The organism is Bacillus sp. PK5-006, from assembly GCF_054161415.1.
Genome location: NZ_CP096414.1, coordinates 230,686 through 288,356, shown reverse-complemented (window position 1 = coordinate 288,356; position 57,671 = coordinate 230,686). Strand labels below are relative to the sequence as shown.

59 protein-coding genes and 1 riboswitch (1 of these 60 running past the window's edge) are annotated in these 57,671 nt (G+C 42.3%); of the genes, 16 read left to right on the top strand and 43 right to left on the bottom strand.

What is annotated here, in order from left to right; genetic code table 11:
- From M1D84_RS01405 to M1D84_RS01375, 7 genes are all read right to left on the bottom strand, one after another.
- Nucleotides 1-1,012 carry the 5' portion of a hypothetical protein gene (locus M1D84_RS01405; RefSeq protein WP_044331046.1) on the bottom strand. It extends 107 nt beyond the left edge of the window, so 1,012 of the gene's 1,119 nt are visible here — the first part of the coding sequence; its start codon is at nt 1,010-1,012; the stop codon falls past the left edge of the window.
- 66 nt (nt 1,013-1,078) lie between these two features.
- Nucleotides 1,079-1,564: a hypothetical protein gene (locus tag M1D84_RS01400; protein WP_238550002.1), complete on the bottom strand. Its 486-nt coding sequence runs from the start codon at nt 1,562-1,564 to the stop codon at nt 1,079-1,081.
- Nucleotides 1,565-1,570: 6 nt separating this feature from the next.
- Nucleotides 1,571-1,792, bottom strand: coding sequence for a hypothetical protein (locus M1D84_RS01395; protein ID WP_238550003.1), 222 nt, complete (start codon nt 1,790-1,792; stop codon nt 1,571-1,573).
- Nucleotides 1,793-2,252: 460 nt separating this feature from the next.
- The gene (locus M1D84_RS01390) at nt 2,253-3,710 is read right to left on the bottom strand and encodes a glycoside hydrolase family 32 protein (RefSeq protein WP_458106377.1); all 1,458 of its coding nucleotides are present in this window, start codon (nt 3,708-3,710) and stop codon (nt 2,253-2,255) included.
- Between the two features lie 19 nt (nt 3,711-3,729).
- The gene (locus M1D84_RS01385; protein WP_024423827.1) at nt 3,730-5,118 is read right to left on the bottom strand and encodes a sucrose-specific PTS transporter subunit IIBC; all 1,389 of its coding nucleotides are present in this window, start codon (nt 5,116-5,118) and stop codon (nt 3,730-3,732) included.
- 255 nt (nt 5,119-5,373) lie between these two features.
- The gene (locus M1D84_RS01380; protein WP_024423828.1) at nt 5,374-6,207 is read right to left on the bottom strand and encodes a PRD domain-containing protein; all 834 of its coding nucleotides are present in this window, start codon (nt 6,205-6,207) and stop codon (nt 5,374-5,376) included.
- Nucleotides 6,208-6,259: 52 nt separating this feature from the next.
- A complete protein-coding gene (locus M1D84_RS01375; RefSeq protein ID WP_024423829.1) occupies nt 6,260-6,538 on the bottom strand; it encodes a hypothetical protein in 279 nt (92 codons plus the stop codon).
- A 500-nt stretch (nt 6,539-7,038) separates the two neighbouring features.
- Between M1D84_RS01375 and M1D84_RS01370 the strand changes: the two genes are divergently transcribed.
- On the top strand, nt 7,039-9,465 hold the full coding sequence (locus M1D84_RS01370) for a S8 family peptidase (protein WP_024423830.1): 2,427 nt from the start codon (nt 7,039-7,041) through the stop codon (nt 9,463-9,465).
- A gap of 83 nt (nt 9,466-9,548) precedes the next feature.
- Entirely contained in the window at nt 9,549-9,767 is a 219-nt protein-coding gene (locus M1D84_RS01365) for a hypothetical protein (RefSeq protein WP_238550004.1), read from the top strand.
- A gap of 11 nt (nt 9,768-9,778) precedes the next feature.
- Here the strand turns inward: M1D84_RS01365 and M1D84_RS01360 are convergent, their stop codons facing one another.
- The 3 genes from M1D84_RS01360 to M1D84_RS01350 form a co-directional block, all read right to left on the bottom strand.
- Nucleotides 9,779-10,780, bottom strand: a complete 1,002-nt coding sequence (locus tag M1D84_RS01360; RefSeq protein ID WP_172880414.1) for an LLM class flavin-dependent oxidoreductase — start codon at nt 10,778-10,780, stop codon at nt 9,779-9,781.
- 56 nt (nt 10,781-10,836) lie between these two features.
- A complete protein-coding gene (gene nfsA / locus M1D84_RS01355) occupies nt 10,837-11,586 on the bottom strand; it encodes an oxygen-insensitive NADPH nitroreductase (RefSeq protein ID WP_024423832.1) in 750 nt (249 codons plus the stop codon).
- A 111-nt stretch (nt 11,587-11,697) separates the two neighbouring features.
- Nucleotides 11,698-12,909 carry an FtsW/RodA/SpoVE family cell cycle protein gene (locus M1D84_RS01350; RefSeq protein ID WP_024423833.1) on the bottom strand — a complete coding sequence of 404 codons (1,212 nt, stop codon included), beginning with the start codon at nt 12,907-12,909 and terminating at the stop codon, nt 11,698-11,700.
- 477 nt (nt 12,910-13,386) lie between these two features.
- Between M1D84_RS01350 and M1D84_RS01345 the strand changes: the two genes are divergently transcribed.
- Nucleotides 13,387-13,650: a spore morphogenesis/germination protein YwcE gene (locus M1D84_RS01345; protein ID WP_008345491.1), complete on the top strand. Its 264-nt coding sequence runs from the start codon at nt 13,387-13,389 to the stop codon at nt 13,648-13,650.
- A 77-nt stretch (nt 13,651-13,727) separates the two neighbouring features.
- On the opposite strand, the gene qoxD is transcribed toward M1D84_RS01345, so the two are convergent.
- The 8 genes from qoxD to M1D84_RS01305 all read right to left on the bottom strand — a co-directional run bounded on the left by qoxD (nt 13,728) and on the right by M1D84_RS01305 (nt 23,002).
- On the bottom strand, nt 13,728-14,108 hold the full coding sequence (qoxD, locus tag M1D84_RS01340) for a cytochrome aa3 quinol oxidase subunit IV (RefSeq protein WP_012011667.1): 381 nt from the start codon (nt 14,106-14,108) through the stop codon (nt 13,728-13,730).
- 1 nt (nt 14,109) lies between these two features.
- Complete coding sequence (qoxC, locus tag M1D84_RS01335) at nt 14,110-14,727, bottom strand: cytochrome aa3 quinol oxidase subunit III (protein WP_024423834.1); 618 nt, start codon at nt 14,725-14,727, stop codon at nt 14,110-14,112.
- Complete coding sequence (gene qoxB, locus M1D84_RS01330) at nt 14,727-16,685, bottom strand: cytochrome aa3 quinol oxidase subunit I (RefSeq protein ID WP_024423835.1); 1,959 nt, start codon at nt 16,683-16,685, stop codon at nt 14,727-14,729. Before qoxB ends, qoxC begins: the two co-directional genes overlap by 1 nt.
- A gap of 27 nt (nt 16,686-16,712) precedes the next feature.
- Nucleotides 16,713-17,669 carry a cytochrome aa3 quinol oxidase subunit II gene (qoxA, locus tag M1D84_RS01325; protein ID WP_185854553.1) on the bottom strand — a complete coding sequence of 319 codons (957 nt, stop codon included), beginning with the start codon at nt 17,667-17,669 and terminating at the stop codon, nt 16,713-16,715.
- A gap of 517 nt (nt 17,670-18,186) precedes the next feature.
- Nucleotides 18,187-19,269 carry a M24 family metallopeptidase gene (locus tag M1D84_RS01320; RefSeq protein ID WP_073207852.1) on the bottom strand — a complete coding sequence of 361 codons (1,083 nt, stop codon included), beginning with the start codon at nt 19,267-19,269 and terminating at the stop codon, nt 18,187-18,189.
- 12 nt (nt 19,270-19,281) lie between these two features.
- Nucleotides 19,282-20,793, bottom strand: a complete 1,512-nt coding sequence (gene galT, locus M1D84_RS01315) for a UDP-glucose--hexose-1-phosphate uridylyltransferase (protein ID WP_332285101.1) — start codon at nt 20,791-20,793, stop codon at nt 19,282-19,284.
- Between the two features lie 35 nt (nt 20,794-20,828).
- Nucleotides 20,829-21,821 (bottom strand): UDP-glucose 4-epimerase GalE, encoded by a 993-nt coding sequence (galE, locus tag M1D84_RS01310; RefSeq protein ID WP_024423839.1) that lies wholly within the window; start codon nt 21,819-21,821, stop codon nt 20,829-20,831.
- Nucleotides 21,821-23,002, bottom strand: a complete 1,182-nt coding sequence (locus M1D84_RS01305) for a galactokinase (protein ID WP_024423840.1) — start codon at nt 23,000-23,002, stop codon at nt 21,821-21,823. Before M1D84_RS01305 ends, galE begins: the two co-directional genes overlap by 1 nt.
- Before the next feature lie 181 nt (nt 23,003-23,183).
- Between M1D84_RS01305 and M1D84_RS01300 the strand changes: the two genes are divergently transcribed.
- Complete coding sequence (locus M1D84_RS01300) at nt 23,184-24,029, top strand: AraC family transcriptional regulator (RefSeq protein WP_024423841.1); 846 nt, start codon at nt 23,184-23,186, stop codon at nt 24,027-24,029.
- Nucleotides 24,030-24,063: 34 nt separating this feature from the next.
- On the opposite strand, the gene M1D84_RS01295 is transcribed toward M1D84_RS01300, so the two are convergent.
- A complete protein-coding gene (locus tag M1D84_RS01295; RefSeq protein ID WP_024423842.1) occupies nt 24,064-24,321 on the bottom strand; it encodes a hypothetical protein in 258 nt (85 codons plus the stop codon).
- Between the two features lie 27 nt (nt 24,322-24,348).
- The gene (locus tag M1D84_RS01290; protein WP_012011676.1) at nt 24,349-24,732 is read right to left on the bottom strand and encodes a GtrA family protein; all 384 of its coding nucleotides are present in this window, start codon (nt 24,730-24,732) and stop codon (nt 24,349-24,351) included.
- A gap of 456 nt (nt 24,733-25,188) precedes the next feature.
- Here M1D84_RS01290 and M1D84_RS01285 point away from each other — a divergent pair, with 456 nt between their 5' ends.
- From M1D84_RS01285 to M1D84_RS01260, 6 genes are all read left to right on the top strand, one after another.
- Nucleotides 25,189-25,329, top strand: coding sequence for an anti-repressor SinI family protein (locus M1D84_RS01285; protein ID WP_008345506.1), 141 nt, complete (start codon nt 25,189-25,191; stop codon nt 25,327-25,329).
- Between the two features lie 301 nt (nt 25,330-25,630).
- Nucleotides 25,631-26,320, top strand: coding sequence for a class I SAM-dependent methyltransferase (locus M1D84_RS01280; RefSeq protein ID WP_073207858.1), 690 nt, complete (start codon nt 25,631-25,633; stop codon nt 26,318-26,320).
- Nucleotides 26,313-26,981 carry a glycosyltransferase family protein gene (locus tag M1D84_RS01275; RefSeq protein ID WP_024423844.1) on the top strand — a complete coding sequence of 223 codons (669 nt, stop codon included), beginning with the start codon at nt 26,313-26,315 and terminating at the stop codon, nt 26,979-26,981. Before M1D84_RS01280 ends, M1D84_RS01275 begins: the two co-directional genes overlap by 8 nt.
- Nucleotides 26,982-27,088: 107 nt before the next feature.
- Nucleotides 27,089-27,403: a DUF485 domain-containing protein gene (locus M1D84_RS01270; RefSeq protein WP_024423845.1), complete on the top strand. Its 315-nt coding sequence runs from the start codon at nt 27,089-27,091 to the stop codon at nt 27,401-27,403.
- The gene (locus M1D84_RS01265) at nt 27,400-28,941 is read left to right on the top strand and encodes a solute symporter family protein (RefSeq protein ID WP_151039695.1); all 1,542 of its coding nucleotides are present in this window, start codon (nt 27,400-27,402) and stop codon (nt 28,939-28,941) included. The genes M1D84_RS01270 and M1D84_RS01265 overlap by 4 nt, the downstream gene beginning before the upstream one ends.
- A 320-nt stretch (nt 28,942-29,261) precedes the next feature.
- Nucleotides 29,262-29,600, top strand: coding sequence for a DUF4288 domain-containing protein (locus tag M1D84_RS01260; RefSeq protein WP_122631590.1), 339 nt, complete (start codon nt 29,262-29,264; stop codon nt 29,598-29,600).
- Here M1D84_RS01260 and M1D84_RS01255 read toward each other — a convergent pair.
- The 4 genes from M1D84_RS01255 to cidR all read right to left on the bottom strand — a co-directional run bounded on the left by M1D84_RS01255 (nt 29,589) and on the right by cidR (nt 32,519).
- A complete protein-coding gene (locus M1D84_RS01255; protein ID WP_249366011.1) occupies nt 29,589-29,999 on the bottom strand; it encodes a nuclear transport factor 2 family protein in 411 nt (136 codons plus the stop codon). The genes M1D84_RS01260 and M1D84_RS01255 overlap by 12 nt on opposite strands.
- Nucleotides 30,000-30,134: 135 nt before the next feature.
- Complete coding sequence (gene thiE, locus M1D84_RS01250) at nt 30,135-30,803, bottom strand: thiamine phosphate synthase (protein WP_151039691.1); 669 nt, start codon at nt 30,801-30,803, stop codon at nt 30,135-30,137.
- Entirely contained in the window at nt 30,790-31,614 is an 825-nt protein-coding gene (gene thiM, locus M1D84_RS01245; RefSeq protein ID WP_257802341.1) for a hydroxyethylthiazole kinase, read from the bottom strand. Before thiM ends, thiE begins: the two co-directional genes overlap by 14 nt.
- A 17-nt stretch (nt 31,615-31,631) precedes the next feature.
- Nucleotides 31,632-32,519: a cidABC operon transcriptional activator CidR gene (cidR, locus tag M1D84_RS01240; protein WP_024423850.1), complete on the bottom strand. Its 888-nt coding sequence runs from the start codon at nt 32,517-32,519 to the stop codon at nt 31,632-31,634.
- 207 nt (nt 32,520-32,726) lie between these two features.
- Here cidR and M1D84_RS01235 point away from each other — a divergent pair, with 207 nt between their 5' ends.
- Together M1D84_RS01235 and M1D84_RS01230 are read left to right on the top strand one after the other, a co-directional pair.
- A complete protein-coding gene (locus tag M1D84_RS01235; protein ID WP_029706423.1) occupies nt 32,727-33,068 on the top strand; it encodes a CidA/LrgA family holin-like protein in 342 nt (113 codons plus the stop codon).
- Nucleotides 33,062-33,742: a CidB/LrgB family autolysis modulator gene (locus M1D84_RS01230; RefSeq protein WP_073207868.1), complete on the top strand. Its 681-nt coding sequence runs from the start codon at nt 33,062-33,064 to the stop codon at nt 33,740-33,742. Before M1D84_RS01235 ends, M1D84_RS01230 begins: the two co-directional genes overlap by 7 nt.
- Before the next feature lie 34 nt (nt 33,743-33,776).
- Here M1D84_RS01230 and M1D84_RS01225 read toward each other — a convergent pair whose 3' ends face one another.
- Entirely contained in the window at nt 33,777-34,958 is a 1,182-nt protein-coding gene (locus tag M1D84_RS01225; protein WP_073207871.1) for a class I SAM-dependent rRNA methyltransferase, read from the bottom strand.
- A 118-nt stretch (nt 34,959-35,076) separates the two neighbouring features.
- Here M1D84_RS01225 and M1D84_RS01220 point away from each other — a divergent pair, with 118 nt between their 5' ends.
- Nucleotides 35,077-35,460: a VOC family protein gene (locus M1D84_RS01220; protein WP_024423854.1), complete on the top strand. Its 384-nt coding sequence runs from the start codon at nt 35,077-35,079 to the stop codon at nt 35,458-35,460.
- A gap of 87 nt (nt 35,461-35,547) precedes the next feature.
- On the opposite strand, the gene M1D84_RS01215 is transcribed toward M1D84_RS01220, so the two are convergent.
- The 3 genes from M1D84_RS01215 to M1D84_RS01205 all read right to left on the bottom strand — a co-directional run bounded on the left by M1D84_RS01215 (nt 35,548) and on the right by M1D84_RS01205 (nt 37,752).
- Nucleotides 35,548-36,276, bottom strand: a complete 729-nt coding sequence (locus M1D84_RS01215) for an amino acid ABC transporter ATP-binding protein (RefSeq protein WP_024423855.1) — start codon at nt 36,274-36,276, stop codon at nt 35,548-35,550.
- On the bottom strand, nt 36,273-36,917 hold the full coding sequence (locus M1D84_RS01210) for an amino acid ABC transporter permease (RefSeq protein WP_024423856.1): 645 nt from the start codon (nt 36,915-36,917) through the stop codon (nt 36,273-36,275). The genes M1D84_RS01215 and M1D84_RS01210 overlap by 4 nt, the downstream gene beginning before the upstream one ends.
- Before the next feature lie 70 nt (nt 36,918-36,987).
- A complete protein-coding gene (locus tag M1D84_RS01205) occupies nt 36,988-37,752 on the bottom strand; it encodes a transporter substrate-binding domain-containing protein (protein ID WP_024423857.1) in 765 nt (254 codons plus the stop codon).
- A gap of 518 nt (nt 37,753-38,270) precedes the next feature.
- Between M1D84_RS01205 and M1D84_RS01200 the strand changes: the two genes are divergently transcribed.
- Entirely contained in the window at nt 38,271-39,356 is a 1,086-nt protein-coding gene (locus tag M1D84_RS01200; RefSeq protein WP_151039953.1) for a Rap family tetratricopeptide repeat protein, read from the top strand.
- Nucleotides 39,357-39,375: 19 nt separating this feature from the next.
- Nucleotides 39,376-39,516, top strand: coding sequence for a hypothetical protein (locus M1D84_RS01195; RefSeq protein WP_191963967.1), 141 nt, complete (start codon nt 39,376-39,378; stop codon nt 39,514-39,516).
- A gap of 44 nt (nt 39,517-39,560) precedes the next feature.
- On the opposite strand, the gene M1D84_RS01190 is transcribed toward M1D84_RS01195, so the two are convergent.
- The 5 genes from M1D84_RS01190 to M1D84_RS01170 all read right to left on the bottom strand — a co-directional run bounded on the left by M1D84_RS01190 (nt 39,561) and on the right by M1D84_RS01170 (nt 45,787).
- Nucleotides 39,561-40,193, bottom strand: coding sequence for a GTP pyrophosphokinase (locus tag M1D84_RS01190; RefSeq protein WP_024423859.1), 633 nt, complete (start codon nt 40,191-40,193; stop codon nt 39,561-39,563).
- Nucleotides 40,194-40,287: 94 nt separating this feature from the next.
- Nucleotides 40,288-41,301 (bottom strand): ABC transporter permease, encoded by a 1,014-nt coding sequence (locus tag M1D84_RS01185; protein WP_151039687.1) that lies wholly within the window; start codon nt 41,299-41,301, stop codon nt 40,288-40,290.
- Nucleotides 41,298-42,794 carry a sugar ABC transporter ATP-binding protein gene (locus M1D84_RS01180; RefSeq protein WP_151039686.1) on the bottom strand — a complete coding sequence of 499 codons (1,497 nt, stop codon included), beginning with the start codon at nt 42,792-42,794 and terminating at the stop codon, nt 41,298-41,300. Before M1D84_RS01180 ends, M1D84_RS01185 begins: the two co-directional genes overlap by 4 nt.
- Nucleotides 42,795-42,863: 69 nt before the next feature.
- A complete protein-coding gene (locus M1D84_RS01175; protein ID WP_234107444.1) occupies nt 42,864-43,982 on the bottom strand; it encodes a sugar ABC transporter substrate-binding protein in 1,119 nt (372 codons plus the stop codon).
- A gap of 170 nt (nt 43,983-44,152) precedes the next feature.
- A riboswitch (SAM riboswitch) is annotated at nt 44,153-44,262 on the bottom strand.
- Nucleotides 44,263-44,359: 97 nt separating this feature from the next.
- A complete protein-coding gene (locus M1D84_RS01170) occupies nt 44,360-45,787 on the bottom strand; it encodes a DUF1565 domain-containing protein (RefSeq protein ID WP_458106376.1) in 1,428 nt (475 codons plus the stop codon).
- 367 nt (nt 45,788-46,154) lie between these two features.
- Between M1D84_RS01170 and M1D84_RS01165 the strand changes: the two genes are divergently transcribed.
- Complete coding sequence (locus M1D84_RS01165; protein ID WP_024426445.1) at nt 46,155-47,246, top strand: branched-chain amino acid aminotransferase; 1,092 nt, start codon at nt 46,155-46,157, stop codon at nt 47,244-47,246.
- A 316-nt stretch (nt 47,247-47,562) separates the two neighbouring features.
- On the opposite strand, the gene M1D84_RS01160 is transcribed toward M1D84_RS01165, so the two are convergent.
- From M1D84_RS01160 to gdhA, 10 genes are all read right to left on the bottom strand, one after another.
- A complete protein-coding gene (locus tag M1D84_RS01160) occupies nt 47,563-47,961 on the bottom strand; it encodes a hypothetical protein (RefSeq protein ID WP_151039681.1) in 399 nt (132 codons plus the stop codon).
- Nucleotides 47,962-48,079: 118 nt separating this feature from the next.
- Nucleotides 48,080-49,408 (bottom strand): 6-phospho-beta-glucosidase, encoded by a 1,329-nt coding sequence (locus tag M1D84_RS01155; protein ID WP_151039680.1) that lies wholly within the window; start codon nt 49,406-49,408, stop codon nt 48,080-48,082.
- Entirely contained in the window at nt 49,405-49,731 is a 327-nt protein-coding gene (locus M1D84_RS01150; protein ID WP_024427495.1) for a PTS lactose/cellobiose transporter subunit IIA, read from the bottom strand. Before M1D84_RS01150 ends, M1D84_RS01155 begins: the two co-directional genes overlap by 4 nt.
- 26 nt (nt 49,732-49,757) lie before the next feature.
- Entirely contained in the window at nt 49,758-51,107 is a 1,350-nt protein-coding gene (celB, locus tag M1D84_RS01145) for a PTS cellobiose transporter subunit IIC (RefSeq protein ID WP_151039678.1), read from the bottom strand.
- A gap of 14 nt (nt 51,108-51,121) precedes the next feature.
- Nucleotides 51,122-51,427, bottom strand: coding sequence for a PTS sugar transporter subunit IIB (locus M1D84_RS01140; RefSeq protein ID WP_024423869.1), 306 nt, complete (start codon nt 51,425-51,427; stop codon nt 51,122-51,124).
- Nucleotides 51,428-51,549: 122 nt separating this feature from the next.
- A complete protein-coding gene (locus M1D84_RS01135; RefSeq protein WP_172880380.1) occupies nt 51,550-53,493 on the bottom strand; it encodes a BglG family transcription antiterminator in 1,944 nt (647 codons plus the stop codon).
- A gap of 237 nt (nt 53,494-53,730) precedes the next feature.
- Nucleotides 53,731-54,345 (bottom strand): class F sortase, encoded by a 615-nt coding sequence (locus M1D84_RS01130; protein WP_024423871.1) that lies wholly within the window; start codon nt 54,343-54,345, stop codon nt 53,731-53,733.
- Between the two features lie 59 nt (nt 54,346-54,404).
- A complete protein-coding gene (locus M1D84_RS01125; protein ID WP_024423872.1) occupies nt 54,405-55,796 on the bottom strand; it encodes a hypothetical protein in 1,392 nt (463 codons plus the stop codon).
- Nucleotides 55,797-55,922: 126 nt separating this feature from the next.
- Nucleotides 55,923-56,036, bottom strand: a complete 114-nt coding sequence (locus M1D84_RS01120; protein ID WP_235356871.1) for a hypothetical protein — start codon at nt 56,034-56,036, stop codon at nt 55,923-55,925.
- Nucleotides 56,037-56,118: 82 nt separating this feature from the next.
- Nucleotides 56,119-57,489, bottom strand: a complete 1,371-nt coding sequence (gene gdhA, locus M1D84_RS01115) for an NADP-specific glutamate dehydrogenase (RefSeq protein ID WP_024423873.1) — start codon at nt 57,487-57,489, stop codon at nt 56,119-56,121.
- Between the last annotated feature and the right edge of the window lie 182 nt (nt 57,490-57,671).

Sequence of the window (57,671 nt, the reverse complement as noted above, 5' to 3'; positions counted from 1 at the left end):
CTCCATCCTTATCTCTATCAAACATTCTTACCAATGCATAAATCTTGCCGCCTAAAATCTTGACCTCTTCTAAACGTTCGTCATCTGATTTAAAATGAAGTGGAATTTTTTCAGACGATATCTCTTTGAGGTCTTTGTTGAATGTCTTGACTTCTCCTTCATAGGAAACTATCGTAACTCTCTCCTTGTCTACATTGATCTTGTAGATAGTGAAACCTTTATCCATGACAATCTTTCTTTTCGTATCTAGAGTTTTCTTGTCAAGTATAACCAACATAGAATTTTTCTTACTATCAACGGCATCATTTACGGCAACTAACAATTCTTTATTGTTTAATGACTTCAAAGATTCATTGTTGTCAGGGAAGAAGACCGAGGCCATGTCTATCTCTTTTCGTTTTTCTTTATGATTTTTTGAGTCTATGGAAGAAGCTATAACACTATCGTTATTATTATTAATAACGGCATATATTTTCCCATCTTCAAATACTGCTGAAGTCAACGATCCTTCAAGTTCAACCTGTTTTTTATTGCCTCTATCTTCTTTCCAGTAGACTAATTCTCCTACTAAGCCATTCTCTGTAAAACCAACGTTAATGTCGTGTAATACATACCCATTAGAGTAGTTAATAAAGAATGCACCCTCGTCATCTGTAGATTTTGAAAGTGATTTTGTTTGTAGGTGATTTACCTCACCATTATTCTTATCTATTAATACATGATAATTAGACCTATTAGATGAGAAGTACATATTATTATCACTCTGAGTAGACGAAGTAAATCCAACGCAGTCTTTTAATGACACGCTTGATAGCTTACTCCCTGTATCGTTGTAGTTTACTATCTCGCATCCTCTGTCCATCATCTTTGAATGAATTACAGCAAATTTACTATCTTTCATATTGCTCAGTTCTCCCTTAGAAGAGTCTCCCACAGCCTCTTCTTTCTTTGAACATGCTGAACAAACAACTGCTATGGCACAAGCTAATAAAAATAACTTAAAGTATTTCATTCAATCATCTCCTTTCGATTTTAAACAAGCAAAGCAATCGGGGAAAATCCCCGACTGCTCAATAACTTACTTTTTTTTATGATAAAAAATCTTCGTGTTGTTAGAGTTTACTAATTCCATTGGAGACACAACTAAATCGTTTTTATAATGGTCGATATCGTGACCTTGATTTTTCCAAGCTCTCCAAGCTAATTGAGAGCAATAGAATTTTTTTGTAGTTTTCTTGTCAAACCAGTTCAAATTGTATGGCTTCTTTTGATTAGCTTGTTTTTCTGCATACTTAGCTGCATTTACATATTTGGTATTATTAGACTTCTTCACCCACAGCCCATATACCTTTTTTCTATTTCCCCAAGTATTATTATAGAATCTAACTCCATGCTGTTTAATTGGACTCCAACTTTTGTGCCAAGATTCTACGGTATTTGTCTTAGTTCTCGACACAACAGCCGCATGTCCAAAGCCAATCGCTGAACTACCTGAATCCAAGTCGTAGCTAACCAACACATCTCCTTTAGTTCCTAATGTCTTGGACTTTGCATTGACATTCATCTTATCTTACTCTTCATTGTACTTAGGTAAATACTCGTCGATCACTCCATCTTTGATGTATTGATCGATATCTTTCTGCGACTCTTCGAATATAGCTTCTGCTTTTGCTTCCGTAGATACAGAATCATATTCCTTTTTGCTCATCTCGTAAAGCTCATTAATCTGTTCAGAGGTCATTCCCTCTGCTTTCATTTCTTCTATTTCTTGCTTGGCTCTTTCAGTGTTCATAGAAGGGTATACCTCTTTCGCTTGCGCATTTCCCCCCAATCCAAACCCAGTGAATAACACGGATGCTGACAACAAGGATGTGACAATAACATTACGTTTTTTCGTATTACTACCTCCAATTACTTTTTTAGCGCGGTCCACATTTACCATAATATTAGTTAATATGGATTACGTAAACATAAATAGAATTTTAAGGATATTTAATATGTAATGAATTGACATGTTAATTTTGAGTGAATTTTTAAATTAAAAAAGAGACTATTCGTATTAGTCTCTTTTTCACACAGGTACATTTTCTTATTGTCTACTCGATCCAACATCTTGATAACTCTCTCGTGATGACAACCTGTTTCCTCTAATTCTTCTCTTGAAACATCAATGTCTAGGAGTGGCTTCTTTTTGTCTTTGGAATTAACCAAGGCGTAGCAGACGTAGACATTTTCTCTACTTGTTTAGCAGATCAAAAACCTGCTTCTCTTTGTAAATGCCATGTCTTCAGTTTCAGCTTTGTTTCATTTCTGCCACTGATGGAGATCGATTTATTTCCCGGGGAAGGAAAGTAACGTGCAGTAAAAACTTCTCGGCCTCCGTTTACAAAAATCTCAATTGACGATGAGTCGATAAAGATATGAAGGTCGTGTAATTCCTCTATAAGTGCTTCACGAACTTCCTTTGATCGATCTTCAAATCGATCCCGCTCTAATGTCAGCTTCCCATCCTCTTTATCATAGATGATGCGTGCAGCTGCACGGATACAGCATTCAAACCCTTTTTGTGTGTCAATTTGATCAATGAATACCTCTGCGCTCGTAATATCCTCTACAGGGATGGAATGAACAGAACGTTTAATATGAAAAACATGCTCTTGTTCATTGGTCCGCATGGATTGAAGTTCACTTACTGGTTTTTGAATCAGATGTCCGTCCTCATCTAAACGGAGTTCTCTAGGGATCGTGAGGCAGTGTATCCATTGATAAGAAATTGTCGGATGATGCTCTTCTCCTTGATCAGGCACCCCCATCCACCCGATTAAAAGTCGTCTGCCTGATTCGTCTAGAAAGGTTTGCTGCGCATAGAAGTCAAAGCCACGGTCCAGTTCCTCAAACGCTCCGTGTGTATATTGATACGAGTGATCATCCAATGTGCCAACAAAATAGCCTGATTGATGTGTATTGTGATATTTTAAGCCATCTGGCTCTAGTCCTTGCGGTGACACGATCAATACATCCCGGCCGTCTAATTCAAACAGATCTGGACATTCCCACATATAGCCGAAATTGTCTAAACCATTCTTTCCGCTGCCTGCAATCGTGCCTTGAAACGTCCAATTATCTAACGTATCAGAGGTAAATAAGACAAGGTGTCCTTTCAGGTCTAAGCTTTGTACACCAAGAACCATGTACCACCGGCCATTTCGCTTCCATACCTTCGGATCTCGAAAATGGGCTGTGAACCCTTCAGGGAGCGTTGCCACGACACCTTTTTTCTCAAAGTGAATACCATCTTCCGAAACAGCTAAACATTGATACGTCTCACGGTTCCCTTGTTCATCCCGAACGTTTCCAGTGTACATCACATGCATCTGCCCATCGTCTATAAATGCACTGCCAGAATAACAGCCGTTTTGATCAAACCAATCACTTGGGGCAAGAGCGGCTTCTTCGTGCTGCCAATTGACTAGATCTGTCGATGTATAATGCCCCCAGAATTTTGCACCATGCCCCGTTTTGAATGGCTGCCACTGATAAAAGACGTGGTAAATTCCTTTCCACTGAATCAGCCCATTCGGATCATTTAAAAGACCGACTGGCGGCATCAAATGAAAATGCTGCCGGTACACATCCTTTTTGACCAAATGCTCATAGTTTCGAATACGGTCTGCTATCTTTTGACGAAGTGCTGCGTCAGTTGTTGTCATGACTGTGACCACTCCTTGATTATTTTTCGACTTCTTTTACTTTAAAAATGATAGTGAGAATAAATGAGACAGCAACAGCGATTAACATACCAATCACATAATTGACCACATTCTGAAGACCGAATGGTGCTGCAATCGCAATCATCGGTATGCCTGTTAAACCATAGGCATTGGCGGCTACCTTCGTGAAAACGACAAATGCCCCGCCCAATGCGCCTCCGATCATCGCCGCAATAAATGGTTGACGATAGCGGAGGTTTACACCAAATATGACAGGCTCAGTAATTCCTAAAAAAGCAGAGAAGGCAGCAGGAAGGGCAATTTCTTTTGTTTTTGCACGCTTGGCTAAGAAAAAGACAGCCAATCCTGCTCCGCCTTGCGCGACATTGGACATTGCCCAGATCGGCAGCAAATAGTTACGCCCAATATCATTCAGCAATCCTGCCTCAATCGCATGGAAGCTATGATGAACCCCTGTGAGCACAATTAAAGAGTAAGCACCGCCGAAAATGAGTCCTGCTAAGAATCCTGCATGGTCATAAATAAATGTCAGTGCACTCGAAATTCCTGTACCAAGCATTCTTCCAAGCGGTCCAACTGCAATAAACGTCACAAATCCAGTGACAATCACGGTCACAAATGGGGTCACAAGTAAATCAATACTGTTCGGAACCACTTTTCTTAAATTCTTCTCAACAAGGCACATGATATATACGGTCAATAACACTGGAATGACCGTCCCTTGGTAACCAAGAAGAGCAATATCAACATTGAATAAATGCATATACTCTGGTTTTGCTTCCGTCAATCCCCACGGATTAAGCAGATTCGGGTGAATCATAATTCCCCCAATGACAGCCCCTAAATACGGATTTCCGCCAAACTCTTTCGCTGCACTGACCCCAATTAAAATCGGTAAAATGATAAAGGCTGCACTTGAGAACATATCAAGCATTTGGAAGATCGCTGAGCTTGGATCAGCCCATTTGAAGGCTTTCATCATGCCTAAGAGACCCATTAACAAACCGCTTGCCACAATTGCTGGAATGATCGGTACAAAAATATTTGATAACGTCTTTGCAAAACGCGCAAGTGGATTCATTTTTTGTTTCACTGCTTCATCATGGCTGACAGGCTTTTGATTCTCGTCGCCTGTCTCAAGACCAGTCTCACGAGCAAATGGTTCATACACTTTGTTGACAGATCCCGTTCCAAAAATGACTTGAAATTGCCCTGAACTTGAGAAAGCCCCTTTCACACCTTCAAGTTCTTCAATGGCCTCTTTGTCAATCAAATCCTCATTTTTCATCACCAATCTGAGTCTTGTTGCACAATGCGTTGCACTGATGACATTTTCCTTGCCGCCTAACAGTTTAGTTAATTCTTTGGCTGTTTTTTGATAATCCATGATGTCTCCTCCTTTTTTAAAGCAAAAAAGACCTAAAATTCACCAACGAGTAAAGGACATACACGTCCCCTCGTTACGCAAATTTTAGGTCTTGCCTGCCTGACAGTCACAATCCCACGATATCAATTTTTGATGACGCTTTCATCATAGTATAAGACTGTGACATGCGTCAACCTCTTTTTTCAAATCCAATGACCCATATACACTAATAAGAGTAGTGTGCATAAAAAAAGCCTGCATGCAGGCACGATCATTTTAAACCAATTCGGCTTCCTGCAGACGCTGGACATGCAGCGTGATGTAGCCGATCTCCGATTCAGGGAGATGAAGTCCATATTCATCTTTTAACAAATCAGCGAGTCCAAGTGCACACCGGTACGCCGTATCATACTTTGTTTGGATAAAAATCAGCATGTCTTCGTCCATGATTTGAAATGCCTCATTCGATTCCAACCTGCCTAATGCATACCTCAAATGTGTCACAAGCCGCTGATAGGAAATACTATCCTCATCAATTGAATGCTGAAAATAGCTTTCAATATGCTCGATCATTTCTTTAATCATCGTTGTATATTTCACGGTCTTTTTCATGGACTCCGTATTCATTTTGGCCGTATGAATATGAAGTGCCACATATCCTGCCTCATCGTCCGGCAGTTCAACCCCAAGCCGCTCCTTTACATAACGAATGGCATACTTTCCAATCTCATATTCCTGCTTATATAAGACTTTGATCTCACCAAGCAATTTATTATATAACACAATGCCTTTTTGAAGGCGTTCAATGGCGAAGGACAAATGATCAGTCAGTGATATGTGAATGTGATCACTGAGCGGCATCATGAGTTTCCCCTCTGCATAACTGATGATATGCTCTGCCACCTCAATATGCGCTTCTGGCAATGTGGCAAGAATTTGTTTGAATTTCTCATTTTCTTCACGCACAACAAAGATTTTCTCTATTTTTTGAAGAGGAACGACGTCATTTTTCCCCTTCTGAAAAGCAATTCCGGGTCCCATCACAATTTTCTCCTGATCGCCCTCCTTCACAACCACTGCGTTGTTATTCAATATTTTATATATCTTCAAGGGGTATCCTCTCCCAGCAGATAACATTTCTTAAGTGGGATTTTACCCTGTTTCACTTTTTCTGTAAAGGTAAGAGCGGACCAGCACGCGCCTCTCGCATCGTCTTCTCTTCAAGCATCATCAGACTTTGAGTAAACCGCTTCTCTGCCCTGCGTTTCTTCTTATGTTCTTCTGCCAGCTTCTCCAGCTCTCTCTCTTTCACTACTTGAAAGAATCCGGCATCCGCCGCGGCCGCCTGAAACCCTTGATTCTTCATCATCACACCAGGGTTCACAAGCACATTCATCATGAAACCAAACCATACGCTCAACCAGCTTTTTAATTTCTTCACTGAACATCCCTCCGCTTTTCTTAGAATCTAGCAGCTCTAGCAAAACAACTGCTCCTATCATATCCCGAGAAAAAAGAGAGGTTTGTCACAATCTGGGTGAAAAAACCAACTAGTTTTCAGAAGTTTTGTTGAAAAGTGCAGAAGATCATCATGTGCCTGGATGTTTCATTGAAAATTTTATACACACGCTATCCCAAAGATAAGCACACCTTATCAACAGGGTTTATCCACATATCAACACCCTCTCACTAGATTTTGTGTATGTAAATTTTTTATTTTCCATATATGTATCTGAATAATCGAGTTATCAACAGACATTTGTGAATAAGTGCGACTTTATAAACAAAATAGTTCTTTATAACTATGTAAAATAAGACCATTTTAGTAAAGGAATTGTTTTCAACGTATTGAATACTTAATAACGGGCAGTGAATCTTTCCTATTTATCCACAAAAAGAAAGGCTATCTCCCTAAAAACACAGCTAGAAAGGGGAAAATTAATGAAAAAGGTCATATCTCGTTCTTCTGTTCTATTGTTCTCCACTATTTTTATTTTATCCACATTCTTTACCGGTCAACAGGCTGCTGCTGCTCCCTCTAACAAAAAGATGGAACTAGAAAAAGCAGAAATCTTCGGTGAAATCAATGTCAACTCGAGAAAACAAACCACTGTCATTGTTGAATTAAAGGAAAAATCCTTAGTTGAAGCCAAGCAAGAAGGCGAAGCACAAACAAAAGCCTCCCTCAAAAAATCTCGAACAAAAGTAAAGAACGCAGCACTCAAAGAGGTAGATAAAGCGAGTGTTCGTCAAGAATATGAAAAAGTCTTCTCTGGTTTCTCTATGAAACTTCCTGCAAACGAAATCCCGAAGCTGCTCGCAGTTGATGGAGTAAAAGCCGTTTATCCGGATGTTACATATAAAACCGATGAAGTGAAAAAGGAAAGCATCCAGCTTCCAAACGAAGATGTCTCCCCGCTTATGGATAAGAGCGCTCCATTTATCGGTGCACCAAAAGCATGGGATGCCGGCTATTCTGGAAAAGGGGTCAAAGTCGCAGTCATTGATACTGGAGTAGACTATACCCACCCTGATTTAAAAGGAAACTTCGGTTTATACAAAGGCTATGATTTTGTTGATAATGATTATTCTCCCCAAGAGACACCTAAAGGAGATCCTAGAGGCGAATCCACAGATCACGGCACACACGTTGCAGGAACGATTGCGGCAAATGGACAAATTAAAGGGGTCGCAAAGGATGCCACGCTTCTTGCATACCGTGTACTTGGACCAGGTGGATCTGGAACAACTGAGAACGTTCTTGCAGGCATCGACCGGGCTGTTACTGACGGAGCAGATGTCATGAACCTCTCTCTTGGAAACAGTGTCAATAACCCTGATTATGCAACGAGCATTGCACTTGATTGGGCCATGTCTGAAGGCGTTGTAGCTGTTACTTCGAATGGAAACAGCGGTCCTAATAACTGGACTGTCGGTTCTCCCGGCACGTCAAGAGAGGCCATTTCTGTCGGGGCAACTCAGCTTCCGTACAGCCTTTACAATGTGAAATTCCCGAATTATTCTACAGCAAAAGTCATGGGCTACTACCAAGAGAGTGATTTAAAAGCGCTTGACCAAAAACAAGTCACACTCGTCCAAGCAGGAATCGGTGACGAAAAGGCATTTGAAGACATCGATGTTAAAGGAAAGGTGGCCGTGATTGAACGTGGTGCCATTGCTTTTGTGGATAAAGTTGACAATGCAAAAGCCGCTGGTGCAATCGGCGTTGTGATGTATAACAATACCGATGGAGAGATTCCAGTCGACGTACCAGGTCTCGCACTTCCTACAATTAAGCTGTCAAAAGCTGAAGGAACAGCGCTTATCAAAGCCATTGAGGCTGGAAACGATACAACGGCTTTCTCCATTCAATTTGTCAAAGAACTTAGTGAGCAAGTCGCTGACTTCTCATCCCGCGGACCGGTTGTGGATACGTGGATGATTAAGCCTGATTTATCAGCACCCGGTGTCAGCATTGTGAGTACGATCCCAACGCATGATCCTTCTCAGCCTTACGGATATGGTTCTAAGCAAGGAACAAGTATGGCATCTCCGCATGTGGCAGGAGTTGCAGCGATCATCAAACAAGCAAAACCATCGTACTCAACTGAACAAATCAAAGCATTGCTGATGAATACAGCAGAAAAACTGTTTGACGCAAATGGCAGCCCATTCCCTCATAACACACAAGGAACAGGCAGCGTTCGAATCATGGAATCACTTCAAGCGTCTTCTATCGTTTCTGATGCGAGCTATTCATACGGCACTTTCTTAAAGGAAAAAGGCGTTCAAATCAAAACGAAGAAATTTAAGGTAGAAAACCTTTCAAAAGCACCGAAAACGTATACCATTGATTACAAATTCAATGGCAGCGGCATTAGTACAAACGGAACGAAAAAAATCACCGTCAAAGGGAATTCCACTGGATCCTTTACTTCCGCAGTCCAGGTGAATTACGGAAAAACCAAAAAAGGGACGTACCAAGGCAGCATCACCATTCGCGAAAATGGCAGAAAGGTCACGGAAATCCCTACTTTATTGATTGTGAAAGAGCCTGATTATCCGCGCGTCACTTCTGTTTCCGTAGAGCCGGACAATCGTGCTGGAAGCTATGTCATTAGCAGCTACCTGCCTGGCGGTGCTGAGAACCTTGCATTCCTTGTCTACTCGACCGATGGAGAGTTTTTAGGTGAAGCTGGTGTTTATCAACATGTTGATAAAGGAGAGCACCGCGTAAAATGGAATGGCACAATCAATCAAGGCCAGAAGCTTGAAGCTGGTGAGTATACAATGCTTGCGTATGCAAGTTTGAAAGGAAAATCAGATACCGTACAAACGAAGGAACCTTTCGAAATTTACCCTGAATAAATGTGAATCACAAGAAAAGCCTTGTATGAGCGGATAAGCTCATCAAGGCTTTTCGATCATATATGGAGGAAAGAGAAATTGATATGGCTATGGATCGTTTCTTTTTTTACTGCTTTTTTTCTGACGATCAATTGGTTTATCTTCTAACCTTTTTACATACGAAGCAGCCTCGTCCTTTTCATCAAGCATGCGAGCTAACTGTTTATGCTTCCTGTATCTATCCGCTCAGCCTGCTGGTGTCAGCCGCCTTCTTCTTCACCATGATGCTCCTTTTCCCCTTGTACTGGCTCCGCAGGCGATAAATATACATACGTTATGCATCAAAGGCTTCTTTTAATAAACGATACGATGTGAGCCTGTCTTGCATGTGATGTGTGATGGTCACAGCGATCAATTCATCTGTCCGATAAGCCTTCGCGAGTGTGGTCAGCTGCTTTTTCACAGATGCTGGTGTTCCAATGACCATCCTTTGACGATTGGCAGCCACTCGTTTTTGTTCATAAGGACTGTAGGAATACGACTGTGCCTCTTCATATGAAGGAAAGCCTTCAAGATTCAGCCCCTGTTCATTGGCAAGTAAAGATAAATCTAAGCTGACTGCCAGTTTTTCTGCCTGCTCCTCTGTTTCGGCACATAAAACAAAGACTGCCAGACTGACACGCGGCTGATCACCGAATACTGAAGGTTCAAATCGGTTGATATATTGCTCCACAGAGTCTTCTCCGCCTTCACCATTAATAAAAAGCGCAAACGTGTAGCCTGCACCTGCTTTCGCCGCAAGCCTTGCACTCCCTCCAGAAGAACCAAGCATCCATACTTCTGGCGCGGTCTCTACCTTCGGAGAAGCAGTCAAATGAGGCAGCGGGTAAAATTCATCCGCTAGATCATGTAAATAGACCTTCAATTCCTCTACCTGCTCAGGATACTGGTCGCCTAGACGCTTTCGCTCCCCATGATGAAGGGCAATGGAGGAAATAGGCATACCACCAGGGGCACGTCCAATTCCAAGATCGATTCTGCCAGGAGCCAGCGCTTCAAGAACCCTGAAGTTCTCTGCTACTTTATAGGCACTGTAGTGCGGGAGCATAACGCCGCCAGAACCAATGCGTATGTGCGAAGTAACGGCTGATAAATGGCCGAGAAGCACCTCTGGACTCGATCCTGCAAGCCGATTTGAAAAATGATGCTCTGATACCCAAAAACGGTGATAACCCCACTTCTCCGCCTGCTTCGCCAGTTCAACCGTCTGCTTCAGTGCTTCAGCAGGCGTAGCGCCTCCTATCAAAGGAGATTGATCCAGTATACTTAATTTCATTATGCTGCACCTCTTACAGAAATCCCCCTCTCTTAATGGAAAGGGGGATGTCTTATTTATTTTCGATTAAAGCCCTTCTCTTTCACAAATTCCCCAAGGAAGGCACGCTTTGGCTGGCTAAAGCCCCGCAGCATCTGCTCAGACCAAGTATCTTTTCTCTCACCGTTTGTTCGTGCTTCATAATATGCGGAAATACGATCGTCGTATTCTTTTAAATAACGATCCACATGCGCTTCATCTTGCTGATATGAATTTTCATGATATATGAGTTCAACTGGCAGCCGTTCCTTTTGTGACGACTGATTAGCTGGATGGCCAACAGCCAGACCGAATAACGGCAGCACATAAGATGGCGTTTCAAGCACTTCAGAGACTTCTCTCAGCTGATTACGCAGTCCGCCAATATAGCAGATCCCAAGTCCCATTGATTCTGCAGCAACACTGACATTTTGTGCAGCCAATGCCGCATCGATGACGCTAATGAGAAAGGCTTCCGTATTCTCAAGCGCCTCCTGATGATTCTTCCCTGCTTTTTTTGCAATATAATCATGGCGTTTCAAGTCTGCACAGAAGACAAAGAAATGCCCGTTCTTCTCAACGTATGGCTGATTCCCAGCCAGTTCAGCAAGTTTGGCCTTCTTCTCCTGATCTGTCACCCCAATAATACTATACGCCTGTACATAGCTTGATGTCGAAGCAGCCTGTGCACTTTTGATCAGTGTCAGCACCTCTTCTTCTGTCAAACGCTCGTCTGTAAACGAACGGATGGATCGATGATTTAATATGGTTTCTATCGTTTTGTTCAATTCGAAGACCTCCTTCACTTCTTCTATCATAAGGCAAAGACATAGGGCTTTTCAAAAATTAAAACTCGCATAAAAAAAAGACAGCCTATACTTAGACTGCCCTTACCCGTTTTATTTAAATAAATAACTTTGATATTTCGTTAATTGAACGCTTGCGTTATAGGCGATCCCGAATCCAATGAGAACGGACAAGACAGAGCTTCCTCCAAAGCTGATAAATAAGAGTGGAATCCCTGTTACAGGCATCACGCCTATGTTCATCCCAATATTCTGGAACGTATGGATTACAATCAATGCTGTATATCCTACGCAGAAGAATGACGCAAATCGGCTATAAGGATGGATACGGTCAATCAGTACAACAAGCCGGTAAATCAAGAAGAAGAACATGATCACAACAAACGCACAGCCGATAAAGCCAAAGGCTTCACCTATAATAGAGAAAATCATATCCGTTTGTGCTTCAGGGACATAGACCTTTAAGTTTTTAATGCCATTCCCAAAAATCTGCCCTGCACCAATGGCCATAATCGCCTGCTCTACTTGATATTTATCAGATCCAGATGCATCCTGCGTCTGTGCTTGGTTGGCTGCCGAAGAACTATCAGGCAGCCAAGCGGTAATCCGGTTAATCTGGTACTGCTGAATGCCGATTGTTTTCGCAAAATCAGGGAAGAGAATGATGACGGCTAACACAGCGGCAACCAATAGTACAACCACAGAACCGATGAGAGAAATCAGTTTCCAATTGACCCCTGATAAAAACACCATCACGACAACAATAAACATACAAACAGCCGCAGTCCCTGCATCCTGCAAGAAGATCAGTCCAACTGGTACAGCTGCCACGCCGGCAATTTTTAATAGAAGGAAAATATCATCCTCTAATGTCCGTTTTCCTCTAGGTGAAGACTTTCCAATGACAGATGCGAGCATCATAATCAAACCAATTTTCATGAACTCTGAAGGCTGAAATGTCCCTATTCCAGGTAACACAAACCAGCTTTTTGCCCCATTTTTGATTGGAGCAAAATCATGACCTCCGATTTGTGCAGGAGCGATTTTTAGAAGAATTAACAGCATAATGCCGCCTATAAATATATATAAGCTCAGTTTCTCTAATTGCTCTAAGTCAAAATAATTAATAGCAACAATACATATAACTCCGACCATATAGTATATGATCTGTCTGGTCCATGCATTAGATCCGTACTGCCCAAATTGACCCGCAGCATAAATCGCAATGACACTGATGGCAAAGAAGGCTAAAAATATAAAAATCAAATCTCCTTGATAGTAAGGAGATGTATTCTGCTTGTTCATGAACTAACCACCCTTATTACAAAACATAAAAGCCCTTATTTATATTAGATTGAAATTTTCACAAAATCAACTCACCTTAAATATGACGGAAGATACATCCGAAAGGTTCCATTCAATTTTCAAAAAATGAAATACTTTTCATCCTAACAATAGGAAAAAATCCCTCTATACACTTTTCATTCAATCGATCTCAAGTCCTTTAAAAAGTTTATTTTACAGATTTTAAGGGGAAAATTCAATGACCTATGTGGCAATATAACAAGTAAACATCAAACGAGCATAAGCTGCACTGAGGAAAGAGGAATAAAACCATTTTGTATGGAATAAGGCCCATTTTCCAATTATTACGTTTACTTCAAAGTCAATTGTGGTATAATACTTGTAACAAAATGTTCACAATATCTCCTAAAAACAGACACAATTGCATCCTGACCTCTCATTTGATTTGAATATCAACTTACAAAGGAGTTGGATACGATGGATATGTTCTTTGCGTACCTATGTATTGCAACGGCTACACCCCTGTTTTTATGGCTGGAAAACAGAAAAATTGCATTAGCATCTATTCCACCCATTATGATTATGTGGATTTTCTTCGGTCTTTACATGACAAGCAGTTTATCTCCAGCAGGACATACCTTCATGATCGCATTCTTTGCCATTAACGTGATTTTGGCTCACATTGCAGCGTTCCTCATCTACGGACTTCCATTCATTCGCAAAAGATTCAGCAGCAGATAGATATCGCCCAACTATTGGAAGCGTTATCACCATCATGATAAAAACCACTCACCTTCAAGAGATGAGTGGTTTTTTTATTATTTCTCTGAATGCTCAGACTGCTTTGGCGCAGACGGTGAATACCCGTCTTTACTGTTCTCTCCGTGGCTGTAGTGAGCCGCAAAGATCCAAACAGATCCGATGACGAAGATAATCGCACAGAACAGACCAAACAAAGTATTTCCGACTTGAACAGTTCCGTTTTCGCTCTCTGTCATGTGCATAAACATGAACAGCTGCAAGAATGCTTGAATGAACGCAAAACCAAAGATAATCCATAGTTTTGCGGAACTGCCAATTTCAGCTCCAATCGCAATCCAGAATGCTAAGACTGTCAGCACAATGGATAGGATAAAGCCAACTACGTGTTTCCAAGGGAAGTGTTCGTGCTCTGCTGAGGAATGTGTTTTTCCAGCCATATCACAAAAGCCCCCCTAATCCGATCAAGTAAACAGCTGTGAAGATGAAAATCCATACAACATCAAGGAAATGCCAGTATAGACTTGAGATGAAAATCTTCGCTGCTGTTTGTGGAGTTAATCCACGCTTTTTAATTTGGAACAAGATCCCGGTAATCCAGAAGATACCGATCGATACGTGTAGTCCGTGAGTTCCTAAAAGTACAAAGAATGCAGACCAATACGCACTTGTATGGATGCTCGCACCTTCATGTACATAATGGAAGAACTCGAAAAGCTCAAATCCAACGAAGCCTGCACCTAGAAGCAGTGTGAGAATCGTCCAAATGACAACCCCTTTTGTACTTCCACGGCGCATTTCATGAACAGCAATCCCGCATGTAAATGAACTAACCAATAGCAGGAATGTCATGATCAATACAAGCTTCATATCAAACAGCTCAGCTGGTAAAACGCCGCCAGCTGTTCTGCCATGTAGAACAAAGTAGGTCGCAAAAAGTGTTGAGAACAACACGATTTCCGCGCCAAGGAATATCCAGAAACCAAGGATGTTTAAACGTCCGGTTTCAGACTGATATTCAAGCGGTGCATTTGCATAGCTGCTATCATTATGTCCCATTACTTCTGCGCCTCCTTATTCTTTTTCTCTGTTTCAATGACTTCTTCAACAGGAATATAGTAGCCATCGTCATATTCGAATGAACGTAAAATCATCGTTGCGAATACACCGATTAAGCCAATAACGCCAATCCAGTACCATTCAAATACAAGACCGAATGCACCAAGTCCAAAGAATGCAGACATGATCAGCGGTCTGCCTGAATTATGCGGCATGTGAATTTTCTTGAATTCTTTTTCAGGATGAACGTCCACATTGTTTTGCTTCCAATGATGGAATGCATCTGGTGTTGTCACTTCTGGAAGTGCTGCAAAGTTATAATGCGGCGGAATTGCAGAAGATGTCGCCCAGTCAAGTGTACGTCCTTCTCCCCAGCTGTCTCCAGACACTTCACGTTTTGAGTGTCTCCAGCTGTAGTAAATGTTGTAGCAAAGGATGATGAATCCGATACCCATCATAAATGCACCAATTGTTGAAATAAAGTTGAGTGCAGTCCAGCCATCTTCTGGTCCATACGTATAAATACGTCTTGGCATTCCTTGCAGTCCTAGGAAGTACTGCGGGAAGAAACAGATGTTAAATCCGATCATGAATACCCAGAAGAACCATTTGCCGATTCTTTCGTTTAACTTGTAACCAAACATTTTTGGATACCAGAAAACAAGACCAGCAAAACAAGCAAATACAGTACCTGCGATTAATACATAGTGGAAGTGGGATACAAGGAAGTACGTGTTATGGTACTGGTAATCCGCAGCTGCCATCGCAAGCATAACCCCAGTTACACCACCGATTACGAAGTTCGGGATGAAACCAAGTGCCCAAAGCATTGGTGATGTAAAGCTGATACGGCCTCGATACATCGTAAAGAGCCAGTTAAAGATTTTCACACCTGTTGGTACAGAAATCGCCATTGTTGTAATCGAGAAGAATGAGTTAACCGCTGCACTGTTCCCCATTGTAAAGAAGTGGTGAACCCACACAAGGAAACTAAGAACAGAGATTGCCACAATTGATACAACCATCGCTTTGTAACCAAACAACTGCTTTCTTGAGAACGTCGCAAAGATTTCTGAGAAAATACCGAAAGCCGGCAGGATAACAATATATACCTCAGGATGTCCCCAAATCCAGAAAAGGTTCGCCCAAAGCATCGGCATACCGCCTGCTTCGAGTGTAAAGAATGCAGAACCGAATAAACGATCAAATGTCATAAGTGCTAAAGCAACTGTTAGTACAGGGAATGCAAACACGATGATGACAGACGTAATCAATGTTGTCCAAGTAAACATTGGCATACGCATAAGTGTCATACCTTTTGTACGCATTTTTAAGATGGTCACCATGAAGTTAATACCTGTCATAAGTGTACCAATACCTGCAATTTGGAGCCCGAGCAAGTAGTAGTTCTGTCCAGGTCCTGGTGAGAAATCATTTCCGGCGAGCGGCATGTAACTCGTCCAGCCTGCACTTGGTGATCCTCCAATAACGAAGGAAATGTTGAACAGCATTGCTCCGACCATAAATGTCCAGAAGCTAAGGTTGTTCAAATAAGGGAATGCAACGTCACGTGCACCAATTTGAAGAGGAACAACGACGTTGATTAAACCAATTAAAAATGGCATCGCCATGAATAGAATCATGATCGTACCATGCGTTGTAAAGATTTCATTATAGTGGTTTGAATCTAAAAACGTATTATTAGGAAGCGCCAGCTGCGCGCGCATCATCAGTCCGTCTACCCCACCGCGGAAGAACATAATCACAGCAGCAAGGATATACATGATTCCAAGCTTTTTATGATCAACTGATGTCAGCCATTCTTTCCAAAGCCATTTCCACTTTTTAAAGTAGGTTAAAACAAACACAATGGCAATGGAAGTAAGAGCGATAGAAATTTGCGCACCAAGAATTAATGGGTCTCCAGTTACAAAAAACTCATCCCATTTTAAATGCATAACGGCCTCCTCCTTTCCTTAGTCAGTTTATTCTGTTTCTAATTTTCTTTTATAGTTCTTCACATTCTCGAAAGGATCTGTCTTGGAATGCGGAGAAACTGATTGATAACCTAAACGTTTGCGTGCTTGGAGTGCATATTCAGAATCCTCTCCATGCTTCGCAAAGGATAAATGTGTTGATGAGAATGTCTGCACATCTGCAGCATCAGGAAGCATCAAGTAGTCATACGTTTTCTTCGTTAACTTTGGTGCTTCTTTCTTCGTTTTGTTTACCCATTTATCATAGTCAGACTGCGTCATCGCATTGACTTTGAATTTTTGCTGAGCAAAGCCCGGGCCTGTGAAGTTGGCGTTTCTTCCTTGGTATGTGCCTACTTCATCAGCTTGAAGATATTGTTCCATTTCCATTCCAGCCATCGCATACTTCTCCCCGCCTAGCTGAGGAATCCATAGTGATGCCATTGTATCAGCGGAAGTGATTTTGAATAAAACCGGCTGATCTTTTGGAATGTTTAAGTAGTTCACTGTCTCAATATTTTCCTCTGGATAACTGAAGATCCATTTCCAATCGACAGCTGTCGCATAAACGACAAGTGGATCTTTATGGCTTGTTGCTTGAGGTGCCTCTTCCAAAGAGTAAATTGTTTTTACAGTTGGAATCGAAAGAGCAGCAACGATTAATATTGGGATCACTGTCCAGACAACTTCTAGAAGCGTATTCCCGTGTATTTCTGGGTTATAAGAGGCGTTTCCAACGTCCTTACGCTCACGGTATTTAACCAAAATGATGGTAAACAGTACAAATACCGCACCAACGATAAAGAGCATGAATCCAATAGATAAAAGGATTAAGTCTTTTTGTTGTGCTGCGACTGGTCCTTTAGGATCTAAAACAGCGATATTGCTGCAACCTCCTAATACAAAAACACTCACGAGCATCGCTAATAAAAGCATAGGTTTAATGGCTCTGAACAAGAAGATCACCATCCTTCCTTAAATAATGTATAAATTGCTGAATAATTGTGAAAAGCCATCTGCCTTCGAAAACTTTTCTTCCCTTTGTAATGCTATCAAAATCTGTTAGAGTTAGCTTCCCTTTTTTCAAAAGTTCATTTATTTTTCAACAGATTTCTCTCAAAATGTCATAAATTCGACATAAATTTATATTATTGCACACACAATAAATTTCTAGGATTTTGAAAAGTTGAGAGTTGAAGGCAAAGGACAAACAATCAAGAACTTTGTCAAATTTAGGTTTACCACAATAAAAAAGTTTGGTCAAATTTCAATTTAACTTAATGAAATTTTATCTAGGTAAACAATTTCAAAATAGGTATCCCCACATTTAACAAAAACCTTACTTATTTTAACGCAAGTTGACAAGAAAAGAAAGTATCGATCCTCTGACTATGCGGTGTAAGAATTGGCAATCATGATGAATATGTGGAATCCCGCTAAATCAATTCCAGCAAAAAACCGGCTCAGCGCCGGCATTCTGCAGTTATTCATCTCTTACTAAAATATCAGGGCGTCTATAGATGTCCCCTTCATGCTCAACGTCAATGTATGTCCACTTGCCTGTATAGGTTAAAAAGCGGTTACCCTCTTTCTCTACGACCATCGTATCCTCTGACTTCAATCCAGGCAATGAAGGATTCCAAGTAAACACTTGTTGCAGCTGAATTTCTTCCTTCGATGAGGGAACTGCAATGATTTCTCTAGATACAAAGCCCGTTTTTCCCCCTTGATGAAGCTTTTTCCAGCTATCAGAGAAGCCTTCTTTTTCATACTGAGCAATACCTGCTTTCAATACATCTCCCAATGTCTTACCAGGACGCGTGGCGGCATTCATGACCGTGTCAATTCGTGCAAGCCGCTCTTTGTTCTCTTCAAGCCCCTTTGGAAGCTGACCGAAGTAAACAGACCTTGTGACATTCGCCACGAGTCCATGCCGTTCAGCGCAAAGAACAACAAGCGCATGCTTTTGAAGTTTTTTGTCTGTCGGAATTGGATGACGGTATTGATGAATTCGGTCATCTGTTGCCACAAGCAGTACTTCTATCGTCATTCCCTGCGCGATCGCTTTTTGAGCCGCAAGCGAAGCGATTTCGTGCTCCGTCTGTCCTGGAACGATTTCTTTACAGACACTCTCTACAATGACTGCTGTTTCATGACAAAGAGTTTCATATTGGCGGAGCTGTGATGCAGAAAGAATGGATCGGACTTGCGACAAATCCGGCTCGATCCATTCGAATCCATCCATTTGAATGTCTGACCCGATCCGTTTGTCTTTTGTGAGTGTTTGAATGTGTGCCGTATCATCCTCAAACCAGTCCATCGTTACCACTTGAAATGGGTGATCGATATACGCCATCTCTTCTTCAATGATCCGCTTTTCTTCCATTTGATTCACAATGAGGACGATGTCGTCTTTTAACACAAGCAGCTTGCACACGCCCTCTGGTGTATTTAACACGATGTGATTTCTTCTTCCTCCTGTCAGCCAGGAGAAGTTATTACGCTTTTGAATCAAGACACCGTCGAGCTGTTTTTCTTCCATTAATGTTCTTACTTGTTCAATCATCTAATCACCTGCCTATATGAGTGTATGAATGAAACGTTTAAAAGCTGTTTTCCCTTGCTCGGTTCTTTTAAACACACCCGCCTGTGAGAGAATACGAGAAAAAATCATACCGACTTCTTTTTGTAAAATGGCTTCTGTATTGTCCTCTGTAAAGGTGTTCTCTTCAAGCAGACGCTTTGCCCATGTTTCGTGTTTCGTGATAGCAGGGCGGGCTTTGATTTCTTCAAGGGGGTTTTGGGATAGCAGTGCTTCTTTTAATTGGCTTAATTCCTCTGCTAATCTACCAGGAAGTACTGCAAGACCCATCACTTCAATCAATCCGATATTCTCTTTTTTAATATGATGGACTTCTTCGTGCGGGTGGAAAATTCCATCCGGGTGCCGCTTGTTTGTACGATTATTGCGCAGCACTAGATCTAATTCATAGTCATCGCCATGGCGGCGTGCAATGGGTGTAATGGTATTATGCGGCGTCTCTCCAGTATGAGCCAGCAGCTCCACTTCTTGATCTGAATACATTTTCCACTTGGTTAAGATAAAGTCTGCGGCGTCTGCAAGCGTCTGCCGGTCGCTGCTTCGAAGCCGGATGACAGACATCGGCCATTTCACAATGCCAGCCCTCACATTCGGAAAGGCATTCAGAGAAAAGACATCTTCCACCTCCGCTTTCGCCATCGGAAATTCATGCGCACCGCCCTGAAAATGGTCATGACTTAATATACTGCCCCCGACAATCGGAAGGTCGGCGTTCGATCCGATGAAATAGTGCGGGTATATATATATGAAAGAAAGCAATCGTTCAAAGGTCTTTTTGGTGATGCTCATCGGCTCATGTTCGCCTTTGAACACAATGCAGTGCTCGTTGTAATACACATAAGGTGAAAATTGTAGAAACCAAGATTCATCTGTGAGTGTCACAGGAATAATCCGGTGATTCTGTCTCGCTGGATGGTTGATCCGCCCCCCAAACCCAACGTTTTCTTTACAAAGGAGACAAAGAGGATATTGCTTTTGACTAAGCTTTTTGGCTTCAGCGATTGCTTTTGGATCCTTTTCCGGCTTTGATAGATTAATTGTGATCTCCAGCACGCCATCATCTGTTGGTGTAAACCACTGCACATTTTTGGCGATTCTGCCTGTATAAATATAGTGTGCGTGCTGCTGCATTTCATAGAACCAGCTTGTAGCCGCCTCTGGCCCTTCATGCTGGCGTTTCTCTTCAAACTTTGCGTAGATGACACTTGGAGGCGCCACCAAGCATCCCATGATTTTCGCATCCAGTAAATCGCGATACGTATCCGTCCCCTCAGGGATAAGGCCCGTCTCAGCTGCCCAATCCAGCATCGGCATTAAGATGTCTTCAAGCTCCGCCTCCCCTGAGACTGTTCTTGGCTCAGCTTCATCCAGCCCAAGCACCTCAAGCAGCCGATTTCTCGTATAATCGATATCTAGTCGTGTGATCAGCTCTTGATTGATCCCGTATTGAATCAGCTGTTCCAGTTTTTCAAAAATATCAACCGCCATTCTCTCTGTCCCCTCTCTTGCCTGCCTGTTATGCGTTATTTACTCTGGTAGCCGTCTGGATGCTTCTGAAACCAATCCCAAGCACTTTGAATGATGGTGTGAAGGTCAGCATATTGAGGTGTCCACCCTAATTCCTGCAGCGCTTTTTCAGAAGAAGCAATCAGCTTTGCTGGATCCCCCGCACGTCTGTCAGCCACCTGTGCTGGGATCGCATGCCCCGTGACGTTTCTAACAGCATCTACTACCTGCTTCACGGAGAAACCAGTGCCATTCCCTAAGTTATATATTGCACTTCCTTTTCCAGCGCGCAGACGATCAACAGCTAAGATGTGCGCGTCTACTAAATCCATGACATGAATGTAATCCCTAATACACGTGCCATCCTCTGTCTCATAATCATCACCGTAAATCATGATCTGATCTCGTTTTCCTAAAGCCACTTGCAGAATAATCGGAATGAGATGTGTCTCAGGCTGATGATCCTCTCCGACAAGTCCTTCTGTATGAGCGCCAGCTACATTAAAGTAGCGAAGCACAACGTATTTCATTCCATATGCCTGCTCAGACCACTTCAGCATTTTTTCAATGGCTAGTTTCGTTTCTCCATAAGGATTGGTTGGATTCGTCTCATCCGTCTCAACGATCGGCACACGCTTTGGTTCACCATATGTGGCAGCGGTTGAAGAGAAAACGATGTGTTTCACATCAAATTCATTCATCACCTGAAGTAAGGCTGTCGCTCCTCCAACGTTGTTGTCATAGTACTTTAGCGGGTCTGTTACACTCTCACCGACAAGTGAATCTGCGGCAAAGTGCATCACCGCTTCTATTTGATGTGTTTTGAAAACCTGTCTTAAAAAATCTTGATCTCGTAAATCTCCCTCTTCTAAAACAGCTCCCTCCAAAACAGCTTCTTTGTGGCCTGTCTGCAAATTATCCACTACCACCACTTGTTCACCTTTCGCTAAAAGGGCCGCTACCGCATGGCTGCCAATGTATCCTGCTCCCCCGCATACTAAAATCGTCATTATACTTCCTCCTTCGTAAGTTCTCTTGCGCCGCCTCCAATTCCAGCTGTGTAAAAAGAGGCTTGAATGCCTGTCTTCTCTTGATAAATCGCACCCGTTTCTTTTATAAATGATGCCAGCTGCTTTTCTTTCACAATACTGATCGTGCAGCCGCCAAAACCCGCGCCCGTCATACGAGAGCCAATCGTTCCAGGATGGAGCCAAGCGGCTTCTGCAAGTGTATCTAGTTCAAATCCAGTCACTTCATAATCATTCTTTAAAGAAAGATGAGAAGACTTCATAAGCGCACCTATTTCTCCCATTTTATCATCTTTCAGAAATTTGACTGCTTTTATGGTCCGCTCGTTTTCTGTCACTACGTGTCTTGCACGTTTGCGGCATGTTTCATCCTGAATCAAATGGGCATGTTCGGCAAATTCATCTGCCGTGAGCTCACATAAGTGGGCAAGATCGATCTCTTTTCGTAAATCGTTTAAAGCTGATTGACACTCTGACCGGCGTTCATTGTATTTGGAGTCTGCCAGTGTCCGCTTTTTGTTTGTATTGGCAATGACAAGCGCCAGTCCCTCTTGCCGAAACGGACTGTATTGAAAATCAAGGGTATCGCAATTGAGCAAAATGGCGTGATCTTCTTTTCCAAGAGCAATTGAAAACTGATCCATGATGCCGCAATTGACGCCAATAAATTCATTTTCTGCACGCTGCGAAAGGAGGGCAAGACGGGCATTTGAAACGCCGAATGAATGCCATTCATTGATGAAGACGGCGGTGACAAGCTCAATCGAGGCAGAGGAAGACAGGCCTGCGCCATTGGGAATATTGCCGCCGTATACAATGTCAAAGCCTTCTTCTATCTTCATCCCTGCTTCGATAAACTGATGGAACACACCCTTCGGATAATTCGCCCAGCCATCCGATTCTAAGTAAGCGATTTCAAAAAGGTCGAATTCTTTCACACCATCGCCATCAAAGTTCAAGGAATACATTCTCACGCGGCCATCTGTCCGCTTTGCACATGCTGCATATGTACCGAGAGTGAGCGCACAAGGGAATACATGACCTCCATTGTAATCTGTATGTTCACCAATCAAGTTCACTCTTCCCGGGGCAAAAAAATAGCGAAGTTCTTCTTCTCTATCCCCAAATTGCTGGTGAAATGCCGTGCGTAACATATCGATCATATCCATTCCCCTTTTCTCTTCTGATACTCTTATTTTAGTTGCCTGAACTGCGTAAGTTCAATGGTAAAAAAATCGTTAAAAAATACCCTTTTTTTGCTGTGAATGGTACGATGTGATATGAGGTGTACCATGATTCAAAATAGAAAAAGGTTGTTTTTTGCTGTGAAGGAGGTTTTCCAATTTGAAGAAGGAAGCATTTGCATTTCGTTTTCACCATTCTGATGTTACATTGCCGGCACAAATATGGTCTGTTGGCTGGGAGGTTCAATCATCTTCGTTATACAGCTGGAATGGCGTGGAGCGGAAGGATCAGGGCAAGTGCATCTTTCAGCTCACACTGTCTGGACATGGCATGATTGAAATCGGACAGAAGCGGTTTAAAGTCTTGCCGGGGCAGGCCTTTCTTGTGAAAAGCCCTAGTGCCTATCAATATTATTTTCCAGAGGACAGTGAGCATTGGGAATTTCTCTATTTGACGCTTTATGGGGAAGCCTGCGATCTTTGCTTTGACCAATTTATAGATCAAGGAAAGCAGGTCATGCGTTTTCATCCTCATTCCAAACCGATCCGCCTGCTGAAGAAAATTTATGATGAAGCCAGTGAAAGACGGATTACCAATCCATTTGAGGGGTCTAGCCTTGCTTATCAATTTGTCATGGAACTGTATTCATATTTGCCAAAGCTTGAGGGACAAATGGAGAAATGGCCTGAGCCCATCGTCCAAGCGGCCTTGTTTGCCAGCCATCATTTTCACGAGGAAATTGGCCCAGACGATATGGCAGCTGCGGCACGTTTATCCAAAAGTCATTTTACGAGAGAATTCAAAAAGGCCACTGGCTTCACACCTATTCACTACTTAACCAATATCCGGTTAGAAAAGGCGGAAACATTACTAAAAACAACGAAATACTCGATTGAAGAAATCGCCATACAGTGCGGCTACCGAAATGCGAATTACTTGAATAAAGTCTTTCGAAAGAAAATCGGCATGTCTCCAAAGCAACTGCGGGAAACAAGCGATGCATAATAAAAAGCAGCCGCTGCATCATTGGCTGCTTCTTTTACGCTTTTGACAGGTCAACATGAATTCTCCCTTGTCTTAAAACAATGGTCATTTGCGTATCAGGGGTCATTAAATTTTCTAAAATGTCCGTTGCCGTTTGAAGCGCAATGTCCATTCGGTTGATCTTTTCCTTTTCTTGTTCCGAAAACGCTTCTGGATGTGCGGTCATTTCTTTGACTAGCCTCAGCACTTGTTCATGCTGCTTTTCTGTTTGTTGATATATGGCATCATATAAGTCGTCTGGCCTGCTGCTCATTTCACATCACCTATCTTTTTTTATGTGTTAAATCGCATCTTCTTTTGTTTTTTTGAAGACGAACCACTTACTGGCGACATAATTGACCACCACAATCACAAAGTTGACGAGAATTTTTGCGACGGTTTCATTGAGCGCCATTTGGCTCACAAATAAAATCATCAGCCCCAGATCTACACCTAGAGACATGAGACGGACACTAAAAAATGAAGAAAGCTCACGCATGAGGCTTTTTGTGTCACGAGCCTTTTGCTTGAAGACATACTTCTTATTGGTGATATAAGCAAAGAGAACAGCAAATACCCATGAAACAACCGTAGCTGTTTTGTAATCCATGGAAAACATCTCAACGAATAAATAGAAGCTGACGATATTGACAATGGTTGTACACACACCCATCACAAGATACATGACAACTTCTTGATACTTTTGAAAAAGGCTATACATGTCTTTCTTCATTCCTTCTTGGTGGTTTCTGTTTCTTTTAGAATACCATCTTGAGAAGAACTTCCCAAACGAACAATATGTATGTCCTGTAAAGATGAAATTTGTTCTACTCGATGGCAAATGTCAACGCAATTGGTTTATATGAGTCAAATGTTTTAGGTCTTTATCATTATTTTAATTTATAATCTTTCAACTGACTTTACAATTGTTTATTATTAGAAGTAAGATTTCAATATTTATGGGTTTTTTAGTCATTTTTTTAGGGACGTGGTAGGTGATAGATTTTACAAAATAGGTTAAATGTCATCATTTTTCGACAAAAATTTATTTTGCGCTGTTTTCAACCACACGTACAGTTACTAGACGGTTTGTTCAAGTCATTGGTTGCAGTGAATATGTCTTATTGAACTGGAGGATATTATGGATACGCAAGTGAAAAGAAGAGTTGACGAAGAGTGGGTTTATTTGATTCAGGAAGCGAAAAAAATTGGACTAGGCATCGAAGAAATACAAGCTTTTTTAACATCCAACGGTGATCAGAAGATGATAAACAAACCGTAAATCAACGCCGTTATCCTTTGTCTTTCAGACTGCTTTGGCTATAAGTTCTGACCTGTCAATTGACCTTTTGAAAATCCTTTCATGACGATACGCTACAATAATTGAACACCTCTCCATACCAATCCCTTCACTCAATGGGGTTCTGTCTTTCTATATTAGGAGGACAGTCCATTTCCTGTTCTTTATATGATCCCTTTTTAACCGCCATTCATGAAAATTGTCCTTCTCACGTTATAAAACCAAGCTGCTCACCCATATATTAAGCATGAAAACAACGAGAAAGCAGAAAGGTGGGTAGAGCGTGAGTTCAGATTCCCTTTCGTATTATCACCAAAAAAAGGATCAGTATTATCATGGGGTAAACCCGGTCATCGTCAGCCGTATCCGCGCGGAATGGACGTCTTTATTGGATATCGGATGCGGCACAGGCAAGCTTGGAAAAGTCCTGAAACAAAAGGGCCGGACCATTTATGGTATTGAGTCATTTGAAGATGCAGCAAAAGAGGCTAAGCAAGAGCTGGATCATGTTCTCTGCGGTAATATTGAACAGATGGCTCTCCCTTATCAACATGAACAATTTGACTGCATTATTTTCGGAGACGTCCTCGAGCATTTATTGGACCCTTGGGCCGTTTTAAAAAAGGTGAAGCCCTTCCTTAAAAAAGAGGGTGCCATCCTGTCATCTATTCCAAATATCGGCCACATTTCAACGGTTTTAGAATTACTAGCCGGCAGATTTACTTATACAGATGCAGGGTTAATGGATCAAACACATTTACGTTTCTTCACCCTTCACGAAATACATGCACTCTTTCATTCAGCGGGTTTTCGCATTCGTGAATTCGAGGCCATACTCGTACAGCATCCTTCCTATGCAAGCGTGTTGAATGATCTACATGAATTACTCATGAAACACGGCATTCGTTCTGATTTTCACGATTCTGCTACAGCCTATCAATATGTGGTCGAGGCGGTTCCATTTCATGAGTAATCCGACGATTCTGTTTGTTTTATGTGTGAATGATGAATCGATGTTTCAAGCTTGCTTCCGGCAGCTCGCTTCACTTCCAGCTCCTCATGGATACCATGTGGAGGTCTTACCAATCAGACATGCATCAAGTATGACCTCTGCATACAATGAAGCCATCACTCATCCAGCTCAGTTTAAAATTTATCTTCATCAGGATACCTTGATTGTCAAACAGCATATGCTGCTTGAACTCATCCCGCTTTTTTTACAAAATCCATCACTTGGCATGGTTGGCGTGATTGGAGCAGAAAACGTGCCTGACAATGGAATTTGGTGGGAGAGTTCTGATTGCAGGGGAAAAGTCATTGAATATCGTCACGACACCTATCAGCTGCTTTCGTTTGAAAGAGACCGTCAGCAGCCCGAAGCGCAAGATTATATCAAAGCTGCGGCCATTGATGGTCTATTCATGGCAACACAATACGATGTGAGGTGGCGTGAGGACCTCTTTGACGGCTTTCATTTTTATGATGTCTCGCAGTCCTTTGAATTCACTCAGAAGGGCTATGAAGTTGGGATTGCAAAACAAGAAGAGCCTTGGTGTATTCATAAATGCGGAGATCATTTTGACGCAGAAACATATGAAAAAGCGAGACAAACATTTCTTGCAAATTATCGATAGAAAGCACCCTTTTCGGGTGCCTTTTTTATGATATACTGTCATAAACAGCCAGATCGTCTCATATGCATTGGAGTACCTTGTCCCTAATTCGTACAAAGGAGGAAACAATGGCAGACAAAAAAGTTCATTATAAGAAGGTTGCCGCTTCAGAGGATTTTCGAAAACTTCTTGAGGAAAAACGCAGATTTATCGTACCGATGACGATTTTCTTTTTTCTCTTTTACTTTTCACTTCCAGTTGCTACATCCTACTTCACCTTTTTGAACACGCCGGCAATTGGCGCGATCTCATGGGCTTGGTTATTCGCCCTCACACAATTTGTCATGACCTGGGTTTTATGTGGACTTTATGCGAAAAAAGCAGCTAAGTTCGACAATTATGTAAGCGCTTTAAAAACTGAATCAAGAGGTGATGACGAATGAGCATGACCGCTTTTAGTTTGTTCGTAGCGATCGTAGGGCTCACATTGGTCATCACATATTTTGCTGCGAAAAAAACAAGCAATGCGAGTGATTTTTACACAGCAGGCGGAGGTCTGACTGGGTTTCAAAACGGCCTTGCCATTGCTGGAGACTATATGTCTGCTGCATCATTTTTAGGGATTGCTGGAATGATCGCGTTAAACGGATTTGACGGCTTTTTCTATAGCATTGGTTTTCTAGTAGCGTATCTTGTCGTTCTTTACGTTGTGGCTGAACCGCTTCGAAATCTGGGGAAATATACGATGGCCGATATGATCGCTGCACGTTTTAAACGCCCTGCCATCCGAGGGGTTGCCGCCTTTAATACCATTACAGTTTCCACTTTTTATATGATTGCACAGCTCGTTGGAGCAGGTGCATTAATCAAGCTGCTTCTTGGCATTGATTACTGGATCGCGGTGCTGATCGTGGGTGTCCTGATGACCATTTATGTCGTGTTTGGCGGCATGATTGCGACCAGCTGGGTACAGATCACAAAGGCTGTGCTTCTCATGCTTGGGACGCTCATTATTTCTCTGCTTGTGTTTGCAAAGTTTGATTTTAGTCTGCTGAAAATGTTTGAACAGATGAAAACTGCAACCCCGCTTGGTGAATCGTTTCTTCACCCGGGAAATAAATATGATGTGCCTTTAGAAACCTTGTCTCTTAACCTCGCCTTAGTGCTTGGAACAGCAGGTTTGCCGCACATTTTGATCCGTTTTTATACAGTAAAGGATGCGATTTCTGCGCGAAAATCGGTTCTTTCTGCTACTTGGATCATCGGGATTTTTTATTTAATGACGGTTTTCCTTGGCTTTGGCGCTGCTGCCTTTGTTGGAACAGAAGCGATCACGGCAGCAGATGCAGCAGGGAATATGGCCGCACCTCTTCTGGCACAAGCCCTTGGAGGAGATTTATTATTTGCCTTTGTTTCCGCTATCGCCTTTGCAACCATATTGGCAGTGGTGACTGGGCTTGTTTTATCCGCCGCATCTGCTTTTGCCCATGACTTTTATAGTCAGATTATCCGCAAAGGAAAAGCGAGTGAGCGGGAGCAAGTGAAGGCGGCGCGCTTTGCTTCAATCGGCGTGGCGATCCTCTCTATCATTCTTGCATTATTTGCCCAGTCCTTAAACGTCGCTTTTCTTGTGTCTCTTGCCTTCGCAGTGGCGGCAAGTGCGAACTTACCTTTGATTATCTTCACTGTTTTTTGGAAACGATTTAACTCTACGGGTGCCATCGCAGGAAGCTTAACAGGCCTTCTGAGCGCACTGATCATTGTCTCGCTCAGCCCAAGCGTCTGGGATCCGTCAGGAGCAGCCATCTTCACAGGAGAGCCGCTCATCCCGCTGTCGAACCCTGGAATTATCTCGATTCCACTCGGATTCCTTGCCGCCTACTTAGGCACGATATTCTCTTCTGAAAAAGCAGATGAAGACACCTTTACGGAAATTCAAGTAAAGGCACATACAGGCATGCATATGGATACTGATTCATAAGGAAAAGCCGGCTGCTCAGCCGGCTTTATTTGTGATCTTCTGTTCAAGTCTCAGTAAGGTATAAATTGGCTTTTTAATTTATTTTTATACTTCTCTAATCTGGCAATCCTTCTAAACGTGATTAGAGAGCAGCATGTAATGAGGATTAACAGAATTTCATGAACTTCCCCTCTGTTATCAACCACACTCTTCATTCCTATCCCTCCACGTAATGAATCAATTTATAGTTATGTATTCCCTGCAAGATGTCATTCCTATGTTATCATGTTATACACATACTGGAAATTATTTAAAACGACACGAAAGAAGTGGGATGAAATATGCAAAGGCTTTATTCTGCAAAATTATTATTCGAATCTATCTCATCACCAAGCAGTATACCTGATAAAATCTTTGAAGAACGAATTGTCTTGGTAAAAGCTAAAAACCGACGTAAAGTGAAGGAAATAATCAAACAAGGCTTTCCAGAAGAAACCTATGATAATGCAGAAGGTGGACAAACTAACATAAGATTAGCAGCCATCCTAGATATCTTTGAGCTTGTAGATTACTTAGAGCCAGAATCACTACACTTGAGTGAAGTGTACAGCCGCCACCTTGTTTTTGATAAAGAAACATCTGCTCAAGAGGCAATTGAGGCATATTCTTTAGACAAATAAAAAAGCCGGCTGCTCAGCCGGCTTTTTAGTAGCGCTGGAATAACTCTGGGTTTTCGGAACGTTTTCTAAATAAACGATCTTCCCTTGGTCGTCCAGCTCTGCGATATCAATTCCTTCTGCTGTATAGACACGGCCATCCGAAAGCTTTCCGCAAACGGCCCAGTTTGTTTCATACTTTCCATCTTCTCTTTTCATCCACCCATCCCACATATGCTTAATGTCTTCATGCACGTGGAAAAATGTGTTCAAAAACTGTGTGAATGCTTGGATACCAGGCTTTTGTGCGCCATTTAAGACAATCATGACATCGTCAGAAAACAATGCCAGTAATTCATCCAATTGCTCTTGCCCTTTTCCTGCTTCATCATACCGGCGAAAATACGTATCGAGCACTTCCATGTTCATTCTCCTTTATTTACCTGTCATTTCGAAAATAATCGAACTAATGTGATTGTACACAATTGTTTCTCTCCTGTCTATTTTCCCTGGCATAAGAAAAGACATGAATTGATCCAATCCATGTCTCCAATCAGGTTAAAGGGATGCTTTTTCTGCTACAACAAGTGATTTCAGCTCTTCTGCTGCTTTTTTTGGATCGGCGCTCTGGCTAATAGCACTAATGATGCTTATACCGTCTGCCCCAGCTTGTATCACTGGTGTAGCGTTATCGTATGTGATCCCTCCGATACCCACAATCGGAATCTGAAGGCCATGACGCCGGACTTCAGTGATCAAAGACACACCCTGGACACTGCGTGTATCCTTTTTCGTTTCTGTTGGATAGACTGGGCCCATACCGACATAATCTGCTCCGTCCTTCATGGCTTGTTTTACTTCGTCTAGGTTATGCGTCGACACGCCTAATATTTTATTCCCGATCCTTTCTCTGACGTCTTTTGCATTTGTGTCTTCCTGTCCAACATGAACGCCATCTGCATCAAGATCAATCGCTAGCTGTACATCATCATTCACAATAAAAGGAACATTTGCTTCTTGGCAAAGCGCTTGAATTTGACGAGCCAATTGTTTCTTCTCTTCACCTTGCAAGGCTTTTTCACCCTTTTCACGAAATTGAAACATGGTGATTCCGCCTTGAATGGCCTCTTTCACAACATCAAGCGGCAATCTGCTTGTATTCGCTGTTCCCATAATAAAATAAACCGATAATTGCTGTTTGATTTGCTGTTGCTCAGCCTTTGTCATGTGAAACTCCCCCTAATTTCCCTAACGTCAGCACTTCAACTCCGGTTGTGTGTGATAGTGCGTTTAACAATTCAATTTGAAAAGTTCCCGGTCCTTTATCCTTTGCGCTCAGAGCTGCCCTTTCAGCGGCGACACCATAAAACAGCAATGCAGCGGCCGACGCATGAAGCGGCTGTTCACCTGCTGCACAAAATGCCCCAATGACAGACGTCAGCAAACAGCCGGTTCCCGTCACCTTGGTGAGCCATTCATGTCCATTATGAATGGACAGCACCTCATCTCCATCTGACACCACATCGATTTTTCCTGTGATTGCCACTATTGTCTGAAGTGCAATGGACGCTTGTTTGGCTAATGCCGATACATCTCCATTCGCCGCTTTCGCATCAACGCCTTTTGCCTCCCAGCCATCCACTCCAAGTAAATGAGCCACTTCAGCAGCATTTCCTCTGACAACGGTCATTTTCACTTTCTCTATCAGCTGTTTAGCGGCATTCGCTCGAAACGTTGTCGCACCGACGCCGACAGGATCTAACAAAACAGGTACACCTTTTTCATTGGCGGCTTGTCCAGCGAGTATCATAGCTTCCACCGTCTCTCTAGTCAGTGTGCCAATATTAAGCACAAGTGCATCCGCTAATTGCGCCATTTCAGCCACTTCTTCTTTGGCGTTTGCCATGACTGGCGAAGCACCTAAAGCAAGCAGTCCATTCGCTGTAAAATTCGTCACGACTTGATTGGTGATATTATGAACAAGTGGATTTTTTTCTCGAACCTTCTCCAATAAATGAGACGCGCAGCTTGTTTTCATCCGTATCGTCCTCCCTTTTACTCTGCATCCCACACATAGGATTTCGTATGCTTTAACCATTCTCTTGCCGCAAACGACAAATAGCGGTCTTTACGCCAAATGACACCTAAATGCCACGGGATCGACGGGTTTAGGGAAATGACCTTTACCTTTTCAGGATCAAGATCACGGCAGATTCGTTCTGGCAGAAGTCCAATCCCTAAGTTTTCAGCTACCATTTCACTAATGAAATCCCACTGAGACGTTTCATAAATGACATTTGGCCGGAATCCCGCATTCATACATTCATTCAAAATCCGGCTGTGCAGAACAAAATCTTCTCTAAAGAAAATAAAAGACTCTTCCCTTAAATCAGCTAAATGTACCTCCTCACGACCAGCCATCGGATGGGATGGATGCGTCACGAGCTTCATGTTCTCTTTAATAATGGTGTACGTATGAAAAATTTTATCATTTGCAGGCAGAACAATGACACCAATATCAAGCGACCCATCCTCGACCCCTTCCTCTACTTTAATAGAGCCGTGCTCAACCAATTGAAATGTGACATCTGGATATTGCTGGCGGAATTCCCCCATGACATTCGGGAAGAAACTTGACCCAATCATCGGCGGCAGTCCGATTCGAATATGCCCTTTTTTCACATTCATTAAATCATTTAATTCGTTCGTTAAATTCTGAAATGACTGTGCGATTTCACTCGCCTGTGTATACATGGTTTGGCCAGCATCTGTCATTTCAACCTGCCGGCCATTACGGTAAAATAACTGCACCCCCAGTTCATCCTCCAGGTTTTTGACCATCTTGGAAATGGTCGGCTGCGATACGTAAAGGGACTGCGATGCTTTCGTGAAGCTCTTGAACCTTGCCACTTCTAAGAAATATGTTAAATGTCTGATGTCCACCTGATTCATCCTCCCTATAGACAAAAGGAATAATTACTATTCGATATATGTATTTTACCTATAACTGAACGTGCTGTACACTTTAAAGTAAGCTCATCACTTGGAACGTTGTCATGTTTTTGTGAAACACTGAACAATTTATATAGAAAAAGGAGTGAACAGAAAGTGAAATTGCTCAAAACGCCGCTGATTGCTGCCCTTCAGATTATGGCCTTGTTTATTTTTGCGAAATTCATGAATGTGCTGGCGGCCTTTTTGCATTTAAGAATTCCGGGCACGATCTTAGGCATTCTTGTCATTTTCTTATTACTTCATTTTAAGATCATTCAATTAAAATGGATAGAACTTGGCGCCGTATGGCTGCTCGGAGAACTGCTGCTTTTCTTTATTCCATCAGCAGTTGGTGTCATTGATTATGGAAAACTGCTTTCTCAATCTGGCACAAGTATTGTTCTTGTCGTCTTAATTAGTACGTTTGTGGTCATGCTCTCAACTGGTATCATGACGCAAATGATTGCGAAACGAAAGGAGCGGAAAAAACTATGTTAGTTGGCGGACTATTTCTGATTTTAACAGTTCTTTTATATCTCGGATCAAAAGCGGTGTACAAACGGCATCCGAAGGTCTATGTCTCCCCATTACTTGTGACTCCGCTTGTCCTTGTCGTCTTGCTGTTAATCGTCAACATTCCTTACGATGCTTATAATCAAGGCGGGAAATGGCTCACGAATATGCTGCAGCCTGCGACTGTTGCTTTTGCCATTCCTTTATATAAGTATTTTCATATCCTGAAGAAGCATGCAGTGGAAATTCTTTTGAATGTGGCTTGCGGCTCTGTCATTGCGATCTTATCAACGGCATTTATCGCCAAGTTGTTTCATCTGGACACAGGCCTTATTGAGAGCCTTGTCCCAAGATCGGTTACAACACCTGTAGCAATGAGTGTGTCAGAAATGATCGGCGGCATGCCGTCCGTTACGGCTGTGTTTGTCATTTTAACCGCACTGTTTGGGTCGATTATCGGTCCAATGGTGATCCGTTATTTCCGCATTGATAATGACATTGCCATGGGCGTCCTGCTTGGAACAGGTGCACACGGTGCAGGAACATCGAAGGCCTTTGAAATGAGCTCCGTCTCAGGGACGATCTCAAGTGTATCGATGATTATTTCAGCCATTATTACATTATGTGCAGCACCTATCCTTATGTCGTTTGCCTTATAGAAAAAAGCCATTCCTTATCGGAAATGGCTTTTTCTTATGCTTGTATGAAGACAACCTTTAAATAGTTTCCTTCGGGATAATTCTTCGTTGTACGGAAATCCTCAGGAAGTGTATATTCTTCAAGTATCCGATAGGTTTGCCCTGATTCTTTAAAAGCCTGTGCAATAAACCCTTTAAATTTCTTCATGCCAAATGCACTGCTATTCGTTGATGCCACAATGACGCCGTTCTCAGCTGTAATTTGGATGGCTTCTTTTAATAGCTTCTTATAATCCTTCGCCGCACTGAATGTGTGCTTTTTCGTTCGTGCAAAGGAAGGCGGGTCTAAGATGACGAGATCATAGGTCCAGCCTTTTTTCGCTGCAAACGGAAAATATTTAAAGACATCCATGACTTTGATATCCTGCCCGTCCACATCAATACCATTGACTTCAAACTGCTCAGATGTTTTTTTCAAGCTGCGGTTTGCAACATCCACACTTGTCGTACGGCTCGCCCCGCCAAGCGCAGCTGCCACTGAGAAAGCACCTGTGTAAGAAAACGTATTGAGCACAGTCTTTCCTTTTGCATAACGCTCTCGGATCGCTTTTCTCACATGACGCTGATCAAGGAAAATACCCGTCATCGCGCCATCATTTAAGTAAACCGCCACGTTCATGCCGTTTTCTTTCACGATGAGAGGAAATTCACCTTTCTCTCCCTTCACAAAATCATCATCTTCTATATACTGTCCAGACGTATCAAATCGTTTCTTTTCATAAATGCCTTTATAGTCTGGATACACGTGCTCAAGTGCAGCCAATACATCTTCCTTTAATGTATAGACTCCTTCGCTATACCATTGGATGAGGTAGAATCCGTCATAATGATCAATTGTGACGCCGCCAATTCCATCACCCTCTCCGTTGAAGACGCGGAAAGCAGTCGTCTGTGCATCACGAAATAAATGCGTTCTGCTTTTCGCCGCCTGCTCAATCCTAGAGACAAAGAAAGCTTGATCTATTTTTTCGTTCGCATCAAAGGTTAGTACCCAGCCGATTCCTTTATTTTGTACACCATAATACCCTTTTCCTAAAAAAGCGCCCCGCTCATCTACCCATTCAATGAGCTCGCCTTCCCGTACACCGTTCACATGCGATACTGCATCTTTGGAAATGAGCGGATATCCTTTTTTCACTTGTTCCGCAAATGTTTGTTTTAATGAGATTTTTTTCATTTGTGTCATCCTTATCCTAAATTGACTCTCTCTATCCTACCATATGAATGTATACGTTACTTCTATTATGATAAGATGAGGAGAAAAATATCAACATGACATAGAGGAGGCACTTCGTTTGACGACATTACGCTTAGATCATACAGGTATTATGGTTTCGAATATCGATCAGTCGATTGATTTTTATGAAAAAGTGGTGGGCATGAAATTAAAGGACCGCATCACTCATACAAATGGAGTGATTGAGCTTGCATTTCTCGGTTTTAAAGATGAAACCGAAACCGAAATTGAGCTCATCCAAGGCTACAGCAGTGACCTGCCATCTGAAGGGAAGGTCCATCATCTTGCCTTCACAACAGACAACATTCATGCTGAATTCAATCGTATTCAAAAGCTGCAAATTGAATTAATTGATGAAGAAATCACGACATTACCAAATGGATATTGCTACTTCTTTTTCAGAGGGCCAGACCAAGAGTGGATCGAATTCTTCCAGCGCTAATATTTCCTAGGAAATGGGGCCGCTAAATCTATCTTCCACTTATTCATAAAGAAAAGAGTAAGAGCATATACATGCCCTTACTCTTTTTTATAACACCTTACTAAGAAATGATTTTGTACGCTCATGCTGCGGGTTTCCAAAGAGAGCTTCTGGTTTGTCTTCCTCGACAATATATCCGCCATCCATAAAGATGACACGGTCTCCCACCTCTCTTGCAAAGCCCATTTCATGTGTGACCACAATCATTGTCATGCCTTCGACAGCTAATTGTTTCATTACAGCTAATACATCCCCTACGACCTCAGGATCAAGAGCTGATGTCGGCTCATCGAATAATAGTACTTTCGGGTCCATTGCCAAGGCTCTTGCAATGGCGACACGCTGTTTTTGTCCACCAGATAATTGGTTAGGAAAGCTTTGAGCTTTGTCTTTTAAGCCGACTTTTTCAAGCAAGTCTAACGCTTTTTCGACTGCTGCCTTCTTCTCGATGCCTTTTACCTTGATCGGTGCAATCGTGATATTTTCTAAAACGGTTTTATGAGGGAATAAATTAAAGTGCTGAAACACCATGCCTACTTCTTGTCGTACTTTATTGATATTCACCTTTGGGTCTGTAATCGTGTGTCCGTGGACAACGACTTCTCCAGCCGTGATATCTTCTAATTTATTGAGGCATCTTAGAAACGTGCTTTTCCCTGATCCAGAAGGACCAATGACACACACTACTTCCTTTTCCTCGATGACTGCATTAATATCCTTTAACACTTCGTGATCGCCAAAGGATTTCTTTAAGTTTTTCACCGTAATCATACTCATTTGATATCAAATCTCCTTTCTGCGTAGCTAGCCAGTAGAGAAAGTAAATAAATGATCACGAAATAAATGACACCGACAATAAGCCAGACATTCAAAGGATCAAATGTAGCCGATGCTTGAACTTGGCCTCGCTGCATAATATCGGCAATCCCGATAATAGATAAGAGAGATGTATCCTTCAAGCTGATGATGGCCTGGTTTGTAATCGCTGGGAGCATGCGGCGGAATGCCTGCGGAAGGACGATAAAGCGCATGTTTTGCCCCCCTGTAAAGCCTAAAGAGCGCGCAGCTTCTGTTTGTCCTTTATCAATAGACTGAATCCCTGCACGAATAATTTCTGAGAAATAAGCCCCTGCATTAATCGCTACTGTAATAATTCCTGCAGGCACTCGATCCAGCGAAATGAATTCAAGTGTATTTAAACCAAAATAAATGAAGAATAGCTGTACGATAAATGGTGTACCTCGAATGGCATTCACAAAAACGAGTGCGATGAAATTTAAGATTTTAAATGGTGACAGACGGAATAATGCCACAATTAACCCGATGATAAACCCTAAAATGATGGCAACAACAAAGATATATAAAGTGGTTTGCAAACCATCCATTAAATACGGAAATGCATTAATAATAGTATCCATGTTTCTCCCTCCCTAATTCACATACGGCTGACACATAAAGAAAGCGCGCTCGGAGCGCGCCTCGCTTGTGTTATGACTTCAAATATTTATCAATAATTTTGTCATATTCACCGTTTTTCTTTAGGTTCTCAAGGCCTTTATTGATCTTCTTCAATAGGTCTTGGTTTTTCCCCTTCATGACAGAGATACCATACTGGTCTCCATTCAAGCGGTCTCCAACTGTTTTCAATTTTAAATCTTGTTGTGCGATCGCATACGTAATGACAGGATAATCCTCAATTAAGGCATCTGCATTTCCGTTTGATACTTCCTGGAACATAGATGGGCTGTCATTAAATTGAACGACTTCATACCCATATTTATCAGCGTTATCAGATGCGAATTTTGCACCAGTCGTCCCGTTTTTAACAGCTAGCTTTTTCCCCTTTAAATCATTAATAGATTTGATGCTGCTGTCCTTTTTCACAACAACTGTCAGTCCAGCGTCGAAGTAAGGATCTGAAAAATCTACTTTCTTCTTACGCTCATCTGTAATACTCATTCCGCCCATTCCAACATCAAGCTGTCCTGCCTGCATCGCTGGAATGATGCCTGAGAAGTCCATAGCTTCAAGCTTCACTTTGAAACCTTGGTCTTTCGCGATTGCATTAATTAAATCAACGTCTATCCCTTCATATTTACCGCCCTTTTCAAATTCAAATGGCGGATAAGTTGTATCTATCCCAATTTTATATGTGCCTTTGCCTTCTCCCGAACCACTGTCCGATTTTGATCCACAGGCTGCCATGACAAGCACAACAATTAGTCCCATGATCAATAACATCGATTTCTTCATAAAACACGACCCCCATTGTCAGTTTTGTCTAAATATTCGCAATAACAATATTACTATACCACGCTAAAGCTATAGTGTGTGATGTTTTTTATCAATACCAAAGATCCATACAATTCTAGATCAATAGTCTCTTTAAATTTTACTTTTTTGCGAATAACTCATTTTATTCTAAAAGAAGGGTCATTCACAATTATGATGTAAGATAATCTCACAAAAAACGAGGCAGTGCCTTGATAAATGATGTTTCTCTCTTGCATACGAAGGCAAACTCAAATACTTGCTTCCTCTCTTTATTGATATTGTAATATATTTTTTCAAAACCCTCTTTTTACCTAAAAATATGTAAGCGTATACAAAAAGAGCTCTGTCTCCCTATTTCTTTCACTACTGGTTGAATTTACATCAAAAAACATGTTTTACAAACTGCACGAGAGAGCTTAAAATATAAGAAGATACTGGAATATGGGAAGTGGATTCAGAAGAACGGTGACTGATAGATGAAGAAAGGAGGATATGAATTGGCAGAAGCAGGTGTTTTGTCGTCCGTTGATGTAGCGAATATGCTCAATGATTGGTATGTCATGATGAAAAAAAGAGAGATACAAGGTGCTATCCAGTTAAAAGAAGACATTCTTCAAGCGTTTGATCGAATGGAAGAAAATCAGGACGTCTTACTTTACTATCAACTGCTAGAGTACCGTTTTAAAGATCTAATAGAAGATACAGCTTCGTTAGATCATAGTCTTTTTGTTGATGAAAATGCCATCCGTACGGATGATATGCTCAGCTATTATTTCTATTTCTTTAAAGGGATGTATGAAATGCGCAGAGGCAATCAGGATACGGCATTTCACCATTTAAAATTGGCCGAGGATAAATTAGATCTCGTGCACGATGACATTGAAAAAGCCGAATTTCATTATAAAACAGGGTGTCTTTACTATAATATTAGGTCCACGCTTCTCTCCATCCACCACTTAAAGATGGCTTCATCTATTTACGACGCAGATCCATGTTATGTGAAAAAATCAATCAGCTGTCAAATGATGCTTGCTTTGAATTATGCGGATCAGTCGAAATATGATGAGGCAGAATCGCTGTTCGAAGAAGTCATTCATTCACTAGAAGAGATGGATGATCCAGATTTACTTGGACATGCCTATTGCAATGCAGCCTTTATTAAAAGTCTAAGAAATGAATACAGTGAAGCTGTGCCACTCCTAGAAAAGGCTTTAATGATAGAATCATTCGAAACTTCTTCTCCAGGCGGCTATTTACTTGCCATGTACGCCTACACAAAAGCACTATTTAAGCTGAAAAAGCCAGGTTTGTTCCACTATTATGTACAGCTTTCACTTCAAAAAGCAGAAAATTTAAAACAACGAAACATTTCACTTAAATTATCCATTTTAGAAACACTTATGATTCAGCCAGACAACATGGTTGAGCAAATCAAGGCTTATTGCAATCAATTAGAATCAATGAATTTCCTTGTTGACCTTGAAGCTATTTGTCAGGATGCAGCAGCTTACTTAACGGATCTTGGGCTTCATGAAGAATCCTCTTATTTTAGAAACAAGGCGTTGTCCTTGAAAACTTGTTAAGAAAATGGAGTGATATATGATGAAGAAATGGCTCTTCACAAGTGCGATTTTAACCCTCTTGATAACAGGTGTTTCTGTTGGTACTTCCATTCAAAAAGACAGTCAATCAGCACAATCTCAAGATATTATTCAAAAGAGAGACCGTGGAACCAACCCTTAATATGAAAAAAGCAGCTGTGATCAAAACAGCTGCTTTTTGATGTGCTAATCAATTTCTCGTTTAATATTCTGCATTTTTTCATCTAAGTAATGGGCAATATCTGCGGCTTCCTTCAGTTCATCAGTCAGCTGATGAGGAACATCGTTTTGCAGTTTATAATAGATTTTATGCTCTAGACTCGCCCAAAAATCCATCGCAATGGTCCGCACCTGAATCTCAACTTTCACATGCTCCACACGATTTGTTAAGTAGACTGGTATCTCAACAATTAAATGAAGGCTTCTGTAGCCATTTGGTTTCGGATATTGAATATAATCCTTCACTTCAAGGATCTTTAAATCCTCTCTTTGCCTCAATACATCCATAATGTTATAGATATCTTGAATAAAAGAACAGATGATGCGGACACCTGCGATATCATGGATATGCTCCTTCGCACATTGTGTCGTGATGTCGCATCCTTTTCTTGCTAGTTTATTCACTATGCTTTCAAAGGATTTAATTCGTGATTTTGTATGCTCTATTGGGTTGTGTCCATGGATTAAATTATACTCCTGGCTGATAATTGAAAACTTTGTATCCATTTCATCTAACGCAAATTTATATACTAATAGTTCATTTTTCCAGTCTTCCATGACATTTTTCAAATCTTCTACATGAGTTGCTGACATATTCATTTTCTTTTTGTCATCTCCTTTTGGAAACGGCAGCTGCACCGCTTTCCGTTTACTAGACGGAGAGAGGACTCGAATGGTTTTAAAAAATACGCAGTTAGCCTCGTTGTTTGTAATATGTCAGCGCCAGTGCAAGGGCCAGCACAGAACCTTTCACAATATCCATTGCATAATAAGGGACAGACATCATCACAAGCCCATTTTGTAAAATACCGATGAGTACAGCCCCGATAAAAGTGCCAAATGCGTTTGGCTTACCTGCTCCCATGACGGAAAATCCGATAAAAGCAGCCGCTACTCCATCCATTAAATATGGTGCACCCGCATTAATTTCTGCTGTCATGACCCTTGAAGCCAGTACGATACCGCCGATCGCTGCAAATAAAGCAGAAAGCAGATAGGCCGCAATTTTGTATTTGTTCACATGTATGCCAGACAATCGAGCCGCTTCCTTATTCCCACCGATGATGTACATGAATCGGCCGTGCTTTGTGTAGGACATGAAAACATGCGCAAATAGTACAATGGCAGCCATAATCAGAATGATATATGGCACCTGTCCAATTTTACTGAAAAAGGCAGGAATCGTCCCCGTTGAGAACGTGCCATCGGGAAGCACCATATTTTCAGAAATAGTCGCCCCTTTCGTATACGTTTGAGCCAGCCCTTGAATGATAAACATCATGGCTAATGTCATGAGCATATCTGGAATTTTCATTTTGACGATCATCCATGCATTTAGCAAACCAACAATGATAGATGCCGCTAGTGCAGAGAAGATTGCAATTAGTGGGTTTTGCGAGAACCATACGAACATAGAAATGACAATCGCATTTGATAGCGTAGCGACTGATCCAACTGATAAATCAAAGCCGTTTACTGCCAATGAGATAGTTAAGCCCACCGCAATGATGGTCACTATCGAAATAGATCGTAGAATATTGATGATATTTCCTGATTGCAAAAACGCTGGATTCGATGCCGCAAATACCACAATCAACACGACAATGGTTAAGATTGTGCCATATCGATAAAAGAAATCAAACAGATGAAAGGATGGCCGCTGTTTTTTGATTTGCTGCACAGGGGCCGGAATTTGTTGTTCGCTCATGATTGTCCTCCTGTTGAATGATATAAAAGCTCCTCTTCAGTCGTCGGTGCGGTCATTTCCCGGGCAATGCTGCCATCATATAGCACGTATACTCGGTCAGCGATACCTGCAATCTCTGACAGCTCACTCGACGCATAAATGACAGATTTTCCGCGTGCGGCAAGCTCTGCAATCAAAGTGAAAATATCTTTTTTCGCTCCAACGTCTACACCTTTGGTTGGTTCGTCAAAGAGATACACATCTGCCTCAGCCAGCAGCCATTTTCCGATAGCAACCTTCTGCTGATTTCCACCAGATAGATGCTTCACCTTTGCTTCAAGAGACAGCGTTTTGACACCAAGCCGTTTGACGATGTCGCCTGCTTCCCGCTTTTCCTTCGAACGATGTAAGAAGCTGAATATCCGTGAAAATGAGTGAAGACTTGCAGCCGTTAAGTTCCACCCCACGCTCTCTTCGGTCAGAATCCCTTCTTTTCTCCGCTCTTCCGGCACAAGAGCCATTCCAGCTCTCACCGCTTGATGAGGCGATGTGATGCGAATGGTTTGACCATGAAGCTGCACGGTCCCCGTCTTTTTTTCTGAGGCACCGAAAAGGGCTTTGCACAATTCTGTTTTACCAGCACCGACAAGCCCTGCGATCCCGAGAATTTCTCCTTTTTTGACATAAAAGTGAATGTTGTTTAATTTATGTTGATCGTTTAGCTCTTTCACTTCAAGCACAATTGGTGCATCTTTCAGTGGCCTGCGAGACGGGAACTGCTCCTCTAATGGTGCACCTAGCATTTCTTCAATGACCTGCTGCGGATTTATGTCTTTGACAAGGTGAGCTGCGACATCCGTTCCATTTCGCATCACAGTCAGTTCATCACAGATGGTGAAAATTTCAGGCATACGGTGAGAAATAAACACGATCCCCGTCCCATTCTGTTTCAACCGATCAATCATTGAGAATAATTTGCTTGTTTCTGCATGACTAAGCGGAGCCGTTGGTTCATCTAAGATTAAAATGCTGCATTTAATGGAAACGGCCTTGGCAATGAGCACCATCTGTTTTTCGGCAAGGGTCAGATCGCTGACAAGTCGTTTTGTGGAAATGTCGATGTCCATTTCTTTTAATAGCTGAGCCGCCTTGCGATGCAGCTCTTTCCAGCTGACAAATGTTTTTTTCTCAATCTCATGCATCATCATATTCTCACCAACACTTAAGTAGGGAACAAGCGCCGTATCCACTTCTTGGTGGACCGTCTGCACACCATATGAGGATGCATCCTTTGGGGTTTGAATCGATGCCGCCTGGCCATTGATGTGGATGGTCCCGTCGAAGTGGGAATGAGCGCCAGAAAGAACCTTCATTAACGTTGACTTCCCAGCACCATTTGCTCCAATCAGTGCATGGACCGTCCCTTTTTTTAATGTGAAATTCACTTGATCTAACGCTTTGACCCCTGGGAATTCAATTGAAATATTTTTCATACGAACAAGCGGCGCTGTCATAGGTGTCCTCCTTCTCTTGATATCATCTGAAAAACGAAACACCCTCTATGAAAAGAGAGTGCACGTCGCTTATTTTGTATAATGCTTCTTCAAGGTCTTCATCCAATCTTCCTCAAAAGCAGTCGATGAACCGAATCCCTTCACTTCGTCTGCAAGATTGACCATGTTAATGGCTTTTCCTGCTTGCTGAAGCTGCTTTTGCGAGATGAGAGAGGCCTCAAGGTCATAGGAAGATGGTGTTTTCTCACCAGCTATTTTCTTCGCAAGAATCCTCACGTCGACTGCACCGATAAGCTTCGGATCAACCGCGGCTGTGTACTTCCACGTACTGTCCTTCGCCGTCATTTCTTGAAGATCCGCATTTGACACATCAATCCCATAAATCTTCACTTCTGTTCTTCCTGCTTCCTTTAACGCTCTTGCTGCCCCAATGGCAAAGGCATCCCATGTGGCAAAAATAGCGTCCAGCTTGCCCTTTGGATACTTATTCAGCATGGCTGCTACTGCATTTTGCGTTTGAACAGACGTATCAGAGGAGGCAATACCAAAGCGGTCAAGCTCCTTGATCCCTGAATGTTGTTTCAGCGTTTCTTGATAGACCTTATTTCGTCTCACCATTGGCGGGAATCCATCTACCCACAGGTATGCAATATTTGCTTTTCCTTTGAAATCAGACACGAGCGCGTCTAATGATTTTTTTGCTAATTGTTCGTCATCTTGAGACGTCACTGTGACCCCTTTGATGTCCTTCAGCTTAGGATTCGAATCAAATGCTACAACTGGAATGCCTTTCGCTGTGATCTTTTTCACATCAGCGACTGTCGCATCGTCGTCCCCGTGAGAGATGATAAAGCCATCATAATTTTCTTCAAGCGCCTGAGAAATGGCATCATGGAACTTCGCTGTATCTCCATTTGCGGTGTAGACATCCACCGTAAAGCCGAGTGCTTCCCCTTCTGCCTTGGTCCCAGCTAAAAATTGAGCTGTATGATCGTCTCCGCCAATTTTGCGGATGACTTTAATTTTTGCCCCCTGTCCCTTTGCAAATCGCTTCGGTACATTGTCAAAGGAAACCTTTTCGTTCGTATTTGCCTTTGAGCCTGCACTTGATCCGGTGCCGCAGCCTGTTAACAGGACGGTTAATGCCGTTAATAAGACAAGAAATGATGTAAAATGCTTACGCTTCATTGCTGTTCCTCCTCAAGTTGTTTTTATTTTTCACATCGGAAAACTAGGTAAAAAAGTGGAAATACGCCTGTAAAACAGGCATTTGATTCGAAAAAGAGACGAAAAAAAGCCTCTCTTTGAAAGAGAGGCTTGATCACCGTTGCATGAAACATGTATCGGGAAGTCTTCCTCTCTTATCTGTCAAAGCTGTAACAGCTTTGCAGGAATTAGCACCAATTTCTAAAATAGAAACGGTTGCTGGGCGTCATAGGGCCAGTCCCTCTGCCTCTCTTGATAAGAGATCCGTTATGAAATTTGTTTTCGTTGAAATGTCTTCTTTACTTTAATGTGATGTCACATCAATGTCAATGACTTTTTTGAAAATTTATAAAATATCATCAACTTCCGATGATTTTCTTCGCAGGTGATGATTTCTTCAGACGGAAATCATATTTTTTCTCATTCACAAATTGTGGGTTGAGATGTGCTGATCCTTTATCTTGACCGCTTTTAGAGAGATACGTTTTGTAGCCTTCCATCCATTTCCCGCGCCAAATCCACTGTGATGCTTTCGCACCTTTTCGGTCATCATAAACGTTCTTCTGGAAGGTATTCTTTTGGTTCACTTGATAAAAATTCACGACCAAGTAATGCGAGGCACTAGCTGACATGATATTATTCGTGATTCGATTGTTCACTGCTTGATACTGCATTAGCAATTGACCGCCTTCTAAGCCGGCTGTGTCATTTTTGTACAAAATATTATGTGAAATCGTCGTATTGGTTGTACCGCCCCGCTTCTTATCATAGCCGCCAATAGAAATGCCTGTATAACGGTTTAAATATACTTGATTGTGTTCGATGCGGATGTGGTCTGCCATTTTTCCTTTATGTTCGCTTGTGACTTCAATCCCCAGATCATTGTGATGTGAGATGTTATGATCGATCACAATGTCTTTTCCGCCATCAACATAAATTCCGCCAGCGGAGATGTCGCTGCCATAGGCTGGGTTCCCTGCACTCGTAATTTCATATACTTTGTTTCTAGAGACGACCCCATTTCTCACTTGATCATACTTTTTGGAGGGTGCTACGTTCTCAAAACCAATTAAATCAATGCCAATATTATCAGTGTGCCGGACCGTGTTATGTGTCACACGGAACTTTTTGACGTTTCCATTTAGCACAAGCGCTTCACTGAAGCCCAGCTTTAATTTTTCAACGGTATTTCCTTTGATTTCAATGTCTTCAATCGCTGCAGGAGCTTTTGTCCCATAGACAGCAATTCCATGTGCATTTCCATTTTTATGTTTCGTCTGAATGTCATACACTCGGTTATTAAGCAGTTTGACGCCTTTACCGCTTCCTTTGATGAAAATACCAACTGGTGTCAAATCTTCTTGATTCGTCTTAAGATGTCCTACAGTCAGGCCTTTGAGGGTGATGTAGCTTTTTTGATCGATCGTGACAAGTCCTCCATCGGCTTGATTTCCTTTAAGGGAAGCCCCGCTAATTACAGGTTTTTCTTTTCCGTAAGCTTGAAAGACAACGGGCGCTTTCTTTGTTCCTGAATGGCGGACAATCAATTTTTCTTTGTATGTACCGCCTCTCATGTAAATGGTTGCCCCAGCCTTCGCCATACTTGCTGCTTTTTTCAACGTGCGGAAAGGTTTTTGCTTTGTGCCCGGGTTTTTGTCGTTTCCGTTTACCGCTACGTAATAGGCTGTGCTTTGCTTAGCGCCAGCCTCATCTGTCATCGCCTGACAGCCAAAGCTGATCACGGTCATGAATAAAATGAGTAAAATACCTGGTATCGCTCGTTTCATCTTGTTATTGCTCCTTTCTCTTCTCTTCTTCCTTTATCGGTTAAAAAAAAGAGGATTAAAATATGACGATGTCCCTTGCAATGTACTAGTCAAAAGGTGTATGGTTGAAAGAATATCTTACAGGAAAACCATTCGTTTTTAAATTGTCAGATTAATCAGTTAATAATGCATTTGGATTTTATTTCTTTTTTAAAAAGGGGTGACAGAAGTCAAACTGACAGCAGAGAGAAGGAAAGCGCTTTAACAGATTTTTCTTGTCTGAATTCCAGAAAACCTATTGCTAATATTTTGTGAAGGTATAGAATAGAATCATAATTATTTCATATTATTAGAATTTTCAAATAATCAAACAGCAAGGAGATTTACAATGCCAAAACAACCCATCCGCGTTGAACTTAGTTCAACAAAAAAACCAAAACCTCAATCTGATCAACTTGAATTCGGAAAAATCTTCACAGATCACATGTTTGTGATGGATTATTCAGTTGATAAAGGCTGGTACGATCCAAGAATTATCCCTTATCAGGCCATTCCAATGGACCCAGCTTCGATGGTCTACCATTATGGTCAATCTGTTTTTGAAGGCTTGAAGGCTTATGTTTCTGAGGATCAAAAAATTCTCTTATTCCGTCCGGAAAAAAACATGGAGCGCTTAAACAGATCCAATGACCGCCTGTGTATTCCGCAAATTGATACAGAAACAGTATTAGAGGGCTTAAATGAACTCATTCGTATTGATAAGGATTGGGTACCTGATGCAGAGGGCACTTCCTTGTATATTCGTCCATTCATTATTTCCACTGAGCCATATTTAGGCGTTGCACCGTCTAGCACGTATAAGCTGCTCATTATCTTATCTCCAGTGGGATCATACTATAAAGAAGGCATTCATCCGGTCAAAATTGCAGTTGAAAATGAGTTTGTCCGTGCCGTTAAGGGTGGAACAGGAAATGCCAAAACAGCTGGAAACTACGCCTCAAGCCTTAAGGCACAGCAGGTTGCTGAAACGAAAGGATTTTCACAGGTTCTTTGGCTTGATGGGGTCGAGAAAAAGTACATTGAAGAAGTCGGCAGCATGAATATCTTCTTTAAAATCAACGGAGAAATCGTGACGCCTGAATTGAACGGCAGTATTTTAGAAGGCATCACACGTAACTCTGTACTTGAGCTGTTAAAGCATTGGGGAATTCCAGTAACAGAGCGCAAAATTTCAATTGATGAGTTAATTGAAGCACATCAATCTGGCGAGCTTGAAGAAATTTTCGGGACTGGAACGGCAGCTGTCATCTCTCCTGTAGGAGAATTAATTTATCATGATCAGCCATATGTGATCCAAAATGGTCAAACAGGCGAAGTATCGAAGAAATTGTACGAAGCCATTACTGGCATCCAAAAAGGGACACAGCCAGACATCTTCGGCTGGACAGTTGAAGTTGACTCAGTCGTCAAGCAAGCATAAGCATATAAAAGAACCTTTCATTCATGAAGGGTTCTTTTTTGTTTATCCACCTCTCCTTCATCCCTTATAATGGTAAATACACATGAATAAGGAGAGTGATGGTATGTTTTTTACTTATCTACTAGCGTTCTTTGGAATCTGCATCGGATCGATGATCGTCGCCACTGGTTTCGACGATTCACCGTTCCTCACTCGGTTTCTATTTAAGGCGCTTGGGATTTCTATCCTTGCTCTTTCCATTACTTTTGTGAAGGTCAGACGAAAGAAGTTACAGAAAAAAAGGCGAAATAGACTTAGTTGACCCGTCTGCTTCCCATCAAATCGTGCACCAAAACAAGACCGACACCCCAACAATCGCCCCTGTGTATATCCACTGTTTCTTTTTGATGCTTCGCTTTTTTTCGATCAGTAAAAAGATCTCTGGCAAAAAGATGATCATGATTTCCAGGATAAAGACAAGATAATAAACAAGCGGCATTGGCTGGAAATCAAATTTTCTTTCATCTCCTCCAATCGTTGCAAAATACATCAACAGATTGGTCACCGGAATGGTAAAACAAACGAGCAGGCGGAGAACATAGATCCACACGTATTCCTTATGCCGAATGAGGCCAACAAATGAAGCAATAAGACCATACAAAAACAAGATCACTGTACCATAACTCATGACAGGCTGTACGACAAACCCGTAAAACATTAAACCAATTGCAACCATATTCCAACAGTCCTTTCTTTGAAGCCATACATGCTGTTTTTTCTAATCATACACTTCTTTCTCCATTTTCCATATGGGGCAATCATAAAAAATGACCCCATGAAGGGGCCATTATGTGTTAAGCTTTGACTGATTTGAAGAATTGCGGTAAATGCTCACGATGCGCTTCGAGCATTTCGTCTAAAATTTGCTTTGCAATGTCGTCAGATGGGACGAGCGGGTTGATGGTCATCGCCACAAGAGCTGTCTCGTAATCTCCTGTCACAGCCGCTTCTGCTGCCACACGCTCGAATGATTTGATTTGTTGAACGAGTCCTCTTACAGCTACAGGCAGATCACCTATCGCGATTGGTTTTGGTCCGTCCTTCGTAATGATACAGTTTACTTCAACCGCTGATTCAGCCGGAATGCTGGCAATCGCCCCTCTGTTCACTGTATTGACTGGTTGAATGTCGTGCTTATCATTATAGATGGAGCTGATTAAGTTACAGGCCGCATCGCTGTAATAGGCCCCGCCTCTTTTTTCGAGCTGTGGTGGTTTAATCGACAAATCAGGATCTTTATAGAGCTCAAATAATTCCTGCTCGACCTGCTGTACAACCTCTGCTCTTGTTCCTTTCTCTTGAGCCGCCTTTTGCTCTTCTTCCAGCATATCTTTCGTTTTATAGTAATAGCGGTGATACGGACATGGGATGACCCCTAATCCTTTCACAAAAGAAGGCTCCCAGTTTTTCGCTTCAATGTTTTTCATGGACCACTGGCTGTTTGGATTTCCTAATTCATCAAGCACTTGATCCATAATACTGACCCCGTCTAAATATACGTCTAATCCATAGACCATGTGATTGAGACCGGCAAACTGTACCTCGATGCGTTCAACGTCTACATCAAGCGCTTTGGCAATCCCCATTTTGATCCCAATCGGCACATTGCATAGACCGACCACTTTTTTTAGATTCGTGTAGCGTAAAACAGCTTCTGTGACCATGCCGGCTGGATTTGTAAAGTTCACAAGCCATGCGTCTGGGCAAAGCTCTTCCATATCCTTCACAATGTCTAGAATGACTGGGATGGTCCGAAGGCCTTTAAATAAACCGCCTGGTCCGTTCGTTTCCTGACCGATGACGCCGTATTTAAGCGGTATTCTCTCATCCTTTGCCCGTGCTTCCAGCAGTCCTACACGAAATTGTGTCGTCACAAAATCTGCGTCCTTCAAGGCTTCCCGGCGGTCAAGAGTCAGATGTACCTCAATCGGCAGACCCGCTTTTTCAACCATACGTTTCGCCAGAGCGCCCACGATGTTTAACTTTTCCTGACCCGCTTTAATATCCACAAGCCATAATTCCTTTACAGGTAATTCATGATATCGTTTAATAAACCCTTCGACGAGCTCAGGCGTATAGCTCGATCCACCGCCTATTGTGACAATTTTGATTCCTTCTTTCATGAATTGACACCTCCGAGTTGCTTCATTTTTTCATGGAGTTCGATGATTTCTGCTGCGAGCTCCTTGACGGTCATTGCGTTCATGAGATGATCCTGCGCATGAATCATTAAGAGGCTAATATCCGTCTTTTCGCCCCTGATTTCTCCTTGGATCAGCTCTGTCTGTGCGTGATGCGCCTCATTTAACGCGTCTTGTGCGTCCTGCAATTTTTGCTTCGCCTCATCAAAGTTTCCTTGTTTTGCACATGTAATGGCCTCCATCGCGGAGCTTCTGCCATTTCCGCCGTGCAGGATGAGTTGAAACACAATTTGTTCCATTTCCATCGGCCGCATCCCCCTTGTTCCCTCTATTACATGCTGACGACATTTTCATCAGTTGATGCTTTTGTTTCTAGCTCACTTTCTTCTTTCAATTTCTGCTTATCCCACATTCTAAAGAATGGGTAGTATAGAGCAAATGACAGCGCAAGGTTAATCAGCTGCATGACAGCACCAGAGATTTTGCCTCCTGTGGCGAGATAGCCTGAAATGATTGGCGGCATGGTCCATGGGACAGCGATCCCGGCTGGTTTTGCCACAAGCCCTGTGCTCATTCCGATATATGTGGTGATGATCATCATGATTGGCGTAAGGATAAACGGAATGAGGAGCATTGGGTTCATGACAATCGGCATTCCAAAAATGATCGGTTCGTTGATGTTAAAGATGGCTGGCCCAATGGCAAGGCGGCCAAGCTGTTTCATTTGTTTACTTCTGGCGCGTAAGATCATGGTCAGCACCAAAGCAAGCGTTGCTCCGCTTCCGCCGACGTTGATGAAGATTTCAAAGAACTGCGCTGTGAAAATATTCGGCAGTACTTCTCCTGCTTGGAATGCAAGACGGTTCTCATCCATTGCACCGAGCCAAATTGGCCCCATGACGCCGCCGACAATGGTTGCTCCGTGAATACCACATGCCCAAAGGAGCATTTGCACACCCATCGCAACGATACTGCCGCCTAAGCTGCCACCAAGAATCGATAGCGGTGTGCCAATTAAGACCGTGATGATATTATGAATACTCTCAAAAGGTGTCATCTCAATCACAAGTCTAGCGACCCAGATCAGGGTGATGACCACAAAACCTGGAATAAGTGCAATAAACGATTTACTGACTGCTGGCGGTACACCATCAGGCATTTTGATCACAATGTTCCGCTGTACAATGATGCGGTAAATTTCGGTTGAAAGCATGGCAATAATCATGGCAACGAATAAACCTTTACTGCCCATCAGTGTGACAGGAATTCCCCCGCCTACTAGGATAGCTTCTGTTGAGCCTTCAGGTGTGAAAGGTACTTGATATGGTGTAGCCAAAAGGAAAGCCGCAACAGCGATCGCACCAGATGATAGCGCATCAACGGCATACTTTTCAGCAAGCCTGTAAGCAATCCCGAAGGTCGCAACAAGTGCCATAATGTCAAAGGTTGCATTCACAGGATAGGATAGTTTCGTGGCCCATTCTGCTCCGAAGATACTTGCCATAAAATCGCTGTATCCTGGGATCGGAAGGTTGGCTAAAATGAGAAACAGTGAACCGACAATAATGAGAGGCATGGTTAAAACAATTCCGTCACGCAATGCTTGTAAATGTCTTTGAGCGGCAATCTTCCCTGCAAACGGCATGACCTTCTCTTCTAGAAATCGGTTGAATCCATTCATCCCCTCCGCCCCCTTTATCCGTTCACTAACTGTTCAGCAGATTTTAAAACCTCAGCGCCATTACATACGCCATAATGCACAGTATTAATCACGTCTACTGGGATTCCTTTTTCTTCTCCGAGCTTTTTCATTTGCGGTAATAAATATCGAACCTGAGGTCCTAATAAAAGCACATCGGCTTGATCAATATGATTTTTCGCAGAATCTCCTGATACTGCCCAAATACGATATTCTTTTCCTTGTTCTTGTGCGCTTTTCTCCATTTTTGTGACAAGTAAGCTTGTAGACATACCTGCTGCGCAAACCAATAAGATGTTCATGTGTAAACGCCCCCTTTTCAAAGTGTGAAGCTATTCTTTACACATTCATCATATTATGAAACCGCTTTCATAAACACCCATACTTTTTCCTTTAGGAAGCGGAAAAAGTTAGTATCACACAGTTAGTTCTTGTACGATGGAGCCTTTTTATACATGATATCAAGCATGTCTTCAAATGTATCACAGGCGATCAGATGCTGAATGAATTTCACATTATGCACAAGCTCCCCCAGCAGGCGGTACATGCCTTTTAAATCTTTGGCATTCTCTTTTTCGACACAAAGCAGGCAGACAAATTGAACCTTTTTCTCTCCCCAAATGATTGGTTTTTCTAATGTACATATCGCCCAAAACGTCTCATCTGTCAGCGGCGTCATCGGGTGCGGGATCGCTGTATAATGTCCGAAAGAGGTAGGGGCAGCCTCTTCTCTTTCCATGACAGATGGTGTGAGTTCAGCTGGCGCTAAGCCCATATCGATGACTTTTTGCGTTAAAAAGGTGATGACCTCTTCCTTTGTTTGAAAGGCGCGTTTTGTAAAAACCAATTCCTTTTTCATATATTGAGAGGCCAATGTCACCCTTGTTTCACTCGTCAGGGCTTCTTCAATTTTTAAAAAATCACCGCCTCCCAAAATGGTGTTCACTTGAATGACTGGAACCGGTAAATCCATATGAATTGGGATCGTTGTAATAATCAAATCCAAGGCATGCAAAGAGACATGCGGAAGCGAATATAGCTCTGCTGTTCCTAAAATGGTCAGCTTTGATCCAAATTGTGACCGCAAACGATCCTGCAGCAGCCTTGCACTCCCTGCACCAGACGCACAGACAATGAGACACCGCTTCGGCGGGATCTCCATTTTCCTCCGCTCTAAAGCCGCACCAAAATGAAGCGCCATATATCCAATTTCGTTCTCATGAATACTCAGCCCTTCCTCTTCTTCAAGGACCCTGCTGGCGATAATCCCCGCTTCAAAAGCAAGGGGATACCCCGCTTTTATTTCATCAAGCATCGGATTTCTTAAGTTCATTCCATATTTACATCGGTTGATGGCAGGCTTTAAGTGCAGACTCAATCCAATCATTAGTTCCGTATCACCGGCTAAATCAAGCTGCAGTTTTTGATCAATAGCCTTCAGCATGAGCTGTACAAGCCGGCTCGTGTCATCATCTACTATTTGTTTTTGACCGCTCGAGGAAAAGGACTGTACCATTTTGGCTGTTCCTAGTAAATGAATGGTGATATAGACGATTTCCTCTTGTGGAAATGAGACATCCAGCAGCCCTTCAAGACGCTCCACCATTTTTTTAGCGACCTTATATTCCTTTGCCCGGGGAATTTCGCTGATTTCCTCTGGAAGAACAGATACATAGTTTCCGTGTCTAATTCGTTTGCAGGCAATGGCGACATGAACGATTAAATTATTCATGCAAATGTCTGATAGATTCATACCTTCCTCATTGATATAATTGATCATTGTTTTCTGAATCAATTCGAGTTCATGCTTTGGCAAAATGGTAACAGCTGTGTTCAGCATCGTTTGATAAGAACGACGTTCATTGAATAAATATTCTGACATACAATAACGGATTTTCATCTCTGATCCCTTGATTCGGCAGCCTTTGCCTGGCTTCGCTTCCAGCTTCAGATCAAAGGGCTCCAGCTTACGTTTGACTGATTTCACATCGTTGCTCATCGTTGATTTACTAATAAACAGCTGCTCTTGTAAATCCTCCAGCTTTACATAGGATTCTGCCAAAAGAAGCCTTTTTAAAATAAACCGAACACGCTCCTCTGGCAGCACAGCAAGCGGCTCTTCCTGCTCGACCTCCTCCTTCATAAAACGGCGAAAGGCATTCTCATCGTTGATCAACAGCTCATAGCCGGCTCCTCTAACAGCTGTTACAGCTGCTTGATAAGGGGCAAGACGGTCGTTCAGTTCTTTGATGTCTGTACGAATGGTGCGGCTTGTCACTTGTAAACTGGCAGAAAGTGCAGCGCTTGTGAGCGGGGTCTCAGCTGCCATGAGCTGACTTAAGATGTGCGCCAGTCTTTTACTCAGCATCAGATCGGCCTCCTTATGTAGGGGTGGAGAATCTGCCTTGTCTGGACAGGTTGTATACGCTTGCAGTTCTCTTCATTACTCATATTCTACTGAAAAGAAATAAAAATTGCCAACTCATATATATGACAAATGCCCCTATTTATACAACTAACCATATCTAATGTCCTATGAATCTTTTTGAAAGATACTTGCGAAAACCACGAAAAAAAGGCGTACACCATCGTGTACCCTCCTTCTTTATGAAGAGATCAGCTGGGTAAAGACAACCAATCTTTTTTCATGCGTACCTGCTGCATGATCAAATGTCCCTGTACAAGTGATTAAATTGAGATTCCGTGTAAAGGCATATCCAAAAAACGCATTAGGCTTCTCTTCACGCGGATAGCCTCTTACTTTTATGACTTCAAAGGTTCGCTTTTTTCCTGATGAAGACGTGACGATCACCTTGTCTCCCTTTTTTAGCTCCTTTAATCGATAAAAAACCGATGGACCCCATTTATTATCTACATGGCCGTTCATGACGGCATTCCCTTTATCTCCCGGCTTTGGACCATCTTCAAACCAAGCCGTGTTGTCTGTTTCCTGAGGGACACCCATACTGCCATCCTTTGATAAAGTTGTTTTCTCCACTTTTGCTTTGACATCAATCGCGGGAATGGCGATTTCAGCTGGTACAATGCCAGACGGCTCGTCTTTTAATGTATCGTGTGAGTGGTTCTTTTTCTCAGCTTGATGTGTGGTCATTTCCTTAGTAACTTGTATGTTTTTTGAGGATGAGGATTCGTCCATTGACTGTGATGAACAGCCTGTGATGATGAGAAGCGAAAGAATACTGAGCAGCCAATTCTTCATCTAAGCCGGCCTCCTTTTGAAGAAAGGAACGGCACGATTGTGCACGTTCCCACCTGTCTTTATGAGTTAGAATTTGATGCCTTACGGCGAATGAGGAAAAATGCACCGGCTGCACCGCCTGCTAGGATTAAACTTGCGATCATTCCCGCAAATGCTTCATAGGACATGCCTAAAGGACCTGCTGTGCCTCCCATGCCTGTTTTCGGCATTTCATTAGGCATGTTGGATTTGAACAGCTCAGGATGCTGATCAACAATCGCTGCTGCGACATCCTGACCAACCATGAACATATGACCATAAGCCTCTCTCACTGTCGGATAAAGCTGATCATATTCGCCATTATGGTAAGACGTATATGTTTTGATCAGCTCATCAATATGTGTTTTCAAACCAGCCTCAAGATCAGCTGCCTTTAAACGTCCATCTGTCGCTTGATCTAGGAATTTCGCTTGCTTCATTCGATACGCATCTAAATCTTTGACAGCCTTTTCTTTTGCTTGTTGATCCCCTGATGCATCCGCTTTGACATAATCAACTAAATAGCCGATATGGCTTGACCAAATGTCTTTGAATTGTTTGCCTGCATCCTTACCATAAACAGATGCAATCGCAGCAGATAAATCATTTGTGTTTTCATTTAAAGCCGCTGCAGCCTGCTCAAAGTCCTTGCTGCCATCATTTCCTTTTTGCATGGCAACTACCGCGAGTGCCAAATGCTCTGAAAACAAGTAGTTTAAATCTTCACGAAGATCCGCTGCTGGTGTATCCACTGACTTTTGATCAAATTTCCCAGGAAATTGATCTGTGATGGCCCATGACACGCCTTTTCCTACCTCAAACATATGATGAATGGATTTTCTAACCGTTTCATAGGTCGTATCAAAATCCTTTTCAGTATAGCTGTCAAACGCTTTTAGCAGTTCATTCACATGCATCTTCAAGCCTTCTTCAAGCTCACTTGCTTTCAGTCTGCCGTCTGTTGCTTGATCGAGCATATCGGCTTGTTTCATTCGATATTGATCAAGCTGCTTCATCGCTTTCTTTTTACCTGCTTCGTCTTTTTTCGCTGTGGCTTGTACATAGTCAACAAAGTAGCCGATATGACTTGACCAAATGTCCTTGAATTGTTTGCCTGCTTTTTTTCCATACACAGAGGCAATTGCATCTGATAAGTCATTCGTGTTTTCATTTAAAGCCGCCGCTGCTTGATTGAAGTCTTTACTGCCGTCAATTCCTTTTTGCATCGTGATCACTGCTAAATAGGCATGCTCTGAAAACAGCTGATCTAGTGCTGCTCGAAGATCTGTGGCTTTATTTGACACCTCTTGTGACGAAGACGTCTTCTTCGCCTCCCCATGCATATGTCCTTCGTGTGCACTTGCGATATGAGCCGCTGGGAATAATAATGCTGCGCTCAGTGGAATGGTTAACATTGCTTTCTTCATGTTCATCTTTTTATTTCCTCCTCTTTCCGTTTGTTATGTACTTAACGGAGAGAGGGAGAAAATAGATCATTCGATTCTATTATTTTTTTCTTACAACACAGGCTCTGTATGTTTGCATAAAAAAAAGCCGGATTATCCGGCTGATGCGTTACGACGTTTAGATGCTTTTCGCTCTTTATATATTTTTCTCACCAATGGATAAATCACAGGTGCCCATTTGACAATTTGTTTCAGCCATTTTTTCATTTCTCCCGCGCCTCCTTATTGTCATTCTTAAAGGACGATTCCCCATCTTGTCATGAAATAAACAGGTGCGGGAGAGCAGGAGTTAAATCACGCCTTGTGCGATCATGGCATCTGCCACTTTACGAAATCCTGCAATATTTGCTCCAACCATGATGTTCCCTGAGTGTCCATATTCGTCTGCTGTCTCTGTACACTGACGATAAATAGACTGCATCATTTGTTTCAGCTGAGCATCTACTTCTTCAAATGTCCAAGATATTCTTGCACTGTTTTGTGCCATTTCCAGTGCTGATACACCTACTCCTCCAGCATTGGCCGCTTTTGCTGGCGCAAACAAAATACGATTCTCTTCAAATACTTTGACCGCCTTAAGAGTGGATGGCATATTGGCTCCCTCTCCTACAGCGATGACACCATTTGCCACAAGCTGCTGTGCATGCGCCTCTGATATTTCATTTTGTGTTGCACATGGCAGCGCAATATCACAAGGAACGGACCAAATTTGTTCGCAATCTTCAATTAATTCAGCATGCGGGTGAATGTCTATGTATGCCCCAATCCGCTGATTCTCGACTTCCTTGAGCTGCTTGATGGTCTCAAGCGAAATTCCTTGAGGATCATAAATCGCTCCGCTTGAATCACTGCAAGCCACAACCTTACCGCCTAATTCGATTACCTTTTCCATTGCATAGATAGACACATTTCCTGAGCCCGACACAACAACGGAACGTCCTTCAAATTGAAGACCATGTGCTTTCAGCATTTCCTCCATGAAGTACACCAGTCCGTAGCCTGTTGCCTCTTTTCTCGCTAAGCTGCCTCCGAATCCAGGGCTTTTCCCCGTGAGTACACCCGCTTCATAAGCACCGCGCATTTTCTTGTACTGTCCGAACATATAGCCAATTTCGCGTGCTCCTACACCAATATCACCTGCTGGCACATCTTGATCAGGTCCAATATATCGGCCGAGTTCACTCATAAAGCTTTGAACGAAACGCATGATTTCTCCATCAGACTTCCCTTTAGGATCAAAATCCGATCCGCCTTTCCCTCCGCCAATCGGCATACCAGTCAGTGCATTTTTAAAGATTTGTTCAAACCCTAAAAATTTGATAATGCTTGCATTGACGGTTGGATGAAAGCGAATGCCTCCTTTATAAGGACCGATGGCACTATTGAATTGAACCCTAAATCCTCGATTGACTTGTACTTTGCCCTCATCGTCTACCCATGGCACTCGAAATACCACAAGCCGCTCAGGCTCAATGAGCCGTTCTAAAATGCCTTGTTTTTCATACTCTGGATGCTTTGCAAAAACTGGGACGAGTGATTCCAGAATTTCTTTTACGGCTTGCTGGAATTCCTCTTCTCCGGGATTTCGTTTTTCCACCTCTTCTAACACACGGTGGATGTAGCTTTGTGCTGTTTGTGCTGCTCGATCTAAGGTCAACATGTCGCATCTGCCTCCTTGTAGATATCTTCACACATTTAATTGTTAGATTTTCTAACGCATATTGAGACTAATTTAACACCAATTGTAAAATCTGATCAATATTGATAACAGATGAAAATGATGCCGAATTGAGATAGATCAAGCAGCCGCAGCGATTGTCATTAAAAATAAGCGCTCAAGGA

Bases quoted from the DNA above. Each gene is read 5' to 3' on its own strand.
- M1D84_RS01400 (WP_238550002.1), bottom strand. From the start codon at position 1,564: ATGAATGTCAATGCAAAGTCCAAGACATTAGGAACTAAAGGAGATGTG.
- M1D84_RS01395 (WP_238550003.1), bottom strand. From the start codon at position 1,792: ATGAACACTGAAAGAGCCAAGCAAGAAATAGAAGAAATGAAAGCAGAG.
- M1D84_RS01390 (WP_458106377.1), bottom strand. From the start codon at position 3,710: ATGACAACAACTGACGCAGCACTTCGTCAAAAGATAGCAGACCGTATT.
- M1D84_RS01385 (WP_024423827.1), bottom strand. From the start codon at position 5,118: ATGGATTATCAAAAAACAGCCAAAGAATTAACTAAACTGTTAGGCGGC.
- M1D84_RS01370 (WP_024423830.1), top strand. From the start codon at position 7,039: ATGAAAAAGGTCATATCTCGTTCTTCTGTTCTATTGTTCTCCACTATT.
- M1D84_RS01365 (WP_238550004.1), top strand. From the start codon at position 9,549: ATGGCTATGGATCGTTTCTTTTTTTACTGCTTTTTTTCTGACGATCAA.
- M1D84_RS01360 (WP_172880414.1), bottom strand. From the start codon at position 10,780: ATGAAATTAAGTATACTGGATCAATCTCCTTTGATAGGAGGCGCTACG.
- M1D84_RS01350 (WP_024423833.1), bottom strand. From the start codon at position 12,909: ATGAACAAGCAGAATACATCTCCTTACTATCAAGGAGATTTGATTTTT.
- M1D84_RS01345 (WP_008345491.1), top strand. From the start codon at position 13,387: ATGGATATGTTCTTTGCGTACCTATGTATTGCAACGGCTACACCCCTG.
- qoxD (WP_012011667.1), bottom strand. From the start codon at position 14,108: ATGGCTGGAAAAACACATTCCTCAGCAGAGCACGAACACTTCCCTTGG.
- qoxC (WP_024423834.1), bottom strand. From the start codon at position 14,727: ATGGGACATAATGATAGCAGCTATGCAAATGCACCGCTTGAATATCAG.
- qoxB (WP_024423835.1), bottom strand. From the start codon at position 16,685: ATGCATTTAAAATGGGATGAGTTTTTTGTAACTGGAGACCCATTAATT.
- M1D84_RS01320 (WP_073207852.1), bottom strand. From the start codon at position 19,269: ATGATTGAACAAGTAAGAACATTAATGGAAGAAAAACAGCTCGACGGT.
- galT (WP_332285101.1), bottom strand. From the start codon at position 20,793: ATGGCGGTTGATATTTTTGAAAAACTGGAACAGCTGATTCAATACGGG.
- galE (WP_024423839.1), bottom strand. From the start codon at position 21,821: ATGACGATTTTAGTATGCGGGGGAGCAGGATACATTGGCAGCCATGCG.
- M1D84_RS01305 (WP_024423840.1), bottom strand. From the start codon at position 23,002: ATGATCGATATGTTACGCACGGCATTTCACCAGCAATTTGGGGATAGA.
- M1D84_RS01295 (WP_024423842.1), bottom strand. From the start codon at position 24,321: ATGAGCAGCAGGCCAGACGACTTATATGATGCCATATATCAACAAACA.
- M1D84_RS01290 (WP_012011676.1), bottom strand. From the start codon at position 24,732: ATGTATCTTGTGATGGGTGTGTGTACAACCATTGTCAATATCGTCAGC.
- M1D84_RS01285 (WP_008345506.1), top strand. From the start codon at position 25,189: ATGGATACGCAAGTGAAAAGAAGAGTTGACGAAGAGTGGGTTTATTTG.
- M1D84_RS01275 (WP_024423844.1), top strand. From the start codon at position 26,313: ATGAGTAATCCGACGATTCTGTTTGTTTTATGTGTGAATGATGAATCG.
- M1D84_RS01270 (WP_024423845.1), top strand. From the start codon at position 27,089: ATGGCAGACAAAAAAGTTCATTATAAGAAGGTTGCCGCTTCAGAGGAT.
- M1D84_RS01265 (WP_151039695.1), top strand. From the start codon at position 27,400: ATGAGCATGACCGCTTTTAGTTTGTTCGTAGCGATCGTAGGGCTCACA.
- M1D84_RS01260 (WP_122631590.1), top strand. From the start codon at position 29,262: ATGCAAAGGCTTTATTCTGCAAAATTATTATTCGAATCTATCTCATCA.
- M1D84_RS01255 (WP_249366011.1), bottom strand. From the start codon at position 29,999: ATGGAAGTGCTCGATACGTATTTTCGCCGGTATGATGAAGCAGGAAAA.
- thiE (WP_151039691.1), bottom strand. From the start codon at position 30,803: ATGACAAAGGCTGAGCAACAGCAAATCAAACAGCAATTATCGGTTTAT.
- thiM (WP_257802341.1), bottom strand. From the start codon at position 31,614: ATGAAAACAAGCTGCGCGTCTCATTTATTGGAGAAGGTTCGAGAAAAA.
- M1D84_RS01235 (WP_029706423.1), top strand. From the start codon at position 32,727: ATGGCCTTGTTTATTTTTGCGAAATTCATGAATGTGCTGGCGGCCTTT.
- M1D84_RS01230 (WP_073207868.1), top strand. From the start codon at position 33,062: ATGTTAGTTGGCGGACTATTTCTGATTTTAACAGTTCTTTTATATCTC.
- M1D84_RS01225 (WP_073207871.1), bottom strand. From the start codon at position 34,958: ATGAAAAAAATCTCATTAAAACAAACATTTGCGGAACAAGTGAAAAAA.
- M1D84_RS01215 (WP_024423855.1), bottom strand. From the start codon at position 36,276: ATGAGTATGATTACGGTGAAAAACTTAAAGAAATCCTTTGGCGATCAC.
- M1D84_RS01210 (WP_024423856.1), bottom strand. From the start codon at position 36,917: ATGGATACTATTATTAATGCATTTCCGTATTTAATGGATGGTTTGCAA.
- M1D84_RS01205 (WP_024423857.1), bottom strand. From the start codon at position 37,752: ATGAAGAAATCGATGTTATTGATCATGGGACTAATTGTTGTGCTTGTC.
- M1D84_RS01195 (WP_191963967.1), top strand. From the start codon at position 39,376: ATGAAGAAATGGCTCTTCACAAGTGCGATTTTAACCCTCTTGATAACA.
- M1D84_RS01190 (WP_024423859.1), bottom strand. From the start codon at position 40,193: ATGAATATGTCAGCAACTCATGTAGAAGATTTGAAAAATGTCATGGAA.
- M1D84_RS01185 (WP_151039687.1), bottom strand. From the start codon at position 41,301: ATGAGCGAACAACAAATTCCGGCCCCTGTGCAGCAAATCAAAAAACAG.
- M1D84_RS01180 (WP_151039686.1), bottom strand. From the start codon at position 42,794: ATGACAGCGCCGCTTGTTCGTATGAAAAATATTTCAATTGAATTCCCA.
- M1D84_RS01175 (WP_234107444.1), bottom strand. From the start codon at position 43,982: ATGAAGCGTAAGCATTTTACATCATTTCTTGTCTTATTAACGGCATTA.
- M1D84_RS01170 (WP_458106376.1), bottom strand. From the start codon at position 45,787: ATGAAACGAGCGATACCAGGTATTTTACTCATTTTATTCATGACCGTG.
- M1D84_RS01165 (WP_024426445.1), top strand. From the start codon at position 46,155: ATGCCAAAACAACCCATCCGCGTTGAACTTAGTTCAACAAAAAAACCA.
- M1D84_RS01160 (WP_151039681.1), bottom strand. From the start codon at position 47,961: ATGGTTGCAATTGGTTTAATGTTTTACGGGTTTGTCGTACAGCCTGTC.
- M1D84_RS01155 (WP_151039680.1), bottom strand. From the start codon at position 49,408: ATGAAAGAAGGAATCAAAATTGTCACAATAGGCGGTGGATCGAGCTAT.
- M1D84_RS01150 (WP_024427495.1), bottom strand. From the start codon at position 49,731: ATGGAAATGGAACAAATTGTGTTTCAACTCATCCTGCACGGCGGAAAT.
- celB (WP_151039678.1), bottom strand. From the start codon at position 51,107: ATGAATGGATTCAACCGATTTCTAGAAGAGAAGGTCATGCCGTTTGCA.
- M1D84_RS01140 (WP_024423869.1), bottom strand. From the start codon at position 51,427: ATGAACATCTTATTGGTTTGCGCAGCAGGTATGTCTACAAGCTTACTT.
- M1D84_RS01135 (WP_172880380.1), bottom strand. From the start codon at position 53,493: ATGCTGAGTAAAAGACTGGCGCACATCTTAAGTCAGCTCATGGCAGCT.
- M1D84_RS01130 (WP_024423871.1), bottom strand. From the start codon at position 54,345: ATGAAGAATTGGCTGCTCAGTATTCTTTCGCTTCTCATCATCACAGGC.
- M1D84_RS01125 (WP_024423872.1), bottom strand. From the start codon at position 55,796: ATGAACATGAAGAAAGCAATGTTAACCATTCCACTGAGCGCAGCATTA.
- M1D84_RS01120 (WP_235356871.1), bottom strand. From the start codon at position 56,036: ATGAAAAAATGGCTGAAACAAATTGTCAAATGGGCACCTGTGATTTAT.
- gdhA (WP_024423873.1), bottom strand. From the start codon at position 57,489: ATGTTGACCTTAGATCGAGCAGCACAAACAGCACAAAGCTACATCCAC.